General features: G+C 74.6%; 56 protein-coding genes and 1 tRNA gene (1 of these 57 cut by a window edge). 18 read left to right on the top strand and 39 right to left on the bottom strand.

From position 1 onward, the window contains the following. Window positions 1-392 carry the final stretch of a formate-dependent phosphoribosylglycinamide formyltransferase gene (gene purT / locus ASG41_RS15630; protein ID WP_056296941.1) on the top strand. Its footprint begins 799 nt before the window's first position, so the window shows 392 of its 1,191 coding nt (coding positions 800-1,191); the start codon falls outside the window, past its left edge; it ends in the stop codon at window positions 390-392. Here the strand turns inward: purT and ASG41_RS15625 are convergent, their stop codons facing one another. Next, window positions 393-1,472: a winged helix DNA-binding domain-containing protein gene (locus ASG41_RS15625; protein WP_056296939.1), complete on the bottom strand. Its 1,080-nt coding sequence runs from the start codon at window positions 1,470-1,472 to the stop codon at window positions 393-395. Between the two features lie 165 nt (window positions 1,473-1,637). On the opposite strand from ASG41_RS15625, the gene ASG41_RS15620 reads away from it, so the two are divergent. Both ASG41_RS15620 and ASG41_RS15615 read left to right on the top strand, forming a co-directional pair. Further along, the gene (locus tag ASG41_RS15620) at window positions 1,638-2,882 is read left to right on the top strand and encodes a DUF2786 domain-containing protein (RefSeq protein ID WP_082557008.1); all 1,245 of its coding nucleotides are present in this window, start codon (window positions 1,638-1,640) and stop codon (window positions 2,880-2,882) included. 36 nt (window positions 2,883-2,918) lie between these two features. After that, complete coding sequence (locus ASG41_RS15615; protein ID WP_157519456.1) at window positions 2,919-3,134, top strand: hypothetical protein; 216 nt, start codon at window positions 2,919-2,921, stop codon at window positions 3,132-3,134. A 3-nt stretch (window positions 3,135-3,137) separates the two neighbouring features. Here ASG41_RS15615 and ASG41_RS15610 read toward each other — a convergent pair whose 3' ends face one another. The 5 genes from ASG41_RS15610 to ASG41_RS15590 form a co-directional block, all read right to left on the bottom strand. Next, window positions 3,138-4,163, bottom strand: coding sequence for a LacI family DNA-binding transcriptional regulator (locus ASG41_RS15610; RefSeq protein ID WP_235564841.1), 1,026 nt, complete (start codon window positions 4,161-4,163; stop codon window positions 3,138-3,140). Window positions 4,164-4,284: 121 nt separating this feature from the next. Continuing rightward, window positions 4,285-5,346: a galactofuranose ABC transporter, permease protein YjfF gene (gene yjfF / locus ASG41_RS15605; protein ID WP_082557007.1), complete on the bottom strand. Its 1,062-nt coding sequence runs from the start codon at window positions 5,344-5,346 to the stop codon at window positions 4,285-4,287. Beyond that, window positions 5,343-6,533, bottom strand: coding sequence for an ABC transporter permease (locus tag ASG41_RS15600; RefSeq protein ID WP_200939004.1), 1,191 nt, complete (start codon window positions 6,531-6,533; stop codon window positions 5,343-5,345). Before ASG41_RS15600 ends, yjfF begins: the two co-directional genes overlap by 4 nt. Next, complete coding sequence (locus ASG41_RS15595; protein ID WP_056296925.1) at window positions 6,526-8,085, bottom strand: sugar ABC transporter ATP-binding protein; 1,560 nt, start codon at window positions 8,083-8,085, stop codon at window positions 6,526-6,528. Before ASG41_RS15595 ends, ASG41_RS15600 begins: the two co-directional genes overlap by 8 nt. Before the next feature lie 97 nt (window positions 8,086-8,182). Further along, on the bottom strand, window positions 8,183-9,166 hold the full coding sequence (locus ASG41_RS15590; RefSeq protein ID WP_056296922.1) for an ABC transporter substrate-binding protein: 984 nt from the start codon (window positions 9,164-9,166) through the stop codon (window positions 8,183-8,185). A gap of 353 nt (window positions 9,167-9,519) precedes the next feature. Here ASG41_RS15590 and ASG41_RS15585 point away from each other — a divergent pair, with 353 nt between their 5' ends. Next, window positions 9,520-10,440, top strand: a complete 921-nt coding sequence (locus ASG41_RS15585; protein WP_056296919.1) for an aldose 1-epimerase family protein — start codon at window positions 9,520-9,522, stop codon at window positions 10,438-10,440. 69 nt (window positions 10,441-10,509) lie between these two features. Here the strand turns inward: ASG41_RS15585 and ASG41_RS15580 are convergent, their stop codons facing one another. Beyond that, window positions 10,510-11,430 (bottom strand): pyridoxal-phosphate dependent enzyme, encoded by a 921-nt coding sequence (locus ASG41_RS15580; protein WP_056296914.1) that lies wholly within the window; start codon window positions 11,428-11,430, stop codon window positions 10,510-10,512. Between the two features lie 84 nt (window positions 11,431-11,514). Here ASG41_RS15580 and ASG41_RS15575 point away from each other — a divergent pair, with 84 nt between their 5' ends. Next, a complete protein-coding gene (locus ASG41_RS15575; protein WP_056296911.1) occupies window positions 11,515-12,315 on the top strand; it encodes a glycerophosphodiester phosphodiesterase family protein in 801 nt (266 codons plus the stop codon). A 199-nt stretch (window positions 12,316-12,514) separates the two neighbouring features. Here ASG41_RS15575 and ASG41_RS15570 read toward each other — a convergent pair whose 3' ends face one another. From ASG41_RS15570 to ASG41_RS24310, 3 genes are all read right to left on the bottom strand, one after another. Further along, entirely contained in the window at window positions 12,515-13,381 is an 867-nt protein-coding gene (locus ASG41_RS15570) for a hypothetical protein (protein ID WP_056296907.1), read from the bottom strand. A 102-nt stretch (window positions 13,382-13,483) separates the two neighbouring features. Beyond that, complete coding sequence (locus ASG41_RS15565) at window positions 13,484-14,581, bottom strand: SDR family oxidoreductase (RefSeq protein ID WP_056298110.1); 1,098 nt, start codon at window positions 14,579-14,581, stop codon at window positions 13,484-13,486. Between the two features lie 55 nt (window positions 14,582-14,636). Further along, window positions 14,637-14,780 carry a GPGG-motif small membrane protein gene (locus ASG41_RS24310; RefSeq protein ID WP_200939003.1) on the bottom strand — a complete coding sequence of 48 codons (144 nt, stop codon included), beginning with the start codon at window positions 14,778-14,780 and terminating at the stop codon, window positions 14,637-14,639. Between the two features lie 238 nt (window positions 14,781-15,018). Here ASG41_RS24310 and ASG41_RS15560 point away from each other — a divergent pair, with 238 nt between their 5' ends. Continuing rightward, window positions 15,019-15,216: a hypothetical protein gene (locus ASG41_RS15560; RefSeq protein WP_056296903.1), complete on the top strand. Its 198-nt coding sequence runs from the start codon at window positions 15,019-15,021 to the stop codon at window positions 15,214-15,216. 10 nt (window positions 15,217-15,226) lie between these two features. Here ASG41_RS15560 and ASG41_RS15555 read toward each other — a convergent pair whose 3' ends face one another. Then, the gene (locus ASG41_RS15555; RefSeq protein ID WP_056296900.1) at window positions 15,227-16,711 is read right to left on the bottom strand and encodes a CCA tRNA nucleotidyltransferase; all 1,485 of its coding nucleotides are present in this window, start codon (window positions 16,709-16,711) and stop codon (window positions 15,227-15,229) included. A gap of 62 nt (window positions 16,712-16,773) precedes the next feature. On the opposite strand from ASG41_RS15555, the gene ASG41_RS15550 reads away from it, so the two are divergent. Next, the gene (locus tag ASG41_RS15550) at window positions 16,774-17,673 is read left to right on the top strand and encodes a DNA polymerase beta superfamily protein (RefSeq protein WP_082557005.1); all 900 of its coding nucleotides are present in this window, start codon (window positions 16,774-16,776) and stop codon (window positions 17,671-17,673) included. A gap of 83 nt (window positions 17,674-17,756) precedes the next feature. Here ASG41_RS15550 and ASG41_RS15545 read toward each other — a convergent pair. The 7 genes from ASG41_RS15545 to ASG41_RS15520 all read right to left on the bottom strand — a co-directional run bounded on the left by ASG41_RS15545 (window position 17,757) and on the right by ASG41_RS15520 (window position 24,193). After that, window positions 17,757-17,829 (bottom strand) — tRNA-Ala (locus ASG41_RS15545). A gap of 146 nt (window positions 17,830-17,975) precedes the next feature. Further along, on the bottom strand, window positions 17,976-18,560 hold the full coding sequence (gene kdpC / locus ASG41_RS15540; protein WP_056298104.1) for a potassium-transporting ATPase subunit KdpC: 585 nt from the start codon (window positions 18,558-18,560) through the stop codon (window positions 17,976-17,978). Then, entirely contained in the window at window positions 18,560-20,587 is a 2,028-nt protein-coding gene (gene kdpB, locus ASG41_RS15535) for a potassium-transporting ATPase subunit KdpB (RefSeq protein ID WP_082557004.1), read from the bottom strand. The genes kdpC and kdpB overlap by 1 nt, the downstream gene beginning before the upstream one ends. After that, window positions 20,584-22,203 (bottom strand): potassium-transporting ATPase subunit KdpA, encoded by a 1,620-nt coding sequence (kdpA, locus tag ASG41_RS15530; protein ID WP_056296898.1) that lies wholly within the window; start codon window positions 22,201-22,203, stop codon window positions 20,584-20,586. The genes kdpB and kdpA overlap by 4 nt, the downstream gene beginning before the upstream one ends. Further along, window positions 22,203-22,256, bottom strand: a complete 54-nt coding sequence (locus ASG41_RS25490) for a potassium-transporting ATPase subunit F (RefSeq protein WP_369800056.1) — start codon at window positions 22,254-22,256, stop codon at window positions 22,203-22,205. Before ASG41_RS25490 ends, kdpA begins: the two co-directional genes overlap by 1 nt. A 279-nt stretch (window positions 22,257-22,535) precedes the next feature. After that, entirely contained in the window at window positions 22,536-23,144 is a 609-nt protein-coding gene (locus ASG41_RS15525) for a class F sortase (protein WP_056296894.1), read from the bottom strand. Continuing rightward, the gene (locus tag ASG41_RS15520) at window positions 23,141-24,193 is read right to left on the bottom strand and encodes an ice-binding family protein (RefSeq protein ID WP_056296889.1); all 1,053 of its coding nucleotides are present in this window, start codon (window positions 24,191-24,193) and stop codon (window positions 23,141-23,143) included. Before ASG41_RS15520 ends, ASG41_RS15525 begins: the two co-directional genes overlap by 4 nt. 288 nt (window positions 24,194-24,481) lie before the next feature. Here ASG41_RS15520 and ASG41_RS15515 point away from each other — a divergent pair, with 288 nt between their 5' ends. Further along, window positions 24,482-26,944: an ATP-binding protein gene (locus ASG41_RS15515; RefSeq protein ID WP_056298098.1), complete on the top strand. Its 2,463-nt coding sequence runs from the start codon at window positions 24,482-24,484 to the stop codon at window positions 26,942-26,944. Continuing rightward, window positions 26,941-27,615, top strand: coding sequence for a response regulator (locus ASG41_RS15510; RefSeq protein ID WP_056296886.1), 675 nt, complete (start codon window positions 26,941-26,943; stop codon window positions 27,613-27,615). The genes ASG41_RS15515 and ASG41_RS15510 overlap by 4 nt, the downstream gene beginning before the upstream one ends. Window positions 27,616-27,628: 13 nt before the next feature. Here ASG41_RS15510 and ASG41_RS15505 read toward each other — a convergent pair whose 3' ends face one another. From ASG41_RS15505 to ASG41_RS15470, 8 genes are all read right to left on the bottom strand, one after another. After that, window positions 27,629-28,339, bottom strand: a complete 711-nt coding sequence (locus tag ASG41_RS15505; RefSeq protein WP_056296883.1) for a M23 family metallopeptidase — start codon at window positions 28,337-28,339, stop codon at window positions 27,629-27,631. Between the two features lie 163 nt (window positions 28,340-28,502). Further along, window positions 28,503-29,495, bottom strand: coding sequence for a DMT family transporter (locus ASG41_RS15500; RefSeq protein ID WP_056296880.1), 993 nt, complete (start codon window positions 29,493-29,495; stop codon window positions 28,503-28,505). A gap of 54 nt (window positions 29,496-29,549) precedes the next feature. After that, window positions 29,550-30,017, bottom strand: a complete 468-nt coding sequence (locus tag ASG41_RS15495) for a hypothetical protein (protein ID WP_157519455.1) — start codon at window positions 30,015-30,017, stop codon at window positions 29,550-29,552. A gap of 58 nt (window positions 30,018-30,075) precedes the next feature. Continuing rightward, window positions 30,076-31,128 (bottom strand): hypothetical protein, encoded by a 1,053-nt coding sequence (locus ASG41_RS15490; protein WP_235564840.1) that lies wholly within the window; start codon window positions 31,126-31,128, stop codon window positions 30,076-30,078. Window positions 31,129-31,144: 16 nt separating this feature from the next. Then, a complete protein-coding gene (locus ASG41_RS15485) occupies window positions 31,145-31,822 on the bottom strand; it encodes an SCO family protein (RefSeq protein ID WP_235564839.1) in 678 nt (225 codons plus the stop codon). After that, entirely contained in the window at window positions 31,819-32,553 is a 735-nt protein-coding gene (locus tag ASG41_RS15480; protein ID WP_056296872.1) for a YcnI family protein, read from the bottom strand. Before ASG41_RS15480 ends, ASG41_RS15485 begins: the two co-directional genes overlap by 4 nt. A 29-nt stretch (window positions 32,554-32,582) precedes the next feature. Next, window positions 32,583-34,316, bottom strand: a complete 1,734-nt coding sequence (locus ASG41_RS15475; protein WP_056296869.1) for a copper resistance protein CopC — start codon at window positions 34,314-34,316, stop codon at window positions 32,583-32,585. Next, entirely contained in the window at window positions 34,313-34,951 is a 639-nt protein-coding gene (locus ASG41_RS15470; RefSeq protein ID WP_082557002.1) for a zf-HC2 domain-containing protein, read from the bottom strand. The genes ASG41_RS15475 and ASG41_RS15470 overlap by 4 nt, the downstream gene beginning before the upstream one ends. Before the next feature lie 77 nt (window positions 34,952-35,028). Between ASG41_RS15470 and ASG41_RS15465 the strand changes: the two genes are divergently transcribed. From ASG41_RS15465 to ASG41_RS15440, 7 genes are all read left to right on the top strand, one after another. Further along, window positions 35,029-35,607 carry a sigma-70 family RNA polymerase sigma factor gene (locus tag ASG41_RS15465; protein WP_235564838.1) on the top strand — a complete coding sequence of 193 codons (579 nt, stop codon included), beginning with the start codon at window positions 35,029-35,031 and terminating at the stop codon, window positions 35,605-35,607. Window positions 35,608-35,696: 89 nt separating this feature from the next. Further along, window positions 35,697-36,314, top strand: coding sequence for a DUF47 domain-containing protein (locus ASG41_RS15460; RefSeq protein WP_056296862.1), 618 nt, complete (start codon window positions 35,697-35,699; stop codon window positions 36,312-36,314). Window positions 36,315-36,321: 7 nt separating this feature from the next. Beyond that, on the top strand, window positions 36,322-37,323 hold the full coding sequence (locus ASG41_RS15455) for an inorganic phosphate transporter (protein ID WP_200938999.1): 1,002 nt from the start codon (window positions 36,322-36,324) through the stop codon (window positions 37,321-37,323). Window positions 37,324-37,337: 14 nt separating this feature from the next. Continuing rightward, window positions 37,338-38,765 carry an MFS transporter gene (locus ASG41_RS15450; RefSeq protein ID WP_056296860.1) on the top strand — a complete coding sequence of 476 codons (1,428 nt, stop codon included), beginning with the start codon at window positions 37,338-37,340 and terminating at the stop codon, window positions 38,763-38,765. 49 nt (window positions 38,766-38,814) lie between these two features. Beyond that, on the top strand, window positions 38,815-38,910 hold the full coding sequence (locus ASG41_RS25485; protein WP_369800043.1) for a putative leader peptide: 96 nt from the start codon (window positions 38,815-38,817) through the stop codon (window positions 38,908-38,910). Window positions 38,911-39,009: 99 nt separating this feature from the next. Next, the gene (locus ASG41_RS15445) at window positions 39,010-39,987 is read left to right on the top strand and encodes a sulfite exporter TauE/SafE family protein (protein WP_056296857.1); all 978 of its coding nucleotides are present in this window, start codon (window positions 39,010-39,012) and stop codon (window positions 39,985-39,987) included. A 96-nt stretch (window positions 39,988-40,083) separates the two neighbouring features. After that, window positions 40,084-40,755: an SDR family NAD(P)-dependent oxidoreductase gene (locus ASG41_RS15440; protein WP_056296854.1), complete on the top strand. Its 672-nt coding sequence runs from the start codon at window positions 40,084-40,086 to the stop codon at window positions 40,753-40,755. 42 nt (window positions 40,756-40,797) lie between these two features. Here ASG41_RS15440 and ASG41_RS15435 read toward each other — a convergent pair whose 3' ends face one another. The 7 genes from ASG41_RS15435 to ASG41_RS15405 all read right to left on the bottom strand — a co-directional run bounded on the left by ASG41_RS15435 (window position 40,798) and on the right by ASG41_RS15405 (window position 48,064). Beyond that, window positions 40,798-41,646, bottom strand: a complete 849-nt coding sequence (locus ASG41_RS15435; RefSeq protein ID WP_056298086.1) for a DUF1684 domain-containing protein — start codon at window positions 41,644-41,646, stop codon at window positions 40,798-40,800. Window positions 41,647-41,732: 86 nt separating this feature from the next. Then, window positions 41,733-42,233 (bottom strand): DUF5994 family protein, encoded by a 501-nt coding sequence (locus ASG41_RS15430; protein WP_056298083.1) that lies wholly within the window; start codon window positions 42,231-42,233, stop codon window positions 41,733-41,735. A 154-nt stretch (window positions 42,234-42,387) separates the two neighbouring features. Next, window positions 42,388-43,446: an aromatic ring-hydroxylating dioxygenase subunit alpha gene (locus ASG41_RS15425; protein ID WP_056298081.1), complete on the bottom strand. Its 1,059-nt coding sequence runs from the start codon at window positions 43,444-43,446 to the stop codon at window positions 42,388-42,390. 206 nt (window positions 43,447-43,652) lie between these two features. Next, window positions 43,653-45,545: a translational GTPase TypA gene (gene typA / locus ASG41_RS15420; RefSeq protein WP_056296852.1), complete on the bottom strand. Its 1,893-nt coding sequence runs from the start codon at window positions 45,543-45,545 to the stop codon at window positions 43,653-43,655. Window positions 45,546-45,652: 107 nt separating this feature from the next. Next, complete coding sequence (locus ASG41_RS15415) at window positions 45,653-46,003, bottom strand: hypothetical protein (RefSeq protein ID WP_056296850.1); 351 nt, start codon at window positions 46,001-46,003, stop codon at window positions 45,653-45,655. 18 nt (window positions 46,004-46,021) lie between these two features. Next, window positions 46,022-47,278, bottom strand: a complete 1,257-nt coding sequence (locus tag ASG41_RS23695) for a DUF4232 domain-containing protein (protein ID WP_157519454.1) — start codon at window positions 47,276-47,278, stop codon at window positions 46,022-46,024. 228 nt (window positions 47,279-47,506) lie between these two features. Further along, the gene (locus ASG41_RS15405; RefSeq protein ID WP_056296842.1) at window positions 47,507-48,064 is read right to left on the bottom strand and encodes a YceI family protein; all 558 of its coding nucleotides are present in this window, start codon (window positions 48,062-48,064) and stop codon (window positions 47,507-47,509) included. An 87-nt stretch (window positions 48,065-48,151) separates the two neighbouring features. Between ASG41_RS15405 and ASG41_RS15400 the strand changes: the two genes are divergently transcribed. After that, entirely contained in the window at window positions 48,152-48,646 is a 495-nt protein-coding gene (locus ASG41_RS15400; protein ID WP_056296838.1) for a MarR family winged helix-turn-helix transcriptional regulator, read from the top strand. Window positions 48,647-48,649: 3 nt separating this feature from the next. Here ASG41_RS15400 and ASG41_RS15395 read toward each other — a convergent pair whose 3' ends face one another. From ASG41_RS15395 to ASG41_RS15370, 6 genes are read right to left on the bottom strand one after another with little or no spacing between them, the layout of a single operon-like run. After that, a complete protein-coding gene (locus ASG41_RS15395) occupies window positions 48,650-50,764 on the bottom strand; it encodes a xanthine dehydrogenase family protein molybdopterin-binding subunit (protein WP_056296835.1) in 2,115 nt (704 codons plus the stop codon). Then, window positions 50,761-51,786, bottom strand: coding sequence for a xanthine dehydrogenase family protein subunit M (locus tag ASG41_RS15390; RefSeq protein ID WP_056296832.1), 1,026 nt, complete (start codon window positions 51,784-51,786; stop codon window positions 50,761-50,763). The genes ASG41_RS15395 and ASG41_RS15390 overlap by 4 nt, the downstream gene beginning before the upstream one ends. Then, a complete protein-coding gene (locus ASG41_RS15385; protein WP_056296828.1) occupies window positions 51,783-52,307 on the bottom strand; it encodes a 2Fe-2S iron-sulfur cluster-binding protein in 525 nt (174 codons plus the stop codon). The genes ASG41_RS15390 and ASG41_RS15385 overlap by 4 nt, the downstream gene beginning before the upstream one ends. 45 nt (window positions 52,308-52,352) lie before the next feature. Continuing rightward, window positions 52,353-53,213, bottom strand: a complete 861-nt coding sequence (locus ASG41_RS15380; protein WP_056296825.1) for an enoyl-CoA hydratase-related protein — start codon at window positions 53,211-53,213, stop codon at window positions 52,353-52,355. Beyond that, complete coding sequence (locus tag ASG41_RS15375) at window positions 53,210-54,187, bottom strand: acyl-CoA dehydrogenase family protein (protein ID WP_056296822.1); 978 nt, start codon at window positions 54,185-54,187, stop codon at window positions 53,210-53,212. The genes ASG41_RS15380 and ASG41_RS15375 overlap by 4 nt, the downstream gene beginning before the upstream one ends. Beyond that, a complete protein-coding gene (locus ASG41_RS15370; protein WP_056298079.1) occupies window positions 54,184-55,428 on the bottom strand; it encodes an acyl-CoA dehydrogenase family protein in 1,245 nt (414 codons plus the stop codon). Before ASG41_RS15370 ends, ASG41_RS15375 begins: the two co-directional genes overlap by 4 nt. 99 nt (window positions 55,429-55,527) lie before the next feature. Here ASG41_RS15370 and ASG41_RS15365 point away from each other — a divergent pair, with 99 nt between their 5' ends. Then, complete coding sequence (locus ASG41_RS15365) at window positions 55,528-56,136, top strand: TetR/AcrR family transcriptional regulator (RefSeq protein ID WP_235564837.1); 609 nt, start codon at window positions 55,528-55,530, stop codon at window positions 56,134-56,136. Window positions 56,137-56,302: the final 166 nt, after the last annotated feature.

Here is a 56,302-nt window from a genome sequence, read left to right as displayed (position 1 = left end):
TGTTCGGCGTCGAGCTGTTCGTCCGCGGCGACGACGTGTGGTTCTCCGAGGTCAGCCCGCGGCCCCACGACACCGGCATGGTCACCATGTCCACCCAGTGGCAGAACGAGTTCGAGCTGCACGCCCGCGCCCTGCTCGGCCTGCCGGTGGACACCTCGCTGCGCAATGCCGGCGCCTCGGCCGTCGTCTACGGCGGGGTGGAGGCCACCGGCATCGTCTTCGACGGCGTCGATGAGGCCCTCGCCGTCCCCGGGGTCGACATCCGCCTCTTCGGGAAGCCCGAGAGCTTCACCCGTCGCCGGATGGGCGTGGCCCTGGCCCGCGACGAAGACGTCGACACCGCCCGGGCCACCGCCCGCGACGCCGCCGGGAAGATCCGCCCGCGCGCCTGATCAGGCGTCGCCGCGGAAGACGAGCACCGCGGCCGCGGCCGCCTCGTACCGGGCCGCCACCTCGTCGGGCACGTCGACGAAGGGGGTGACGTCGACGGCCGCGCGCCCCCGGGTGACGACCCGGCGCCAGGTCCCCACCACCTGGCCGTCATCGACGACGAGGGGGGAGAACACGCCGTTCTGGCCGGGCACCACCCGGTCGGCGTGCTCAGGGGCCAACCCGTGCGAGCGGTCGGTGTAGCCCAGCAGCAGCTCGTCGTAGCCGGCCAGCGCCAGCACCCCGCAGGGCTCGGCCGGGGGCGGGTCACCGAGGGTCCAGTGCACCCCGTCCCCGCACCGCACCTCGGTCAGCTCGTCGCGCACCGCGGCCAGCCCGGCGCGGACCTCGGTGAGCGTCAGCTTGGTCCACCAGGCGAGGTCGCGGTCGCTGGCCGGCCCGTGTCCGGCCAGGTAGCGGCGGACCACCTCGGCCACGGCGCTCCCGCGGTCGGTCGGGGACTCCCCCGGAGCCCACTCGTCCAGCAGCACGAAGCCCTGCGCCGGACCGCCCGCCGCACCTCCGTGCCGGGGGCCCAGGCAGAGCAGCCCCTCGTGGGCCAGCCGGCCGTACAGGTGCGGCCCGCGCTGACCGGAGACGTCCAGCCCGGCCGCGGTGAAGGCCGCCAGCAACTCCGGCCGGGAGAGCACCCCACCCCCGGTCAGCTCGGCGCGGGCGACGGCGCCGGCCCGTGCGACGTCGGCCTCGGTCAGTCCCAGCTGCCGGTGCCGGCCGGCCGTCTGGGCGACCTGCCGCGCACCGGTCAGCGACAGCAGCAGCCGCAGGTCGGCCGGGGCGAGGGCGAACAGCGTGCCGCGCATCGGCCACGCCCGGACCACCTCGCCGGAGTCGAAGGCGGCCCAGACGTCCTCGACGCTGCTGCCGGCCAGCCGGGAGCCGATCGCCCACTCGACCTGCCGGAGGTCCTGGCCCTGCAGCGCGAACGCCCCGCGGACGACGTCGACGACCGACGTCCCCAGCGGGCGGGTCAGCCCCTGGGCGGCCAGCCGCATCCGCAGCAGGGTCCGCACGTCGACGTCCATCGGGCCTCCCGGGTCAGGTGGGCGGCACGGTAGCGCCGGGGTCCGACGGTCCGGGCCGGCACAGGAGGGGACGGCGGTGCCGGCCGTCGTCCACACCGGGGGGTGCCGTCCACCGGCCCCACCCGCGGGGGCCGTGCCGACGCCGGGGTGGGGCAGGCTCGGGGCATGCGCACCCCCTGGCGGACCGGCCGCGCCCGGCGGCCCGACGACGACCCGGTCCTGGCGCTGGTGCTGGCCGCGGCCGACGCGGTACGGGAGGCCGACCTCCCCGCGGAGGCACTCGACCCGGTGACCGCCGAGCTGGCCCGGCGGGTGCCCGGGGTCGACTCCCCCGACGTGCAGGACGCCCTGGTCCGGGCGGTGTCCGACCTGCACGACCGGGGCTGGCAGCCCGCCGACGTCGTGCACGTCACCGGTCGCCGGGTCAACCGGCGGGCCGGGCGGTTGGCCGCCGCGGTGCTGGTCACCGACGCTGCCACCACCCGGGCGGCCGACCGGGCACCGCTGGCCTGGGCCGACCAGCTCCCCGGCCTCGGGACGGCGTCCGGGCTCAGCGGCTGGCGGGCCACCACCGAGGTCGACGCGGCCACCGCGTGGCGGGACGTCGTCCGGGTGCTGGCGCTGCTGCCCACGCTCCCCCGGCTCGAGCAGCTGCTGCCCGGGCCGTCCGCCTGGCCCGAGCACCGGGCGGCCCGCGGCCCGGCCCGCGGCGGTCCCGTGGACCAGAAGGTGCTGGGCCGGGTGCGCGGGCTGCTGGCCAAGGCCGAGCGCACCGAGTTCCCGGAGGAGGCCGACGCGCTGACCGCGAAGGCCCAGCAGCTGATGAGCCGGCACGCCATCGATGCCGCGGTGCTCGCCGACCGCGGGACGGTCGACCTGGGCGCGGACGTGCTGGCCCGACGACTGCACCTGGACGACCCCTACGCCGAACCCAAGGCCCACCTGCTCCAGGCCGTCGCCACGGCGAACGGCTGCCGGGTGGTGCTGCTGACCGAGCTGGGCATCGCCACGGTCGTCGGGCTCCCGACCGACCTGGAGCTGGTGGAGCTGCTGTTCACCTCGCTGCTGCTGCAGGCCACCCGCGCCCTGGCCGCCGCCACCTCCGGCGGCGCGGGTGCCCGCACGGCGGTCTTCCGCCGCGGCTTCCTCTACTCCTACGCCACCCGGGTGGGCGAACGGCTCGTCCAGGCGCGGGAGCAGGCCACCGCCGAGGCGGCCGGTGCGCACGGCAGCGCCCTGGTCCCGGTGCTCGCCCGCCGCGACGAGGCGGTCGCCGCGACCGTGCAGGAGCTCTTCCCGCGGCTGCGCACCCGGCCGGGCCGGACGGTGGACGCCGCGGGCTGGCACGCCGGCCGTCGGGCCGCCGAGGACGCCGACCTGGGACCGGGGCGGACGCCGCTGCACCGGTGACCCCACCGCGCCCGCGGGTGCGCCATGATCAGCGGCGTGGACACGACCCTGGTGCGCTGGGCCCTCGCGGTGGCGTTGCTGGGTGCCGGCGCGGTGCTGCTCGCGGTCTTCCTCCGGGTCGTCCGCCCGGCGATGAAGGCCGGCGGCCCACCGGACGGCCGGGCCGCGCTGCGCCGGATGGCCCTGCTGCCGGCCGGACTGGCCTGCACGGCCGCCGGGCTGGCCGTCGCGGTCAGCGCACTCCTGAGCTGAGGTTCAGCGCCGCACGGGCCCGGTCGAGGCCCGCACCACCAGCCGGCTGGGCACCACGACCGGCTGACCCTGGAACCACCGCTCGGCTGCGTCGATCCGCTCGACCAGGACGTCGACGCACCGCCGTCCCACCTCGGCGAAGTCCTGGTGCACCGTGGTCAGCGGCGGCCGCAGGTACCCCGCCTCGGCGATGTCGTCGAAGCCCACGACGCTGACGTCGCCGGGCACGTCCACCCCGGCCTCGGACAGCGCCCGCACCAACCCCAGCGCCATGTGGTCGTTCCCCACGAAGACCGCGGTGACCTCGGGCCACCGCTCGTGCAGCAGCAGCCCGGCGTCGTACCCGGACCGCGCGCTCCAGTCCCCGGCCAGCGGCTCCCGCGCGGTCAGCCCGGCCGCGAGGACCGCCTGCCGCCAGCCGTCGGCCCGGGCGTTGGCCTCCAGCCAGTCCTCCCGGCCGCGGACGTGCGCGATCTCGGTGTGGCCCAGCTCGATGAGGTGACGGGTGGCCTGCAGTGCGCCGTCGAACTGGTCCACCACCACCGACGGCACGCCCGGTGCCGCCCCGCCCTCGACCGCCACGGCCGGCAGGTCCGCCGGGAGCCCCGCCATCACCTGGACCGCGGCCCGCTGCGGGGCCAGGACCACCACACCGCACACCGACTGGTCGACCAACCGGTCGACGGCGTCGGCGAAGGCCTGCGGGTCCGGGTCGGGCACGGTGACCACGTGCACCTCGTAGCCGGCCGCGCGGGCGGCCTGCTCCAGGCTGAACAGCGTGCTGGCCGGGCCGTGCAGCGTGGTGTCGAAGGCGATCACGCCGATGGTGTCGGACTGCCGGCGGGCCAGCGCCCGCGCCGTCAGGTTGCGCCGGTAGCCCAGCTTGGCCATCGCGGCCAGCACGCGCTCGCGGGTCTCGTCCTTGACGTAGGGGTGGTCGTTGAGCACCCGCGAGACGGTCTGGTGGGAGACCCCGGCGAGCTGGGCGACGTCGGCCATGACGGCCGGTCGGCTCGACCGTGGCTCCACCCTGACCTCCCGCCCGCCCGCCGGCGGTGTCCGGGGGTCCGGTCCGGATCGTCTCACCCGCGGGGCGGGGACGAGGCCCGCGGCCTCCTCGTCCCGCCCCGGACGAGCGAGGACGGTCACGTCAGGTCACCGACCGGTCCCGGCGGGTGGTGACCCGCTGCACGACGACGAACACCAGCAGCAGCACCCCGATCGTGATCTTGGTCCACCACGAGCTCAGTCCACCGTCGAAGCTGATCAAGGACTGGATCGTGCCCAGCACGAGCACACCCAGCAGCGACCCGACGACCAGGCCCCGACCACCGGTCAGCAGCGTGCCGCCGATGACCACCGCGGCGATCGCGTCCAGCTCCAGGCCGATGGCGTGCAGGCTCCAGCCCGACAGGATGTAGAGGCTGAAGAGCAGGCCGCCCAGCGCTGAGCAGAAGCCGCTGATCACGTAGACGCCGACCTTGGTGCGTCCCACGGCCAGGCCCATCAGCCCGGCGGACTGCTCGCTGCCGCCGATCGCGTAGACCGTGCGGCCGAAGCGGGTGCGGTGCAGCACGTAGACGGCGACGGCGACCACCACCAGGGCGATGACGACGCCGTAGGTCAGGTAGGTGTTGCCGGGCAGCTCGATCACGTTCTGGGCCAGACCGGTGAACAGCTCGTCCCGGATCGGGATGGAGGGCTCGCTGATCACGAAGCACAGGCCGCGGGCCAGGAACATCCCGGCCAGCGTGACGATGAAGGGCTGCAGCTGCAGGTGGTGCACCGCGGCCCCCATCGCCCAGCCCAGCGACGAGCCGATGGCCAGCACCAACACGATCACCACCGGCGCGGGCCAGCCGGCCTCCAGCAGCGAGGCGGTGACCACGGTGGACAGCGCGACGACCGCACCGGAGGACAGGTCGATGCCCCCGGTGAGGATCACGAACGTCATCCCGACGGCCAGCACGATCAGGTGCGCGTTGTCCACCAGCAGGTTCAGCGCGACCTGCGGGTAGCCGAAGTTCTCGTACCGCGCGGACCCGGCGCCGAACAGCACGACGAGGAGGACCGCGGTGACCAGCACGGAGAAGGTGCTGGATCCGGTGTCGGTGCGGCGCAGCCAGGCGTAGGCCGACTGGGCGGCGGTACGCCGCGGGGCGGTGTCCTCCGGCGCCGGGGCGGGCGCGGGACGGGTGTCGGAGACGGTCATCGGAGGGCTCCCTGGTCGGAGTCGACGGAGCTGTCGGAGGTGGAGCTGGGGCCGTCGGCGGCCCGCGCCGGGGCGGGCACGGCCGGGGTGAGCGGCCGGGCGTCGGCACCGTCGACCGGGGGCACCGGGACGGCGGGGCTGGTGACGGCCCGGGGTCCACCGCGCCGGCGGCTCAGGGCGGCGCGGATGCGCGGGGCCTGCAGCAGGAAGACGGCGATGATGACGACGGCCTTGAAGAGCCGGATGTACTCGTCGGGGACGCCCATGGTGAGCACCGTGGTGGTCAGCGTCTGCAGGATCAGCGCGCCGATCACCGTGCCGGTCAGCGAGTAGCGGCCACCGGCCAGCGACGTGCCGCCGATGACGACGGCGAGGATGGCGTCCAGCTCGATGAAGAGCCCGGCCCGGTTGGCGTCTGCGGCGCTGACGTTCGCGGTGGTCATCAACCCGGCGACCGCGGCGGTGAAGGCCACGAAGACGTAGACGGTCCAGGTGATCGACCGGGACCGGACACCGGCGAGCCGGGCGGCCTCGGGGTTGGTGCCGACGGCCTCGATCAGGGTGCCCAGCGCCGTCCGGCGGGTGAGGGCCGCGACCAGGAGGAGCACGGCGAGGGTCAGCACGACCTGGGCGGGCAGGCCGAGGACGAACCCTCCGCCCAGCCAGTTGAAGGCCGGGCTCTCGGCGGTGATGATCTGCCCGTCGGTGACCAGCATGGCCAGGCCACGCCCGGCGGTCATCAGCACCAGGGTCGCGATGATCGGCTGGATCCCGATCACCGAGACCAGGAAGCCGTTCCAGGCACCGAGCAGCAGGCCGACGGCCAGCGCGGTGAGGATCGCGACGACGGCGGTGCCGGTCGAGGTCGGGTCCGACGAGCCCTCGATGATCGTGAAGGCGACGGACCCGGAGATCGCGAGCACGGCGCCGACCGACAGGTCGATCCCGCGGGTGGCGATGACCAGGGTCATGCCGACGGCGATGAGCAGGGTCGGGGCCGAGTTCTTCAGCACGTCGACCGGGGAGCCGAACAGGTGGCCGTCCTGGATGCGGAGGCCGAAGAAGCCGGGGTTGACCACGGCGTTGAACAGCAGCAGCGCCAGCAGGGCGGCTGCGGCCCAGACGACCGGGGAGGACAGGTCGACCCGGCGGCGCCGGGTGGGGGTCGGGCTCGGGGTCTCAGGCACGGTCGCCTCCACGGGCGATCAGGTCGACGACGTCGTCGAGGGTGGTGTCCCGGCCGTCGAGGTCGGCCACGGTGCGACGGTCGCGCAGGACGGTGATCCGGTCGCTGATCCGCAGCACCTCCTCGAGCTCGGCGGAGACGAAGACGACGGACATGCCCTCGGCGGCCAGCTGGCTGACGAGGGCCTGGATCTGGGCCTTGGCGCCGATGTCGATGCCGCGGGTGGGCTCGTCGAGCAGCAGCAGCCGGGGCTCGGTGAGCAGCCAGCGGGCCAGCAGCACCTTCTGCTGGTTGCCGCCGGACAGGTTGCGCAGCAGCGCGTTGGGGTCGGCGGGCCGGACGTCGAGGGCGGCGATGTACTTGGCCACCAGCTCGTCGCCGGTCTTCTTCGGGATGCGGCGCACCCAGCCACGGCGGGCCTGCAGGGCCAGCAGCACGTTGTCCCGGACGGTGAGGTCGCCGACGACGCCCTCGCCCTTGCGGTCCTCGGAGCAGAAGGCGATGCCCTGGGCGATCGCGGCGCGCGGGGTGCGCAGCCGGACCGGCTTGCCGTCGACCTCGACGGTGCCGGTGCTGGCCCGGTCGGCCCCGAAGAGCAGCCGGGTGAGCTCGGTGCGCCCGGAGCCCAGGAGCCCGGCCAGGCCGGTGACGCGACCGGCGTGCACGTCCAGGTCGGTGGGTGAGATGGCCCCGGTGCGGCCCAGGCCGCGGGCGGACAGCCGGGGGACGGCGTCGGTGGGTGCGGGCTGGGCGGCCGCGCGGTCCAGGTGCTCCAGGGTGGAGAGCTCGCGGCCGATCATCTCCTGCACCAGCTGCAGGCGGGGCAGGTCGGCGGTGCGGTGCTCGGCGACCAGGCGGCCGTTGCGCAGCACCGTCATCCGGTCGCTGATCTCGTAGACCTGGTCCAGGAAGTGGGAGACGAAGAGGATCGCGACGCCGCGGTCGCGCAGCTCGCGGACGACGCGGAACAGCTCGGCGACCTCGCCGGCGTCCAGGCTGGAGGTGGGCTCGTCGAGCACCAGCACCTTGCAGTCGGTGTCCACGGCACGGGCGATCGCGACCAGTTGCTGGACGGCGATGGGGTGCCGGCCCAGGATGCTGCCGGGGTCGAGGTCCAGGTGCAGCTCGGCGAGCACCCGGCGGGCCCGGGCGCGTGAGGCGCGGGCGTCGATCGAGCCGCGCTTGCGGGGCTCGCGGCCCAGCACGATGTTCTCGGTGACGGTCAGGTTGGGGCAGAGGTTGACCTCTTGGTACACGGTGCTGATGCCGGCGGCCTGGGCGTCGGCGGGCACGCCGAAGAGCTGCTCCTGCCCGGCGACCGTCACCGTCCCGGCGTCGTACCGGTAGACCCCGGTCAGGGCCTTGATCAGGGTGGACTTGCCGGCACCGTTCTCGCCCATGAGGGCGTGCACCTCGCCGGGGAACAGCCGCAGGCCGACCCCGTCCAGCGCGCGGACGCCGGGGAACTCGATGGTGATGCCGGACATCTCGACGACGGGTGCCGTGGGTCCGGACCCTGGCGCTGGGGCGGTCAGCGGGACTGCGGTGGTCATGCCGTGCCTCTCCTGGCTGTGGGGACGCCCCGCCGTCGCGGGGGTGACGGCGGGGCGGGTGGCCGGGGTCCCGCGCGGCGGCGGGACCCCGGGCCGATCAGTACTCGCGGCTCGGCAGGGCCTCGATGGCCTGCTCCTGGGTGAATGTGGTCTCCTCGGTGACGACGCGACGCTCGACCTCGTCGCCGGCGACGACGGCCTCGGCCAGCTCCATCAGCTGCTCACCGAGCAGCGGGTTGCACTCGACGATGAAGTTGATCTTGCCGTCGGCGAGGGCCTGCATGCCGTCGCGGACCGCGTCCACGGAGATGATCTGGATGTCGGTGCCGGGGGTCTTGCCCGCGGCCTCGATCGCCTCGATGGCGCCCAGGGCCATGTCGTCGTTGTGCGCGTAGACGGCGTTGATCTCGGGGTTGGAGTTCAGCAGCGCCTCCATGACCTCGCGGCCACCGGCGCGGGTGAAGTCACCGGACTGCGAGGCGACGACCTCGATGTTGTCGGTGCCCTCGATGGCCTCGGCGAAGCCCTCCTGGCGGTCGATGGCCGGCGCAGCACCCGTGGTGCCCTCGAGCTCGGCCACGAACGTGGGCTGCGAGCCCCAGTTCTCCACCGCCCACTCGCCGGCCTTCTTGCCCTCCTCGACGAAGTCCGAGCCCAGGAAGGTCTCGTAGAGGGACTCGTCCTCGGAGTCGACCGCGCGGTCGGTGAGGATGACCGGGATGCCGGCGCGCTGGGCCTCCAGCAGCACCGAGTCCCAGCCGGTCTCGACGACGGGGGAGAACGCGATGACGTCGACGCGCTGCTGGATGAAGGAGCGGATCGCCGAGATCTGGTTCTCCTGCTCACCCTGGGCGTCGGAGAACTGCAGCTCGATGCCCGCGGCCTCGGCGGACTCCTGGATGGAGGCGGTGTTCGCCGTCCGCCAACCGCTCTCGGCGCCGACCTGGGAGAAGCCCATCGTGATCGTGCCGTCGCCGCCACCGGAGGCGGAACCGCCGCCGTCGCCGTCACTGCCGCCACAGGCGGTCGCACCGAACGCCACCGCCACCGCGATCGCGGTCACCACCGTCTTCTTGAACACCGAGCTGCCTCCACGTGGTCTGCCGGCCGGGGACTCCGGACCGGTCTCGCCTGTTGCACCGACGTGCCGTCCTGCACTGCGGGGCACCGACCACCGATCGGTGGGGTAGCCCCGGCGTTGCGGCCCGGTCACGTTCTGGGGGCGAACTGTTAGCGCTCACACATGTGGTGTCAAGCACATCCTGTGTCACGGTTGTGCATCGGATCACAGCGGGCAGAAGCGAAGCGAAACGGGCATGTGGCTCGTGGGGGTGGAGCTTGACGCCAGCCTGTTAGCGCTCACACAATGCGCAGCCCCACCGGAGGACGTGGCATCGTCCCCCTGGCCCGTCGTCGTGCCCGAGGAGTCCACGCATGTCCACACCACTGCCCAGCGGCACCCAGCACGAGCTCGTCCTCGGCGACGTCCGGGCGGTGGTCACCGAGGTCGGCGGCGCACTGCGCGAGCTGACCGTGGCCGGCCGGCACCTCGTCCAGGGCTTCCCCGCCGACGCACCGCGCCCGCTCTACCGCGGGTCTGTGCTCGCCCCGTGGCCCAACCGGGTCGCCGACGGCCGCTGGAGCCGCGACGGAGTCGAGCACCAGCTCGCCCTCACCGAGCCCGACCGCGGCAACGCCCTGCACGGGCTGGCCTGCTGGACGCCCTGGCAGCTGCTGGACCGGACCGACTCGGGCATCCGGCTCGGCGTCCGGGTCTGGCCCCAGCAGGGCTGGCCACACCTGCTGGACCTGGTGGTGGGCTACGAGCTGACCCCGACCGGCCTGCGCTGGAGCCTCCAGGGCACCAACGCCGGGAGCACCGCCGCCCCCTGGGGCTGCTCGGTGCACCCCTACCTGCGCGCCGGCTCCGGGCTGGTCGACGACTGGGAGCTGGAGCTGGACGCGGCCCAGGTGCTCACCGTCGACGACGAGCGGCTGCTGCCCACCGGCGTCGTCCCGGTGGGGAGCACCGACCTGGACTTCCGCACCCCGCGCCCGCTGCGCGGGCTGGCCGTGGACCACGCCTACACCGGGCTGGGCGCCACCGGACGGGCGACGGCGACCGTCTGGGCGCCCGAGGGCACCGGGGTGGCGGTGCACTGGTCGGCGGCGGAGATGCCGTGGGTCCAGGTGCACACCGCCGACCGCCCGGACCCCGCCGACGACCGGGTGGGCCTGGCCATCGAGCCGATGACCTGCCCGCCGGACGCGTTCAACTCCGGCACCGACCTCGTCGTGCTGGCCCCCGGCGACGCGCACGTCACCAGCTGGGAGATCGAGGCACTCACCCGCTGACCCCCGGGGTGGCGCTGGACACCGAGGCCGATGCGATGCACCCGCCCCGGGGCTGGGGTCCGCCGCTGCTCACACCCCGTCCAGCACCGCACGCGCAGCGGCCTCCGCGAACGGGTGACCGAAGAGCCCGGGCAGCCCGCCGGTGTGCAGCCACACGGTGCGCTCGCCGGGCCGGATCGAGCCGTCGGCGACGGCGGCGACCAGTCCGGCGAGCGCCTTGGCCGTGTAGGTCGGCTCCAGCACCAGGCCCTCGGTCCGGGCTGCGGTGCGGAGGGCGTGCTCGCCGGCGTCGGTGAGCGCGCCGTACCCGGCGCCGACCTGGTCCGTGCGCAGCCGCAGCCCGGCCGCCGACGCTCCCAGGGCCTCGACCAGGGCGGTCACCCACTCGGCCGGGTCGGGCACCGCACCGGTGTCCACACCCAGCACCCGGTCGGCGCCCAGCCCGGCGACCAGGCCGGCCATGGTGCCGCCGGAACCGACCGCGGTCACCACGTGGCGGGCGTCCGGCGCCTGGTCGGTGAGCTCCGCCGCACAGGTCAGGTACCCGCGCGCCCCGGTCGGGGAAGACCCGCCCAGCGGGATGAGGAACGGCGTCTCCCCGGCCGCGCGGAGCTCGTCGGACACCGCGGCCGGGTCGCCGCCGGCCACCACGCGGGCACCGAAGAGGCCCTCCAGGGCGAGGTTCCCCGGGTGCCGCGGGTCGGCGTCCCCGGACAGGACGAGCACGCAGCCCAGGCCGCGGCGGGCCGCGGCGGCAGCGGTCATCCGGGCGTGGTTGCTCTGCACCCCTCCGCTGGTGACCAGCACGGTCGCGCCCGCCTGCTCCGCCTCGGCGACCAGGTGCTCGAGCTTGCGGATCTTGTTGCCACCGCCGAGGTCGGTGAGGTCGTCGCGCTTGACCCACAGGTCCCCGGGCCGGAGGCCGACGGCGACGGCGAGCCGGGGGGCGGCGTCCAGCGGGGTGGGCCAGTGCGAGAGCGCGACGGTCACCCCCGCATCGTGCGGGCTGCTGGGGCCACGCGCGATCCGCGGGTCGGACGTGGACCGTCCGCGGGCCTGGCTACCGTCCCGGGCATGAGGTCCACGCGTGCCCTGGCCGCCGTCCTGCTGCTGGGGACGTGCCTGGCCGCGTGCAGCACCGGCCTGGGGGAGCGCCCGGTCGCCGGGGCGCTGCCGACGGCCGTGGAGCGCTGGCTCGGGGCGTCGCCGTCCCTCATCGCGCACCGGGGTGGCAGCGGCGACTGGCCCGAGGGCACCGCGTACGCCTACGACCAGGCCGCCGCGTGGTCGCCGGACCTCGCGCTGGAGGCGCCCGTCTGGCTGACCGCGGACGGGGTGTGGGTCGTGTGCCACGACCAGCGGACCGGCGGGGTCTTCGACGCCGACCTCGACGTCCCGACCAGCACGTGGGAGCAGCTGTCCGCGCTGCGCACCACCGACGGCGGGCTCCCGATGGCGCGGCTGGTCGACGTCCTGGCGGCGCACCCGGACCGGGTGTGGGTGCTCGACGACAAGCCGAACGCCGACGTGGCCGGGTTCCTGGACCTGCTGGACGCGTCCGGCGGACCGGCCCGCTTCGTGGTGAAGAACTTCCACACCGCCGACGGCCTGGCCGGGCTGGCCCGGGAGCGCGGCTACACGACGTGGGGCTACTGGTACCCGGCCGACATGGCCGACTTCGCCGCGACCGAGGGCGCCTGGGACCTGATCGCGCTGGCCTGGGACGCCCCCGCCGCGGACTTCGCGACCGCGCTGGCCACCGGCAAGCCGGTCTTCGGGCACATCGTCTCGACGCCGGAGCAGGCCCGGACCGCCCTGGACGAGGGCGCCACGGGACTGATGGTCTCCGGCGTCACGGCCGTCGTCCCGGGCTGAGGCCGCCCCCGCCCGCGCCTCCGGCAACCCAGCACGGCGGGTCAGGACGAGAGAACCAACAACTGAGACGTCGCGGCCGAACCTGGTGCCGCTCCTGAGACTCCCAAGGCGCGCTCCTGCGACGTGAGCGCCTCAGGCGGGATGCCCGTTCTGGGAAGACCAGGAGCTGCCCATCTCCACGTCCAGTACTCGTTGGTGGTCAATGCAGACTGGCATCTCCATCGTCCACGACCGTGCCGACCACGAACCTTGGGTCGGAGCGGTCGATCGCCGCTGTCGCCGTGATCGGGTCGGTCTTCCTGGCGGCGAAATCGGGGTTCAACTCCATCTCGGTGTCGAACTCGCCCCTGAGGTGCATGACCAGAGCATCAGCGAGGCGGCCACCCATCGGGCGGAAGGTGGCGTACGTCAGCGCGCCGGAGACCACGCCCCCGATGACTGGGACCGCCTTCGTGATCGTCTTCTCGACGGTCTTCTTGGTGACCTTCTGACCCACCAAGGCACCCACCTTCTTCACCATCGGATACCAGGCGGTCTTCGTGAGGGCCTGCGAAGCGACCTTTTTGCCCATGCTCGCGCCGGCCAGCTTCGAGGTCTGGCTCACCAGCGCGGCCGCCCCAGCCGCTCCGAACATGGCGCCCAGGTAGGCGATGACCCTCACCTGGGCAGCCTCGGACAGCTGATCGCCACCGTCGAACAGGTCGTCCTCGCCGAACAGGTAGGCAATCTGCTGAGCGAGGTTGATGGCGAACCCGAAGTACTGCGCCACGTCGACCCCGCCTGCGGCGAGCATGACGACAGGATTGCCCGGAAGACCCATCGCGAAGGACGCCGCGGAACTCTTGGCCGCGCTCGCCTTGATGAGCGAGTCGGCCTTCTTCCGCAGGGAGTCGACCGCGAAGACCGCTGGCGGGCCCTCTGTGAGGATGGCTTCGAGGTGAGCACTCGCCGCGAACTGCTTGCGAAGGAACGCCTCACGGTCTACTCGGACGACGGGCAGTTTGGAGACTGCCCCGATCGTCTGGAGGGTCGTCGCGTAGAGCTTGTCCTGGTCCCCATCTGCCATGCCCGCGGAGCCTAGCCACGGGGGACGCCGCCGTTCCGCGCCACGACGTCCGCGTTCGGGCGACAGACCCCTGGTCATTCCCACCGCGCCCATCGCATCAAGTCACGGGATGACGCCGTCCGCGCGGTAGCGGTCGAAGAGCCGGTAGAAGGAGTCCTCGGTGCGCACGTAACCGGTGAAGCCGAGCAACCGGGAGCGGCTCATGTCGGCGAGGACCTCGATGTCGCGACCGAGGTCGGAGTCGGTGTGCCACCAGGAGGCGACCCGGCTCAGGTCGGGCTCGACGAGCCCGTGCTCGGCGACGACCCGCTCCCAGACGGGGGCGGCGTCGGCCATCTGCTGCTCCAGCGGGCGTGGGGCGTCGGCGAACCCGACCGGCTCGACACCCAGCGCAGCCGCGAGCCGTGGCCACATCCAGCACCACCGGAAGACGTCGCCGTTGACCACGTTGAAGGCCAGGTCGGCGGCGGCCTCGGTGGTGGAGGCCCAGATCATGTGGTCGGCGAGCAGGCCGGCGTCGGTCATGTCGACGAGGGAGTCCCACTGGGTCTGCGAGCCCGGGAAGACGAACGGCCGCCCGTCGGCGCGGCAGATCGCGGCGTAGGCGGCCAGCGTCGAGCCCATGTTCATCGCGTTGCCGACGGCGTGGCCGATGACGGTGTGCGAGCGGTGCACGCTCCAGGTGAAGCCCTGCTCGGCAGCGGCGGCGAAGAGCGCGTCCTCCTGGTCGTAGTAGAAGTTCTCGACCGGGAGACGCTCGGCGTCCTCGTGGAACGGGGTGTCGGGCATCTCGCCCTGCGCGTAGGCCTCGAAGGGGCCGAGGTAGTGCTTGAGCCCGGTGACCAGCGCGACGTGCCGGACGCTGCGGCCCGGGGCGAGGGCGGCGAGCAGGTCGGCGACCATCGCGCGGTTGACGACGATGTTCTGGGCCTCGGTGTCCTGCTTGGACCAGGCGCAGAAGAAGACGTGGGTGGGGCGCAGCTCGCCGAGGGTCTCGGTGAGGGACTCCGGCGAGCGGAGGTCGGCGCGGACGTGCCGGGCGCTGGAGCCCTCGACCGGGTTGCGGGAGAGTCCGGAGACCTCCCAGCCACCGGCGGTCAGCTTCTCGACCAGCGCGCTGCCGGTGATGCCGCTGGCGCCGACCACGAGGGCGTGCGCGCCGAGGAAGGGCGGGGTGGGGGTGCTCTGCTCGATGCTCATCGCCAGGGGCAGCACGGTCGGGGCGCCAGCTGTTCCCCGACCGCGCCGCCCACGGTCAGGCGAAGATGCTGACGCCGCCCGGGCCCACGAGGAGCCCCACGACGATGAGCACGATCCCCCACAGCAGCTGCTTGCGGATGATCGCGAAGACGCCGGCGACCACGAGGACGACGGCGAGGATCCAGAGCAGTGTGGCCACGACTGGCCTCCTGACGAACGAGGGCCCCCTGATGGCGGCCCGAGGCAGTGAAAGTAGCGAGACGGCATCGGCCCCGCACGTCGAGATGTGACTGGTGGCTCGTCGGGGCGACCGGACCGGGACCGTCTCGATTGGCATTTGTTGCCAACGGCCGTGACCTCGGGGTCGTCTTGCGACCCACCGCCGATGACGGCCCGGAATCGTGGCCCGGCCGCCCCCGAGCAGGGAGGATGGGGGCATGGAACAACTGCGTCGCCTGCAGGCTGAGAAGCCGGTGCTCTTCTGGATCGTGCTGCTGGTGGGCTTCTGGGTGGCCTTCCAGCTGTTGCTCTTCGTGGCCGAGCTCCTGCTCGGGCCCTTCGGCCTGCCCGGCTGGGCACCGCTGGCGCTCGTGCTGGTGGGGCTGGTCGTGGTCGCCCGACGACAGCAGCGCTGAGGCCGCCCGGTCAGCCTGCTCCCGGCGGCGGACCAGCGTCCGCGTGCCGCCCGGGGGCCTCGGCCAGGTAGCCCGCCAACCGACCGTCGGCGGCGACCTGCGCCAGCCAGTCGACCGCGCCGGGGTGGTCGGCGAAGAGACCCTCGTCCTGCGCCGCCACGGATGCAGCCATGACTGCCCGGTACTGCGGACCGGGCGCATGGCCGAGCGCCATCAGGTCGTCCCCCCTGAGCAGCGGACGCGTCGGCTCACGGCCCACCCCGGTCGCCTCGGCCAGCTCCGCCCAGGACGCCGCCGGGCTGGGCCCGGATCCCGGCCCGCGTCCGGCGTGGTCGGCTGCGCAGACCAGCGCCCACTCGGCCACGGACGCCGGGGCCAGGCGGCGCGCCAGGCGGCGGACCGCCGCCTGACTGGGCCGGCCCGGCGCCGTCGTCGCCGTCATGTGCTCGCGGACGACGGGGGTGATCCGGCCGGCGAGCGAGGCCGGAGCACCCAGTGCGGCGAGCAGTGCCCGGGCGGGCCCGACGCCTCCCTCGGCGTGCCCGTAGGAGGTGATCCGCCCGTCCGCGCGGACCTGGGTGTGCTCGGCCTTGCCGACGTCGTGCAGCAGGGCCCCCAGGACCACGACCGTGCGGTCGTCACCGGTCAGGCCCGCTGCGTCGGCCATCGCCGCCGCCGCGTCGGCGGCCAGACCCACATGCGTCAGGACGTCGCCCTCCGGGTGCCAGTGCGGGTCCTGGGGCACCCCGGCCAGCACCGCGAGCTGTGGCAGGTGCGCCAGCCAACCGGTCTGCGACAGAACCGTGAGTGCGGCGCTGACGGACCGCCCCCGCTCCCCGATCTTGCGCCACTCGGCCCAGACCCGCTCCACCGGCAGGGCGGCGTGGGACGGGGCGAGACGCCGGCACAGCTCGACGGTCTCGGGAGCCAGCCGGAAGCCGAAGCGGGCGGCGAGCTGGGCCGCGCGCAGCACCCGGAGGGGGTCGTCCCCGAAGGACGGCCCGCTGTGGCGCAGGACCCCGGCCCGCAGGTCCCCGATCCCGCCCACGGCATCAAGGACCACCTCGGTCGAGGGATCGAACATCAGCGCGTTCACCGTGAAGTCCCGACGCCGTGCCGCCACCTCCGGCGGGACCGCTCCCCCACCGGGGACAGCGGGCCGCGGCACCGAGACGTCGAGGTCCTCGCCGTCCCGGCGCACCTTGACGACGGCGAACGCACGGCCGACCTCGCTCACGACGCCGACCCGCCGCAGCACGTCGACGACACGGTCACCGGGGAGACCGAACACCTCGACGTCGACGTCGACGGGGCGACGTCCTGGGGTCAGGAGTGCGTCCCGGACGCAGCCCCCGACCAGGAAGGGCCGACCACCGGCCTGGACGAGGGCGTCGACGACGGCCCGCGTCGCGTCCGTGAGCTCCAGCAGACCGGGGGCACGTTGACGCTGGGGACGCCGCCGGGACTCGTCGTCGGTCTCCCCCCGAACGGTCACCGCTCCCCCTCCACCGATCAACTCGCTGTCCGTCCGGACGACCCGGTGGGAGCCTGACGTCCATGGCGGACACGCGCGACCACGTCTCCTGCTCCGTGCTCCTGGGTGACCGGACGCTACCGGCCGGCTTCGACCACCCCCACGCCTCGGAGGAGGCGCGGCGGATCGCCGAGCAGGGGACGGTCCTGCGGGTGCAGGTGGGCTCGGGCGTGCACGGCACGTCCGTCGACGGTCAAGACGACCGGGACGAGATGGGCATCTGCCTGGAGCCGCCCGAGCACGTCACCGGTGTCGCCCGCGTCCCCGCCGGTGTCGGCGAGCGGAAGGCGTCCATCCCGTTCGAGCAGTACCAGCGGCACACCGTCTGGGACCGCCCGGGCGGGCTGGCCAACCGGTCGGGAGCCGGCGACCTGGACGTCGTCGTGTACTCCGCGCGCAAGTGGGCCCGGCTGGCGCTGGGCGGGAACCCCACCGTCCTGCTGCTGCTCTTTGTCCCCGACTCCGACGTCGTCCACCGGGACGAGGTCGGGGTGGAGCTGGTCGACAACGCCCACCGGTTCGTCTCGCGCCTGGCCGCCGACCGCTTCCTCGGCTACCTGTCGGCCCAGCGCAGCGCCATGACCGGGGAGTCGGGGGCACACACCAACCGCCCGGAGCTCGTCGCCGAGCACGGCTACGACACCAAGTTCGCCATGCACGCCCTGCGGCTGGGGGTGCAGGGCACCGAGCTGCTGACCACCGGCCGCATCTCGCTGCCCGTGCCCGAGCCGGACCTGGCGTACCTGCGCGCCGTCCGTCGCGGCGAGGTCCCCCTCGGCGACGTGCTGGCCTCCATCGACGACGCCGAGCGACGGCTGATCGGCCTGCGCGAGAGCACCGCCGTCCCGGACGAGCCGGACCGGGCATGGGTCGATGCCTGGCTGCACCGCTCCCACCTGGCGTTCTGGTCCCAGCACCGGTGAGACCGTGGGCCCGTCGGCCCACACACCACCCCCGTCGACGACGAAGGCCGCTCTCCGTGAGGAGAGCGGCCTTCGATCGTGGGTGGAGCTGAGGGGACTCGAACCCCTGACCCCCACACTGCCAGTGTGGTGCGCTACCAGCTGCGCCACAGCCCCTTGCGACCCGGTCTGGTGTGTCCGAGCCGTGGACAACCATACAGTCCCCGCGCGGCCTCCCCGGAGGGGGGTCCTGTCCACCTGCGTGTCGCCGAGTGACGGCCGAGGGGGCGCCGGGGCGTGCCGCACGCCCCCTCGGCCGTCGGTCAGTCGAAGGCCCGGTCCAGGGCGACGTTGAGCTCCAGCACGTCCACGTGCGGCGCGCCGATGAAGCCCAGGTCACGGCCGTGGGTGGCCTCGGCGAGCAGGTCGGCCACCTCGGAGACGGGCACCCCGCGGGCCTCGGCGACCCGGGCCACCTGCAGCTGCGCGTAGGCCGGGGAGATGTGCGGGTCCAGCCCGGACGCCGACGTCGTCACCGCGTCGTCGGGCACGGCCGACTCGGGGACGCCGTTGAACGCGGCGACCTCGGCCCGGCGGGTGGCGACCGCCTCGGCCAGCTCCGGGGACGACGGCCCCAGGTTCGACCCGCCCGACGCCCGGCCGTCCCAGTCGCCTGCCGAGGGCCGGGACTGGAAGTACCGGGGCAGCGGGTCGCCGTCCGCGGACACGAAGCCCTGCCCGATGAGCGCGGACCCCACGACGGTCCCGTCGACGGTCACCAGCGAGCCGTCGGCCCGGGCCGGGGCGACCACCTGGGCCAGGCCGGTCATCAGCAGCGGGTACGCCAGGCCGAGGACCACGGTGGCCACCAGCACGGCACGGACGGCGGCGAGGAGCTGTCGGAGCATCACGCGATCCCGGGGATGGAGGAGACGAGCAGGTCGATGGCCTTGATCCCGACGAAGGGCAGCACCACGCCGCCGACGCCGTAGACCAGCAGGTTGCGGGACAGCAGGGCCGAGGCCGTCCCGGGCCGGTAGCGCACGCCCCGCAGAGCCAGCGGCACCAGCGCCACGATGATCAGCGCGTTGAACACGACGGCCGACAGGATCGCCGACTCCGGCGAGGACAGCCGCATCACGTTGAGGGTGTCCAGGCCCGGGAAGGCCGGGGCGAACATCGCCGGCAGGATCGCGAAGTACTTGGCCAGGTCGTTGGCGATGGAGAACGTGGCCAGCGAGCCGCGGGTGATGAGCAGCTGCTTGCCGATCGCGACGATCTCGATCAGCTTGGTCGGGTCGGAGTCCAGGTCGACCATGTTGCCGGCCTCCTTGGCCGCCGACGTCCCGGTGTTCATCGCCACCCCGACGTCGGCCTGCGCCAGCGCGGGGGCGTCGTTGGTCCCGTCGCCGGTCATCGCGACCAGCCGGCCACCCTCCTGCTCGCGGGCGATGAGGGCCAGCTTGTCCTCCGGCGTCGCCTCCGCCAGGACGTCGTCCACCCCGGCCTCGGCGGCGATGGCCCGCGCCGTCGCCTCGCTGTCCCCGGTGATCATCACGGTGCGGATGCCCATCCGGCGCAGCTCGTCGAAGCGCTCGCGCATGCCGGGCTTGACGACGTCCTTGAGCTCGATGACGCCGAGCACCCGCGCGCCGTCCGGGCCGGCGGAGGCCAGCAGCAGCGGCGTCCCGCCGGCGGTCGAGACCTCGGCGACGACGCCGGGCACCTCGGTGGGCACCGCACCGCCCAGCGAGCGCACCCAGGCCTGCACCGCACCTGCCGCGCCCTTGCGCAGCTGCCGGCCGTCGGGCAGGTCGACCCCGCTCATCCGGGTCTGCGCGGTGAACTCCACGAAGGACGCACCCTCGGGTCGCGGCACCGCTCCCCCACCGAGGACGACGACCGACCGGCCCTCCGGCGTCTCGTCGGCCAGCGACGCCAGCACCGCCGCCGCAGCGACGTCCTCGGGGGACGCGTCGCCGACGGGGCGGAACGACGCCGCCTGCCGGTTGCCCAGCGTGATGGTGCCGGTCTTGTCCAGCAGCAGCGTGCCGACGTCGCCGGCGGCCTCGACGGCCCGCCCGCTCATCGCCAGCACGTTGCGCTGCACCAGCCGGTCCATCCCGGCGATGCCGATGGCCGACAGCAGCGCCCCGATCGTCGTGGGGATGAGGCAGACCACCAGCGCGATGAGCACGGTCAGCGACTGCCCGGCGCCCGACCAGGCGGCGATCGGCTGCAGCGTCACCACGGCCAGGACGAAGACGATGGTCAGCGAGGACAGCAGGATGTCCAGCGCCGTCTCGTTCGGGGTCTTCTGCCGCGAGGCGCCCTCGACCAGGGCGATCATCCGGTCGACGAAGGTCTCCCCCGGCTTGCTGGTGATCTGCACGACCACCCGGTCCGAGAGCACCGTCGTCCCGCCGGTCACCGCGCAGCGGTCGCCGCCGGACTCCCGGATCACCGGCGCGGACTCCCCGGTGATCGCCGACTCGTCGACGCTGGCGATGCCCTCGACGACGTCGCCGTCCCCGGGGACCACCTGGCCGGCGACCACCACCACCCGGTCCCCCGGGGTCAGCGAGGCCGCCGGCACCTCACGGCCGTCCTCCAGCACCGCGACCGCGGTGGTCTTGGCCTTCCGCAGGGACGCCGCCTGCGCCTTCCCGCGCCCCTCGGCGACGGCCTCGGCGACGTTGGCGAACAGCACGGTCAGCCACAGCCACACCGCGATCGCCCAGCCGAACACCGAGGGGTCGGCCACGGCGAGCACGGTGGAGAACACCGAGCCGACCCAGACGGTGAACACCACGGGCTGGCGGACCAGGCCCCGGGGGTCCAGCTTGCGGACGGCGCCGGCCAGCGCCGGCCCCCACTCGATGGTGGGCCGGGGCGCCTGCTCGGGAGCAGGTCGGTCCAGCACGACGGCGGTCATGAGAGTCCTTCGGCGAGAGGCCCGAGCGCGAGCACGGGGAAGTAGGTGAGACCGACGACCACGAGGACGACGGCGGTGAGCAGGCCGGCGAACAGCGGCCGGTGCGTGGGGAGGGTGCCGGCGGTGACCGGCGTGCGGCCCTGCTCGCCCAGGCGGCCGGCCAGGGCGAGGACCAGCACGATCGGCACGAAGCGGCCCAGCAGCATGGCCAGCCCGAGCGCGGTGTTGTAGAACGTCGTGTTCGCGCTGAGCCCGGCGAACGCGGAGCCGTTGTTGTTGCCGGCGGAGGTGAAGGCGTAGAGCACCTCGGAGAGACCGTGCGGCCCGTCGTTGAGCATCCCGGCCTGCCCGGCCGGCAGGCTGACCGCGACCGCCGTCCCGACCAGCACGATCGCCGGGGTGGTGAGGATGTAGAGGGAGGCCAGGGTCATCTCCCGGCGGCCGAGCTTCTTGCCCAGGTACTCCGGCGTCCGGCCGACCATGAGGCCCGCGACGAAGACGGCGACGACGGCGAGCACCAGCATCCCGTAGAGCCCGGAGCCCACCCCGCCGGGCGCGACCTCGCCCAGCATCATGTCGAACAACGTGACCATGCCGCCGAGCGGGCTCAGCGAGTCGTGCTGGGCGTTGACCGCCCCGGTCGAGGTCAGCGTGGTGGACGCCGCGAAGAGCGCGGACAGCGGTCCGCCGAAGCGGACCTCCTGGCCCTCCGGGAGCGCCCCGGCCTGGAACCCGCTCAACAGCGACACCGAGATCGTGGCCAGCGTGGCCATCACGCCGAGGATCGCGTACCCCTGCTTCCGGTCGCCGACCATCGCGCCGAACGTGCGGGGCAGCGAGAACGGGATCAGCAGCATGAGGAAGACCTGGAAGAGCGACACCCAGGCGGTCGGCCCCTCGAAGGGGTGCGCGGAGTTGGCGTTGAAGAACCCGCCGCCGTTGGTGCCCAGCTCCTTGATCGCCTCCTGCGAGGCCACCGGCCCGCCGGGCACCCACTGGGTGCCCCCGGCCAGCGTCGACACGTCGGTGCCGGCCCGCAGGCTCTGCACGACACCGCCGAGGACCAGCACCACCGTGGCGAGCACGGCCAGCGGCAGCAGCAGCCGGACCACCGAGCGGGTGACGTCGACCCACGCATTGCCCAGCCGGTCGGTGCCGGCCCGGGCGAACCCGCGGACCAGGGCCGCGAGCACCGCCAGCCCGACCGCGGCGGACACGAAGTTCTGCACCGCGAGGCCGGCCATCTGGACCAGGTGGCCCATCGTCGACTCACCCGCGTAGCCCTGCCAGTTCGTGTTGGTCACGAAGCTGACCGCGGTGTTCCAGGCACTGGAGGGCTCGACCCCGGCCATCCCGTTGTCCAGGGGCAGCAGCCCCTGCACCCGCTGCAGCGCGTACAGCGCCAGCACCCCGACCAGGGAGAACGCCAGCACGCTGCGCAGGAAGGTGGGCCAGCGCTGCTCGGAGTCGGCGTCCACGCCGACCGCCCGGTAGACCAGCTCCTCCACCCGCCAGTGCGCCGGGCTGGTGTACACCCGCGCCATCCAGTCACCCAGCGGCCTGTGGACGACGGCCAGCGCCACCACGAGCAGCCCGACCTGCAGCCAGCCGGTCATCAGAACCGGTCCGGGAACAGCAGCGTCGCCAGCAGGTAGGCGACCAGCCCCACGGCGACCGCCAACCCGACCCAGGTCTCGGTCACAGCCGCTCCACCCCGCGCACGGCCAGCGCCAGCAGCCCGAAGACCGCCAGCGTCAGGAGCACGTAGACCACGTCGGTCACCTGAGTCGCACCTCTTCCTCCCGCGGGGCCGACCCGTCGTCGGGCCCTCGCGGTCGGCGACGTTAGGAGCGCCGGAGGCCCCCGAACGGCCTCTTGACGGGTCCTTGACGCCGCGGTGCCCGGCCCTTGACGCCGTCCTGACGGCGGGCGCGGGCGGGGAGCCGGGTCAGGCCACCAGGTCGGCGTAGACGACGACGTCGTCCAGGTAGTCCCCGGTGGAGCCGTCGAACTCCCCGCCGCAGGTGATCAGCCGCAGCCCGGCGTGCCCGAGGTCGCCGTACACCTCCTCGGTCGGGAAGTCGGCCTTGGCGACCTGGTCGACCAGGGTCACCACGAAGGTGGCGGTGCTGCCGTCGGTCCGGTCGACGAGCACGGCGTCCCCGGGTGCCAGCTGCGCGAGCTCGGCGAAGACGCCGGGCGACCCGGCCCAGTCGACGTGCCCGGCCAGCACGGCCGGGCCGCGCTCGCCCGGGGTCGGGGAGCCGGTGAACCAGCCCGCGGGGAAGCCCTCCGCGGGCACCTCCAGGGAGCCGTCGGCCTGCAGGCCCAGGTCCACCAGCCCGGAGTCGACGCCGATGGCCGGCACCCGGACCCGCAGCGGCTCCGACGCGGTGAGCACCACGGGCGCGGCGACCGTCGGGGCGGCTGCGGCCGCGGACACGGCCGCGGGCGCCGGTGCCGGGTCCGGGGCTGCCGCAGCCGACCCGCAGCCGGCCAGCAGCAGGGCGGCCAGCGCGGACAGGGAGGTCCGCCGAGCCCGGCCGTACCGGGTCACGGACGGACGGCGGAACCGTCGCCGGTGTCCACCGAGCCACGCGGGACCACGTCGACCTGCGAGTACCCACCGGAGCCGGTCGTGCCGCCGTCACCACGGCCGCCCGTGCCGCCACTCCCGCCGTTCCCGCCGTTCCCGCCGTTCCCGCCCGGACGCGTCGCCGGGCCGGGTGCGGGAGTCGCGGTGGCGGTGGCCGCCGGGGTCGGCGCCGGGGCGGTCGCGGTCGGCGGGGTGACCACCGGCGGCGTCGTCGTCGGGCCGGCGCTGGTGGTCGGGGTGGTCGTCGGCGTGGTGGTCGGGGTCGTCACGCACGCCGGCCGGGTGATCGTGTTCGAGTCCAGGGTGACCGCGCCGTTGCGGGCCAGCAGCCGCCCCTCGACGACCGCCGAGGTCTGTGCGGTGATCGAGGTCAGCGCCAGCACCGTGCCGCGCAGCAGGCTGCCGGTGCCCAGCGTCGTGGAGGCCCCGACCTGCCAGAACACGTTGCAGGCCTGCGCGCCGTTCACCAGGTCGATGCGGCTGTTGCTGGCGGTCAGCAGGTCGCGACCGGCCTGGAAGACGAACACCGCCGACGGCGTCCCCCCGGCGTCCAGGGTGAGGACGCCGGACAGGTCGATGTCGACCGCCTGGGTGTAGACGCCGGGCACGAGGGTCAGCCCGGTGGGGTCGGCGGGCAGCGCCGTCGGCGGCTGCTGGGCGGCCGCGCTGTCGTAGGCGGTCACCAGGTCGGTCTTGGCCTGCTGGGTGACGGCGTCCCCGCCGTGCGCCGTCCCGGTCTGGGTGATCGAGGCGCCGCCGGTGACCGACGTCGTCGGGAAGGTGCCGGTGTCCCCGGTCAGCGTGGTCGGGCCGGTGTTGGTGATGCCGGCGCCGGCGAGCACGGCGAAGGAGTCCGCCGCACCCAGCCCGACGGCGGTCGCCGCCCGCGCCGGGGTGGCGGTGCCCAGCGAGCCCACGGTGACCAGCAGCAGCGCGGCGGCGAGGCTGCCGGCCACGGTGAGCCGCCGGCCGCGGGTGGACAGGGTGGGGTGGTCGAGGACCGACGTCACGTCGGCGCTCCCGTCTCCGGTCCGCGGGGGACCGGGTGCGTCGTTCACAGAAGACGACGCCGGCACGGTTGCCGAGGCTCGAGGGACCTTCGTCCCCCGAGAGTGCTCCGAAACCGGACCGTCCAGTCCTCGCGCGCCGTGGGTCGCACCGTCGGGGCGCGCCTGCCACCCGTCCGAGGACGCCGGTCGCCACGACGTGACCCGGAGTCACCCCCGCGGGGCCGATCCTGACGCGACCTTGACGCCGGGAGCACCGGCGCGGCCCGCGGCGGGGTGATCATGGAGCACATGGGCCGGGGCACGTTGCGCGTCTACCTGGGCGCCGCACCGGGCGTCGGGAAGACCTTCGCCGCCCTGGGCGAGGCGCACCGGCGCGCGGCCCGGGGCACCGACGTCGTCGTCGGTGTCGTGGAGACCCACGGCCGGGACCGCACCCGGGCCCAGCTCGAGGGTCTCGAGGTCCTCCCCCGCGCGACCGTCACCCACCGCGGCGTCACGCTGTCCGAGCTCGACGTCGACGGCGTGCTCGCCCGGCACCCCGAGGTCGTCGTCGTCGACGAGCTCGCGCACACCAACGCCCCCGGCTCCCGCAACCGGTTCCGCTGGCAGGACGTCGAGGAGTTCGTCGCGGCCGGCATCTGCGTGCTGACCACGGTGAACGTGCAGCACCTGGCCAGCCTCACCGACGTCGTCGCCCAGATCACCGGCGTCACCCAGGGCGAGACGGTGCCCGACGAGGTGGTCCGGCGGGCCGACCAGGTCGAGCTGGTCGACATGTCGCCGGAGTCGCTGCGCCGGCGGCTGGCGCACGGCAACGTCTACCCGGCCGAGCGCGTCGACGCCGCCATGGGCGCCTGGTTCCGGGTCGGCAACCTGACCGCGTTGCGCGAGCTGGCCCTGCTGTGGCTGGCCGACCGGGTCGACGAGGGACTGCGCCGCTACCGCGCCGAGCACGACATCGACCACGTCTGGGAGACCCGCGAGCGGGTCGTCGTCGCCCTCACCGGCGGCCCGGAGGGCGAGACGCTGGTGCGCCGCGCCGCCCGGGTCGCCCGCCGCGGTGGGGACGGCGTGCTGCTGGCCGTGCACGTGCTGCGCTCCGACGGCCTCACCGGGGCCTCCCCCGCGGCGCTGCGCGTCCAGCGCGCGCTCGTCGAGTCCCTCGGCGGCACGTACCACCAGGTCGTCGGGGACGACGTCGCCGGCGCCCTGCTGGAGTTCGCGCGTGGGGTGGACGCCACCCAGCTCGTCGTCGGCACCTCACGGCGCAGCCGCTGGGCGCGCGCCCTCCGGGGCGGCGTGGGCGGGGCGGTGGTCGCCCGGTCCGGCGAGATCGACGTGCACACCGTCACCCACGCCGCCGCCGGGTCCCGAGGGCTGCGACTGCCCCCGCTGACCGGCGCGCTCACCGCCCGCCGCCGCTGGGCCGGCCTCGCCGTCGCGCTGCTGGGCGTGCCGGCGGTCACCGCGCTGTGCCTGGCCGCCGGCCCCGCCCTGTCACTCGCCAGCGTGCTGCTGGTCTTCCTGCTGCTCGTCGTCGCCGTCGCCCTGGTCGGCGGGCTGTACCCCGCCCTGGTGGCGGCCGTCGTCGGTGGGCTGGCCGAGAACTGGTACTTCACCCAGCCCACCGGCCGGCTCACCGTCGACCAGCTCGACGACGTCGTCGCCCTCGGCGGGTACCTGGTCGTCGCGGTCGCCGTGGCCACCGTCGTGGACCGCTCCGCCCGCCGGGCCACCGCGGCAGCCCGGTCGCGCGCCGAGACCGCGCTGCTGGCCTCGCTGTCACGCTCCGTGCTGGCCGGGGCCCAGGCGCTGCCCAGCCTGCTCGAGCAGGTCCGCGAGGCGTTCGGGCTGCACTCGGTCGCCCTCGTCGAGGACGGTGCGGTGGTCGGCTCCTGCGGCACCCCGGTCGGGGACGTTGACTCCCTGACCGTCACCGACACCCTGGACCTGCAGCTCACCGGCCGGGTGCTGACCCCCGGGGACCGCCGGGTGCTGGTCGCCTTCGCCGAGCAGGCCGCGGTCGCGCTGCAGCAGGGCCGGCTCGCCGTCGCCGCCGCCGAGGCCGACCGGCTGGCCGCCGGCAACAGCATGCGCACGGCCCTGCTGGCCGCCGTCAGCCACGACCTGCGCACCCCGCTGGCCGGCATCAAGGCCGCGTCCTCCGCGCTGCGCTCCACCCAGCTGGCGCTCACCGACGCCGACCGCGAGGAGCTCGTCGAGACCGTGGACGTCTCGGCCGACCGGCTCACCGGGCTGGTGGACAACCTGCTGGACATGAGCCGGCTGCAGGCCGGCGCCGTCACCCCGGTCACCGCACCCGCCGACCTGGTGGGCGTCGTGCACCGTGCCCTGACCTGGCTGGAGGACCCCGCCAGGGTCGCCGTCACCGCCCCCGACGACCTGCCGCCGGTGCTCGCCGACCCCGGCCTGCTGGAGCGCGTGGTCGCCAACCTGGTGGACAACGCCGCCCGGCACGCCCCCGCCGGGGCACTCGCCGTCACCGCCGGCACCGTCGGCGACCGGGTCGAGCTGCGGGTCGTCGACCGCGGTCCGGGCGTGCCCGCCGCCGACCGGGAGCGGGTCTTCGCCCCGTTCCAGCGGCTCGGCGACGCCCCGTCCGGGCACGGCGTCGGGCTGGGGCTGGCCGTGGCCCGCGGGCTCACCGAGGCCATGGGCGGCACGCTGGACGCCGAGGACACCCCCGGCGGCGGGCTGACCATGGTGCTGTCGCTGCAGGTCGCGGCATGAGCCGGGTGCTGGTCGTCGACGACGACCCCCAGCTGCTGCGCGCCCTGCGGATCACCCTGCGCGCCGCCGGGCACGAGGTCGTCGTGGCCCCCGACGGCGCCACCGCGCTCCGCGAGGCCGCCGCGTCGCACCCCGACGTCGTCGTCCTGGACCTGGGCCTGCCCGACCTGGACGGCACGGAGGTGCTCGCCGGGCTCCGGCCCTGGTTCACCGGCCCCGTGCTGGTGCTCACCGCCCGCACCGCCAGCGCGGACGCCGTCGCCGCGCTGGACGCCGGTGCCGACGACTACGTGACCAAGCCCTTCGACATGGACGAGCTGCTGGCCCGGCTGCGCGCGGTGCTGCGCCGGCGGTCCACCGAGACCACCGCCCCCGTCGTCGTCACCGACCACTTCACCGTGGACCTGGCCGCCCGGCAGGTCACCGTCGACGGCGTCCCGGTGCGGCTGACCCCGACCGAGTGGGCGCTGCTGTCGGAGCTTGTGCGCGCGCCGGGCCGGCTGGTCGGCCAGCGGCAGCTGCTGCAGTCGGTGTGGGGCCCGGCGTACGAGACCGAGACCAACTACCTGCGGGTCTACCTGGCCCAGCTGCGCCGCAAGCTGGAACCCGACCCCGCCCACCCGCGGTACCTGCACACCGAACCCGGGATGGGCTACCGCTTCCGCCCCTAGGCGGGGGCGTCGGTCAGAGCTCGACGCCGCGCTCGCGGAGCCACTCGACCGGGTCGGTGGGCGGGCCGTTCATGCCGCCCACGTGCACCTCGAAGTGCAGGTGCGGCCCGGTGGACTGCCCGCGGCTGCCCAGCAGCGCGATCGTGTCGCCGGCCTGCACCGTGTCGCCGGCGGAGACCTCGATCTCCTCCATGTGGCCGTAGACGGTCACGTCGCCGCTGACGCCCAGGACGTAGACGGCCTGGCCGTAGCCGCTGGCCGCACCGGCCCGGACGACGACGCCGTCCTCCGCCGCGTACTCGGGGGTGAGCATCGGGGCGGCGAGGTCGATGCCCCAGTGCATGGTGCCCCAGCGCTGACAGAAGCAGGTCGTCATCCGGGCGCCGTCGACGGGCGCCACCGCGTCGGGCCGGGCGGCCTCGGCGGCAGCGACCGCGTCGGCCTCGCGCTGCGCCCGGGACGCCGCGACCTCGACCAGCCGCTCCTGCGCCTCGGCCTCGGTGATCGCCATCTGCGGCATGACCTCGTCGGCGAACGCCGCGTCCTCCGAGGCCAGCAGGACCTCGGCGACGCTGCTGTCGGCGGTCGCGGCGGGGACGGCGGGCAGTCCGACGACCCCGGCGAGGACACCGCCCAGGGCGAGTGCGACGAGCAGGGCGGCCGGTCGGCGGCGGAGCGCGCGTGCGCCGGTGGTGGCCCGTCCCGCGCTGCGACCTGCCGCCATGCTGCGTCCCCCGGTGTGTGCGTCCCCCGACCGCGCACCGCGACCGATGCCGCACAACGTAACGAGCCGTGACCTGCCTGTGACCCCCTGGACGGCGCGTCTCCCGAGACACGCCGTGTGCCGAATGACATCGCTGTCATTCGGGCCGATCCGGTCGGGAGGGTCAGCCCCGCCGGCGGGGGTGCGGGTGCGGGGCCGGTGCCGGTGCCGGGACGGCCAGCGGCACGCCCGTGGTCTCCCGGGCCGCGGTCCGCCGGGCCAGCACCGCCACCCCGACCACCAGCCCGACCACCCCGACGACCTGCCCGGTGGTCGCCAGGAACCCGGGTGCGAGCTGCTCGCCGTACACCGGCGCCGCCAGCCCGACCGCGACCAGCGGCTCCAGCACGGCCATCACCGGCAGGCACTCGATGAGCGCCCCGGACTGGTAGGCCCACTGGGCGAAGACGATGGAGGCCGCACCGGAGACCAGCAGCAGGTAGGTGGTCCAGCTGGTGAGCAGCTCGGCCGGCGGGTGCGCGACGACGTCCTTGAGCACCAGTCCGGTGATGCCGAAACCGCCACCGGCCGCCACCCCCAGGGCCAGCGCCTTGTGCGGGGCGTCCGGACGCAGCGCCCACAGGGCCGCGCCCACCATCAACAGGGCCGCTCCCCCGGCGCACGCCAGCAACGCGGTCGGGTCGGCGTAGGACGAGCCGTGCCGCGGCATGGCGGAGACGACGAAGAGACCGAGGGTCACCGCGACCACGCCGGCGGCGATCCACTGACCCCGCTCGGGCAGCACCCGGTCGGCGTGCCGGCGGTCCACCACTGCACCCAGGGCCAGGGAGATGACCAGCCCACCGCTGAGCAGCGGCTGCACGACGACGACCGGCCCGAACTTCAGCGCCGCGGCGTGCAGCAGGAACCCCGCCAGCGCGGCGCCCTGCCCGGCGATCCAGGCCCGGTTGCGGACCAGCTTGCCGACCAGCCGGAGGACCGCGCCCTGCGGCAGGTCCTCACCGGCCGCGGTGGCGGCCCGGTGCTGGACGACGGTGGAGACGGCGAAGGCGCACGCCGACAGCAGCGCCAGCAGGACGGCCAGGCCCAGGTTGGGCGCGGCGCCCGGCGGGGGACCCTGGGCTGCCAGCAGCTGCACCTGCGCGACCCCGCCCACGTCCCCGAGCCTGCCACGACCGGCGCTGATCCGCGGGGCGGGACCCCCGGCGGGTCAGCCCTCGTAGGGCACGGTCAGCGTCACGTCGCCGGAACGCTCGAAGACGAACGTGACCTGCAGGGCGTCCCCGACCGGCAGACCCGCGAGGAGCCCGGGGAGGGTGAGCGTGTCCGACCCCGCACCACCGGCGGTCAGCTCGCCCCCGGCCGGCACCGTCCACGGGCCACCCAGGACCGCGCCGAAGCCGGTCCCCGTGACCGACACCAGCTCGTCGTCGGACCCGCCGGTGTTGCTCACCGTCAGCCCGAGGACGACGTCGTCACCGGCGGCCAGGTCGCCGTCGGCCGGGCGCTGCAGTCGCGCGGCGGTGACCGTGACGTCCTTGCTCACCTCGACCTGGGCCGCAGACTCGTGCCCGGGCCGCTCCTGGGCGGCGGTCTGCCCCAGGTCGTTCTCCGCAGCGCAGCCACCGAGCAGGGCCGTCGACGCGAGGACGGCGGACAGCACGCGGAGAGGTGTCACAGGTGGTGGGTGTGCCCACGCCCGGGGTGGTTGAACCCGTGACCATCCTCTCGGCGGGTCAGGCCGGGACGGTCTCGACCGCCCGCCACCGGCGGGCCGCCAGCGCACCGCCGACGACCAGGCCGAGTCCACCGGCCAGCAGCACCGCCACCGCGGCCCGGGCCAGCAGCGCGGGCCCGGTGCCCAGCACGTTCGCCGTCCAGAGCACGTCGACGTCGGGCAGTCCCTGAACCAGCAGCAGCCACCCGGCGACGACGGCGAGCACCCCGGTCAGCGAGCCGCGCCCGCGCGACGCGGCCCGGACACCCAGCAGCGCCACGGCCCCGACCAGCAGCGCAGGCAGCAGGGCGGAGGCCACGGCTCCCAGGTGCGAGCTCACGCTCACCGCCGGGGCCGGCGTGCTGAGCGCGTGCCACAGCGAGGCGGCGGCGCCGACGGCCAGGGCGGCGGCGAGGGCGCGGGGTGCGCGCAGGCCGGCGGCCACCACCAGCCCGAGGAGCAGCAGGTACACCGGCCACACCAGCCAGGCCGGTGGCGGCGGGGACCAGGTGAGCACCCCCTCGACGTCGACCGGGGCGCCGCCGAGGGACATCGGCACGGTCCAGGCGAAGACGGTGTGCTCGCTGGTCGGGTCCGCGGCCACCTCCGGGGGCAGCAGGCCCTCGCTCATCCAGTGCGTGCGGTGGTCGTGCCACACGTACTGCGGCTGGGTGGAGACCTGCTCCCAGACCGGGGTCGCCTGCGCGTCGGCGTCCTCGGGCAGCTCGGTGCGGGCGAAGCGGTCCAGGTTGATCGTGGTGGCCGGGCTGCGGCTGTTGCGCCAGACGCCGTCCGGGCCGATCCGCAGGTAGGGCTCACCGGAGTAGCCCGGCACGGAGAGCTCGGTGTCGGTGGTGTTGACCACCTCGATCTCGTCGCCGAACTGGAGCACCCGCACGGTGAGCCCCGGCACCGCGGGAGACACCGAGGTGACCCGGCCGTCGAAGTCGCTGCCCGCAGCGCCGCTGCCCACGTGCGCGACCGCCGGACCGGCCAGCGCGAGCACGGCGACGAGGCCGAGCAGCACGGTCAGTGCCCGCGCACCGGCCCGCCGCACCGCCCCGTCGCCCACGGCGCTCAGTCTGCCGTCACTCGGCGGCCACGAGGGACAGGTCGTGCGCGATGTCCCGGGAGGTGTTGCCGGCGTCGAAGGCGACGTCGGCCTCGCCGTCCGTGCCGTACAGCAGCAGCAGCGAGCTGTGCTGCTGGCCCATCTCCTCGGCCAGCGGCACGCCCGCGGACAGCTGGGCCGCGTCGACCTGCGACTGGTCACCGGTCAGCCCGACGATCTCCGGGGCGATCCCGGTGGAGAACCGGCCCAGGTACTCCCCCAGCACCTCGGGGCTGTCCCGCGTCGGGTCGGTGGTCACGAACACCACGCGGGTCGCCTCGGCCACCGCCGGGTCGACGCTCTGCAGCGCGATGGCGACGTCGGCCATCGTCGTGGGGCAGATGTCGGGGCAGTTGGTGTAGCCGAAGAAGAGCAGCGTCGGCCCGTCCGCCGTCTGGGCGGCGAAGTCGTAGGGCGCACCCGTCTGGTCGGTGAGCGTGAAGTCCGGCTTCTGGTAGGCGTCGCGCAGGAACAGGCCGTCGTAGGGGTTCGACGGCCCGGACACGGTCGCCGGGGCCTCGCCCGCGGCGTGGTCGTGCCCGGAGCCCGCGGCACCACTGCCGCCGTCACCGCCGCTGCAGCCGGTCAGCAGGAGCAGTGCCCCCACCGCCGTCGCGGCCAGTCCGGTCCGGTGTCCGTGCACTGGTGCCCTCACGACCCCACGGTACGACGGCGCGCGGTGAGCCCCAGGGCGAGTCCGGCCAGGCCGGCGACCAGGCCGAGCCCACCGAGCACCAGCGCGGTGACCGCTAGGCCGTTGCCGTCCTCGTCGCCCGACGCCGCCTCGGTGGTGGTGCCGGCGTCGGCGTCCGCGGACCCCGAGCCGTGCGCGTCCCCGGCCGCCTCGGTCCCGGCGGCGAGCTCCAGCACCGGCGCGGGGTACTGCGGCTCGTCCTGGCCCTCCACGGTCGGCTCGATCCAGGCCGCCTCGCTGCCGTCGCTGTAGGTCTGCACCGCGGCGAAGGAGACGCTGTCGGCGTCCGGGAAGGGGCCGCCCAGCAGCGAGAACTCCTGGAACTGGCCGGGGGCGATCCCCCCGCCGGTCTCGGCGGTGAACTGCACGACGGTGACGGCCTGGGTGATCTCCTCGCCGTCGGACTCCACCGGCGGGTCCAGCTGGGTGGTGGTGGGGGTGATGGTCCAGCCGGCGACCGGCTCGGCCTGCACGAAGGTCAGCGGGGTGTCGGTGGGCAGCTGGATGCGCAGCGAGGTGGTGCTGGCCGTGTCGCTCTCGTTGGGCACCCGGAAGGTGAAGACGCCGTAACCGCCGGGGGTGGCGTCCGAGGAGGACACCCGGACGTGGGCGGAGGCGACGCCGCTCCCGGCGACCACGGCGATGCCGGTGGCCAGGGTCAGGACGGCGAGACGGCGGGGTGCGGTGGACATGGTTCTCCTGTCGATCGGGTGTGCGCCGGTCAGCGCACGGGGAAGGTGGTGGCCGCCGTGAGGGCGGTGAACTCGTCGAGCCGCACGGTGACGGTGAGCGTCCAGGTGCCGGCGGTGGGCACCTGCGCGTCGCCGATGGTGTGGCCGGGCCCGGCCGGCTCGAGGTCGACGTCGAGCGGGCCGATCTGCTGCTGGGCCTCCGTCAGCGTGACCCGCAGCGCCTGCGGCTGGGTCAGCTGGCCGGTGTCGTCGAAGAGGTAGACGTGCAGCGTGTTCGGGCCCGGCGAGGCCGGGTCCAGCGACAGCTGCACGCTGCCGTCGGTCCCGGTGGCGCTCTCCAGCGGCAGGGTGACGTCGACCGGGTCGGCGACGGCGGCCTTGGCCGGCGGGGTGCCCACGAGCACCGCCGACAGCGCCAGCACGACGGCGGCGACGGCGAGCTCGATCAGCACCGACCGGCGGAACGGACCGACCTCGGCGACGGCGGCCTCGGCGCGACCGCGGGCGGCGGGGTCCTCGTCGTCGGCGTCCTCGCTGTAGGCGTGCGCAACCACCCGGCGCGAGCTGGTGCGCGGGGCGCCCAGGCGCTGCTGCACCCACACCCGGCTGACCCCGGCGACGGCGAGCAGGCCCAGGACGAGCACCAGCTTGGCGACCAGCACCCAGCCGTAGGTGGTCGAGAGCAGGGCGCCGAGGGTGCCGACCTCGCGGACGGACTGCACGACCCCGGTCACCACCAGCGCGGCCACCGACCCGGCGGCCAGCCGGCTGTACCGGGGCAGCGCGGTCGCCAGCCCCCCGGCGGCCACGCCGGGCCGCAGCACCACCGCCAGCAACACCGCCAGGCCGCCCAGCCAGGCGGTCATCGCGGCCACGTGCACGGTGGTGACGACGACGGCCAGCCCGGGCAGCGCCCCGGCGACCGGGTGCCCGACGGCCGCGGTGCTCAGCACGAGCCCGGACCCCAGCACCCCGCCCCCGGCCAGCAGCGGGACGGTGGGGCGGCCACGGAACGCCAGCACGGCCACCGCGGCCAGACCGGCGGCGAGCACGACCCGGACCAGCAGGGTCGCGCCGTACGCCGACCCGGCGGTGGTCGACAACAGCTGCGGGTCGACCACCCCGGTGAGCCCGACGGCGGCCGCGTACGGGCCCTGCAGCAGGAAGGACAGCAGCCCGCCGACGCCGACGGCGGCCAGCCCGGCCAGCGTCATCCTCCGGGCCCGGGGCGCGGCCCACCCGGCCGGCCAGCAGGCGACCAGGAACACCGGGACACCCACGCCCAGCGCGAGCCCGGCGAATCCGACCCAGCGGGCGACCGGCAGCAGTGCACCGACCACCGGGTCGACGTCGCTGCCGGCGTCGACGTCGGTGGCCGCGACCAGTTCGCCGTCCCCGACGACGAAGGCGTAGGCACCGGAGACGGGGTGCGAGTCCGCCGACACGACCCGGTAGGTGACGACGTAGCTGGCGTCGGGGAGGTCGGCGCGCAGCGGCACGGTGATCGTGGTGTCGGAGACCGTGGCCGCGCCGGTGTCGACCCGGTCGCCGCCGGCGCCCAGCACCCGGGCGTAGCCGGCACCGAGCGAGATGCCCTCGTCGAAGGTCAGGGTCACCTCGTCGGGGGCGGCCTCCAGCCGGGCCCCCTCACCGGGCGAGGTGGTGACGACGGTGGCGTGCGCGCTGGCCGGACGGGCGGTGCCGACGTCGACGAGCAGCCCGCACGCGACCAGGCCGAGCAGCAGGAGGGCGACCCGCCTCACGCGAGCACCCGGAACCCGGCACCGACCGCGCGGCGCCGCCGCCCGCGCCAGGCCAGCACGGCGGTGACGACGAGCCCGGCCAGCAGCAGCAGGTGCCCGGTGGCCCGGTCGGCGGTGACGTGGCCGGCACCCAGGTCGGTGACGGTCATGACGGTGAGCACGCCGGTGAAGGTGGCCAGGAAGGGCAGTGCACCGGCGGCCAGCCGCGGCGCGGCGGCACAGGCCAGGAAGGCCACGGCCAGACCCAGGTTCCAGGCGCCGGTCTCGTGCGCCATGTGCACCGGGGCGCTCATCGCACCCTCGCCGAACACCAGCGACGGCGTGGCCAGCCCCACCTGGGCGACGCCGACGGCCAGCAGCAGCAGCCGCAGCGCCGTCGTCACCAGCCGGGAGCGGGCTGCGGCGGCGGCACCCGGCAGCCGGGCCGGCAGGGCGCCGAGGACGGCCGCGGTCAGGTCCGGGACGGCGGGGGCCGGGGCCAGCCGGGCGCGGCGGGTCACCAGTCCGGCGGCGGCCAGCCACCCGGTGCAGGCCGGGCAGCCGGCGAGGTGGGCGTCCAGGGCGGACGCGGGGACGGGTGAGCCCTCCCCGTCCATCCGGGCGGAGGCGGCCTCGCGGTAGACGTCGCAGTGCACGTCCTCCTAGTCGCCGCCGGGGCGTCCCGGGTTCCCGCAGCGACCACATGGGCTGGGTCACAGGTCAGACTGGGTGTGTGGACACCCCCTACGACGAGCTGGCGCGGGTCGCCGCGGCCGCCGTCGCAGGGGACCCGGTGGCCGCGGCGACGCTGGTCCGGGAGACCCAGACCGACGTCTGGCGGCTGTGCGCTCACCTCGGGGACCGGCAGTCCGCCGACGACCTGACCCAGGAGACCTACCTGCGGGCGTTCGGCTCGCTGCACCGCTTCGCCGGCCGCTCCACCGTGCGCACCTGGCTGCTGTCGATCGCCCGGCGGGTCTGCGCCGACGCCATCCGCAGCCGGAAGCGGCGACGGCTCACCCTGGTCGGGGACGACGAGCTGCTCGACCGCGCCGACGGCACCACCGACCGGGTCGGGGAGGGCGCGGTCGTGGAGGACCTGCTGGCCCGGTTGCACCCCGACCGGCGCGAGGCCTTCGTGCTCACCCAGCTGATGGGCCTGCCCTACGCCGAGGCCGCCGAGGTCGCGGGCGTGCCGGTGGGCACCATCCGGTCGCGGGTCGCCCGGGCGCGGGGCGACCTGGTGCAGGCCGTGGCCGACGAGCAGCGGGACGACCGCCACGACGGGCAGGGCGACGCCGGCGTCAGGTGACGCAGAGGTGAACGGTTGGTGGACGCAAGGGGTCGTAGGCTCTCCGCGGTCGTCCGACCGACACCCCACCTCCCCCGGAGTCGTCTCCCGTGGCCTTCAGCCTCAAGCCCAAGGACTCGCGCTTCTACGACATGTTCACCGCCTCGGCGACGAACCTCGTCGAGGCCACCGCCGTACTGGGCGACTTCGTGCACGACATCACCCGCCGCGAGGAGCTCGGCCGCGTCCTGCGCGACCTGGAGCACGCCGGTGACAACGCCACGCACGCGGTCTTCCGGCAGCTGAACTCCAGCTTCGTGACCCCGTTCGACCGCGAGGACATCTACAACCTGGCCAGCGACCTGGACGACGTCATGGACGCCATCGAGGCCGCCGCCGACCTCGTCGTCCTCACCGGGCTGGGCACGCTGCCCGCCGAGATGGGCCAGCAGGTCGCGCTGCTGCAGCGCTGCGCACAGGTCACCGCCGACGCGATGCCCCGGCTGCGCTCGATGAAGGACCTCTCCGACTACTGGATCGAGGTCAACAGCCTGGAGAACGAGGCGGACAAGCTGTACCGCCGGCTGCTGTCCCGGCTGTACTCCGGGGAGTTCGACGCCCTGGAGATCCTCAAGCTCAAGGAGGTCGCCGACCAGCTCGAGGAGGCCGCCGACGCCTTCGAGCACGTGGCGAACGTGGTCGAGACCATCGCCGTCAAGGAGTCCTGAGCCCGCCGTGGACGGGTTGTTCCTCGCCCTCGTCGTCATCGTCGTCGTCGCCCTGGCCTTCGACTACACCAACGGCTTCCACGACGCGGCCAACTCCATCGCCGTCGCCGTCTCCACCAAGGCGCTCACCCCCAAGGTCGCGCTGGCCCTCGCCGCGGTGATGAACCTGGTCGGGGCGCTGATCTCCACCGAGGTCGCGCAGACCGTGGGTGCCGGCATCATCGACACCCCCTCGGGCGCCGGTGGCCTGCAGATCGTCTTCGCCGCCCTCGTCGGCGCGATCACCTGGAACCTGATCACCTGGTACTTCGGGCTGCCCAGCTCCTCCTCGCACGCCCTCATCGGCGGACTGGTCGGCGCCGCGCTGGCCGCCGTCCACTCGGTGCAGTGGCTGGGCATCGTGGAGAAGGTCGTCATCCCGATGGTGCTCTCGCCGCTGGTCGGCTTCGGCCTGGGCTACCTGGTGATGCTCGCGGTGCTGTGGTCCTTCCGCGGCGCCAACGTCACCCGGGCCAACCGTGGCTTCCGGTACGCCCAGATCGTCAGCTCCGCGACCATGGCGCTGGGCCACGGCCTGCAGGACGCCCAGAAGACGATGGGCATCATCACCCTCGCGCTGGTCACCTCCGGCCAGATCGACACCTTCGAGGTCCCGCTCTGGGTGGTGATCGCGGCCGCCCTGGCGATCAGCGCGGGCACCTACGCCGGCGGCTTCCGGATCATGCGCACGCTGGGGCGGCGGATCATCCAGCTCACCCCGGCCGGCGGCTTCTCCGCCCAGACGGTGGCGTCGGGCGTCATGATCACCACGGCCACCGTGTTCGCGGTGCCGGTGTCCACCACGCACATCACCACCACCTCGATCATGGGCGTGGGCTCCACCCGGCGGCTGTCGGCGGTGCGCTGGGGCGTGGCCGGGAACATCGTCGTGGCCTGGGTGTTGACGCTGCCGGCAGCGGGCGCCGTCGCCGCCGGGGTCTACTGGCTCACGCACGCGATCGTCGGATGAGGAACGGGGGCCCGGTGGCCAGGGACGACGCCCCGCCCGCTCCCCCGCCGACCCCCCTCGCCCTGGGCACGCCGCCGGCCCGCTGGGTGCTGCTGGCCACCGTGCTCGCCTCGGCGATGGCGTTCCTGGACTCCACCGCGGTCAACGTCGCCCTGCCCAGCATCGGGGCCGAGCTGGGCTCCTCGCTGTCGGGGCTGCAGTGGACCGTCACCGGCTACACCCTGGCGCTGGCCTCGCTGATCCTGCTCGGCGGCGCGCTCGGGGACCGGTACGGCCGGCGGAAGGTCTTCCTGGTCGGCGTCGTCTGGTTCGCCACCACCTCGCTGCTGTGCGGGCTGGCCCCCTCCACCGAGCTGCTGGTCGCCGCCCGGGTGCTGCAGGGCGTCGGCGGCGCCCTGCTGACGCCGGGCTCGCTGTCGCTGATCCAGTCCTCCTTCCGGCACGCCGACCGGGCCCGGGCGATCGGGCTGTGGTCCGGGCTCGGCGGCATCGCCGGGCTGGGGGGCCCGTTCCTGGGCGGGTTCCTGGTGGACGCCGTCAGCTGGCGGTGGGTCTTCCTGGTCAACGTGCCGCTGGCGATCGCCGTCGTCGTGGTGTCGGTCCGGCACGTGCCCGAGAGCCGGGACCCCGCCCACCACGGCCGCTTCGACGTCCCCGGGGCGGTGCTGACCGCGCTGGCGCTGGGCGGGGTCACCTACGCCCTCATCGACGCCGGCTCGGGGCCGGGCACCTGGGTCGCACTGGCCGTGGGCCTGGCCGCCGGCGTCGGGTTCGTCGTCCAGGAGCGGCGGACGGCGGACCCGATGCTGCCGCTGGGGGTCTTCGCCGACCGCCAGTTCACCGGCGCCAACCTCACGACGCTGGCCGTGTACGGCGCCCTGGGCGGGTTCTCCTTCTTCCTGGTGCTGCAGCTGCAGACCGTGCTGGGCTACGACGCACTGGAGTCCGGGGCGGCGATGGTGCCCTCGATCCTGGTGATCTCGCTGCTGTCCTCCCGGGCCGGCGCGCTGGCCACCCGGTTCGGGCCCCGGCTGCCGATGACCGTGGGCCCGCTGGTCGCCGCGTCCGGGGTCCTCTGGCTGTCCTTCGTCGGTGCCGGGACGTCGTGGCCCACCGGGGTGCTGCCGGGCTCGCTGCTGTTCGGGCTGGGGATGGCGCTCACCGTCGCGCCGCTGACCGCCACCGTGCTCGGTGCCGCACCCGACCACCTGGCCGGGGTGGCCAGCGGGGTGAACAACGCCGTCGCCCGCGCCGCCCAGCTGCTCTCGGTGGCCGCGCTGCCGCTGCTGGTGGGGTTGTCCGGCGACGACTACGCCGACGCCGACGCCTTCACCGACGGCTACGCGCTGGCGATGCGGCTGTGCGCCGGCCTCGTCGCGCTGGGCGGTCTGGTGGCCCTGGTGACCATCCGGGCCGACGTCCTGGAACCCGATCCCACCTGACGGGACGGGGGTTTCCCCCCTTCTGCATCGGACTGGTAGACATTGCCCCGTGTCGGCGACCGGTGTGCTCCCAGGTGACCTCCTGGTGACCCGCATCCACGTCGACCTGGTGCGCGTCACCACCGCAGCCTGTCTGGCTCGCTGAACTCCCCCGGGGCCGTCTCCCTCTGCTGAGACGCCCTGCCCGACGCGGGTGCGCGGTCGGGCCCCTCCCCCAGCCAGACCCTCTTCCTGGAGCACCCCTGTGCGCACCCTGATCCTCTTCGCCCTCGTGGGCCTCGGCGCCCAGCTCGTCGACGGCAGCCTGGGCATGGCCTACGGCGTCACCTCCACGACGCTGCTGCTGGCCGTCGGCGCCAGCCCGGCCGCGGCGTCGGCCACCGTCCACCTCGCCGAGATCGGCACCACGCTGGTGTCGGGCGCCTCGCACTGGCGCTTCGGCAACGTCGACTGGAAGGTCGTCGCCAAGATCGGCATCCCCGGTGGCATCGGCGCCTTCGCCGGCGCGACCTTCCTGGCCTCGCTGGACACCTCGGTCGCCGCCCCGCTGATGAGCGCGATCCTGCTGGTCCTGGGCCTCTACGTGCTGATCCGCTTCACCTTCCGCGGGCTGAACAAGCAGAACCTCGGCAAGCCCATGCGCAAGCGCTTCCTGGGCCCGCTGGGCCTGGTCGCCGGCTTCGTCGACGCCACCGGCGGCGGCGGCTGGGGCCCGGTCGGCACCCCCGCCATCCTGGCCAGCGGCCGGATGGAGCCCCGCAAGGTGATCGGCTCCATCGACACCTCGGAGTTCATCGTCGCGCTCGCCGCCTCGCTGGGCTTCCTGCTCTCCCTGGGCTCCCAGGGCATCGACGCCACCTGGGTCGCCGGTCTGCTCATCGGTGGCGTCATCGCCGCCCCGATCGCCGCCTGGCTGGTCCGGCACGTGCCGCCTCGCCTGCTGGGCTCCGCGGTCGGCGGGATCATCGTGTTCACCAACACCCGGTCGCTGTTCAACGCCTTCGAGGTCGCCGACGCCGTCCGCTGGCCGGTCTACGCGGTCATCGTGCTCGGCTGGGTCGCCGCCGTCGTCCACTCGTGGCGGGTCTACCGGGCCGACACCGAGGCCGAGTCGGTCGAGGCCGCCGCCCGCCTGGAGCAGGAGCGCCGCGACGCCCTGGTCGCCGAGCTGTCGCGCGAGGACTCCGTCACCGCCGGCCGCCCGCAGGACCCGCGCGACTAGGAGGAGGACCACGGGGTCGCGGCGCCGGGCGCGGGTAGGACCACCGGGACGGCGTCGCTCCCCGCGGCGCGCTCTACCTCGAGGTGGTCCCCCCGCATGTCCGTTCTCGCCATCGTCGGTGCCGGTCGCGGCCTCGGCGCGGCCGTCGCCCGCCGCTTCGGCGCCCAGGGCTTCGACGTCGCCCTGATCGCCCGCAACCAGACGCGCGTCTCCGGGCTCGCCGCCGACCTCGCCGCGGAGGGCATCACCACCGGCGGCTTCGTGGCCGACGTCCGTGACCCGGAGTCGATCACCCACACCCTCGCCCGGATCGGCGAGACGATGGGGCCCATCGAGGTGCTGCAGTACAGCCCGCTGCCGGACAAGACCTTCCTGCGCCCGGTGCTGGAGACCACCGCAGCCGACCTCGTCGGTCCGGTCGAGTTCTCCGTCTACGGGCCGGTCGCTGCGGTCCGGCAGGTGCTGCCGGGCATGCGCTACCTGCCCGAGGGCAGCAACCCCTCGATCCTCTTCGTCAACGGCGGCTCGGCCGTCGTCCCGAACTCGGCGGTGGCGGGGACCAGCATCGCCTTCGCCGGGCTCAGCGCCTACGCGCAGCTCCTGCACGAGGTGCTGGGAGCCGAGGGCATCCAGGTGTCCCAGCTCGTCATCCCGGGGGCCATCGTCGACGGGGACCCGGTCAAGGGACCCGAGGCGATGGCCGGGCACCTGTGGGACCTGCACAGCCGCCGGGACCGCTTCCGCCACCAGGTGCAGGGCAGCGACTGACCCGCCCCGTCCCGGGCGGCCACGTGCCGCCCGGGACCCGGGTCAGACCGCCAGGACCGCGCCGTCCTCCGTGGGGAGGGCGGTGCCGCGGGTGAGCGGGGTCTTCTCCCCCGCCTCCACCGCCACCGGCAGCCGGTTCTCCGCCGGCGGCAGCGGGCAGGTGGCCAGGTCGGTGTAGGCGCACGGCAGGTTGGCGGCGCGGTTGAGGTCCACGACCACCTCGCCGTCGGCACCCGGCGCCTCCAGGGTCAGCGACCGGAAGGCGTAGGTGCTCCGGCCCGACGTGGCGTCGGAGAACAGCACCATCAGCCGGCCCTCGCCGTGGCCGGGGAAGGCGCGCAGGGAGTACGTCTGCCCGTCGAGGGTGAACTCGACCGTGCCCGGGGCGTCGTAGACGTGCTCGACGCCCTCGAACGCGCCGCCGACGGTCGTCGGCACGGGTGCGTCGAAGGCGGTGAAGCGGCCGGTGACCGCCCAGCGCGGGTCGGCCGGGAAGACCGGCGTGCCGGGGTGGCCCAGGCGCAGCGGCGACCGGGGGTCACGCAGCCGGACGACGTACCGGCCACCGCGCTCGGCCAGCTCCACGGCGGTGTCCCCGGCGGTGGCCAGCACGCTCTCCCGCAGGGACAGGTGGCCGAACACGTGCTCACCGGCGATGGCGGCCCCGTCGACCTCCAAGTGCTCACCCTGGGTGAGGGTGACCACGACGCCGCGGTCGCCCACCACCCAGGTGCCCGGCACCCCGGGGACGACGACCGGCCGGTCGGACAGCCAGGCCAGCGAGGTGACCGAGAGGAAGCCGTGCGGTGAGGTCAGCGTCGCCTCCTTGGCCTGGTGCCAGGTGGCGTGCTCGCGGGCGAAGGCGCCCACGTCGGGCAGGGTGCTGGTCATCGGGTCCTCCGGCGGGTCGGTGGTGCGGGCCTCCCCCGGCCCAGCGACGGGCACCGCCGCGGCATTCCCCACCGGGACGGTGGGGTTCAGCCGGCGGTCGGGAGCGGCAGCGACGCCACCCGGAGCGCCGGGTGCCGACCGGCGGCGGTGAGCACGGCCCGGGGACTGCGGGCCGTGCCCGGGCAGGAGGCCAGCCGCATGGCCCGGGCGCTGAAGAGCGCCTCGGTGTCCGGCGGGACGACCAGCAGCTCCAGCTGCAGAGCGCCGGGGCCGCAGGTCACGGTGACCAGCTGCGGGTCGCCGGTGCTGAACCCGCCGACCCGGACCACCCGGTCACCGACGGCGAGCTTGCGCGGGACGGCGTGCCAGGTGGCGAAGGGGTAGGTGAAGCGCTGCACCGCGACGCCACGCCGGTCCAGCGCGGCGACCAGCTCGGGCAGCTCGACGGCGAGGTCGGTCGAGCGCGGCCACCAGGCCCCGTGCAGCCCCTCCCCGGCGTCCGTGCGCAGGCTGACCCGCACGTCGATGCCACCGCGGAAGCCGGGGAGCTCCTGCTCCCCGACCCATGCTGCACGGTTCGTCGTCACCCGCACCGCCTCTCGTCCACCGGGGCCGGCGACCTGCTGCCGGACGACCCCGGGGACGACGCTAGGCAGCCCGTGCGCGTCGTCCCACCGGACACGCCGTGCCCCAGCGGACCCGTCCGTCACACGGCTCGTCCTCACCCAGCGTGACGGGTCCTCACACCGACGGCGGGGGCACGAACCGGCCGGTGACGAGGTCGGTCCACAGCCGCCGGATGGCCAGGGAGTTCCGGTCGGCCCGGGCGTGCGCGTTGAGGTGTGGGGCCAGCGGGAAGTCCGCGGGCAGGGACTCCAGGAGGTCGCGGTCCTCCCCCTCCACCTCGTCGTCGAAGGCGAGGATCTCCGCCGCCGGCCGGTCGGCCTCGGAGTCGGTGCGCAGCACCGTCTGGGTCAGCAGGCAGCGCCGGTCGTCCACCGGGGTGATCGCCTTGACCATGACGTGGCCCAGCCCGTCGGGGTAGGTGATGTGGATGTGGCCGAAGAAGGGGGACCACAGCTGGGAGACCGTCCGGCGCACCGTCGTCCCGACCTCCCCGGGGCGCCCCTCGACCGGGATCTCGCCGTAGGTCGACAGACCCCACGGGGTGCGGGTGACCTCGGTGTCGGTCACCTCCGGCTTGTCGATGTTGCCGAACGTGTTGCGGTGCACGAAGGCGACGTGGCCGGGGTCGAAGTTGTTCTCCAGCAGGTGCATGGCGGTGCAGTCGAAGGCCCACTCGTACTCCGGCACCACCCGCCAGGCCGGGTCGTCGAACTGCGGGACCTCCGGCAGGCCGGTGATCGGGCCGCCCTCGGCCTCACTCGCGAGGCACACCCAGACCATCCCGTAGCGCTCCTGGCTGGCCACCATGGTGAGCCCGGACTTCGTGGGGTGCGGGGAGTCCGGGAACTGCGGGATGCGCTGGGTCCGGCCCTGGGCGTCCCACTCCCAGCCGTGGTAGGGGCAGACCAGGTGGCAGTCGGTGACCCAACCGCGGGACAGCGGGGCGTCCCGGTGCGCGCAGCGGTCCAGGGCCACGCTCACCGGACGGCCCGGCGCCGGCCGCCACAGCACCAGGTCCACGCCCAGCACCGTGCGCTTGACCGGACTGCCGTCGACGGCGGCGGCGAAGCCGGTGGCGTACCAGAACCGGCGGAGGACCGGGTGCTCGGACAGCACCAGGTGGTCGGGGCCCGCGTGGCGGGTGGATCGGGTGGTCTGCTCCAGGGTGGTCACGGTGGCTCCACAGCCCGGCCCGTCGCGGAGGCGGGTCGGACCCCACCGGCTGCCCGCGACGCCGTCGCCGACCACACCACCACGCGACGACGACGCCCCCGTCACCTGCAGGTGACGGGGGCGTGACACCGCAGCCCGGTGGAACGGCCTCGTCCCAGGGGCCCGCGACGCGCGGAGCGTGTCGTGGGGTGGGACGAGGTCCTCCCTCAGACGGGCTTGGGCTTGCGGTTCTTGCTCTTGCCGCGCTCGGTCTGGTCCAGCACGACCTTGCGCACCCGCACGGTCGCGGGGGTGACCTCGACGCACTCGTCCTCGGCGCAGAACTCCAGCGCCTGCTCCAGGTTGAGGATGCGCGGCGGGATGAGCCGCTCCAGCTCCTCGGAGGTGGACTTGCGCATGTTGGTGAGCTTCTTCTCCTTGGTGATGTTCACGTCCATGTCGTCGGGACGCGAGTTCTCACCCACGAGCATGCCCTCGTAGACCTCGGTGCCGGGCTCGACCATCATCTGGCCGCGCTCCTGCAGGGAGAACATCGAGTAGGTGGTCGCGACGCCGGAGCGGTCGGCGACCAGCGAGCCGGTGGGCCGGGCGCGCATGTCGCCCAGCCACGGCTCGTAGCCCTCGAGGACGTGGTTGAACACGCCGGTGCCGCGGGTCTCGGTCAGGAACTCGGTGCGGAACCCGATCAGGCCGCGGGAGGGGGCGACGTACTCCATCCGCGCCCAGCCGGTGTCGTGGTGCACCAGGTTCTCCAGCCGGCCACGACGCACGGCCAGGGCCTGGGTCAGCGTGCCGACGTACTCACCGGGGGTGTCGATGGTGACCCGCTCGACGGGCTCGTGCAGCGTGCCGTCGATCATCTTGGTGACGACCTGCGGGCGGCCGACGGTGAGCTCGAAGTCCTCGCGGCGCAGCTGCTCGACCAGGATGGCCAGGGCGAGCTCGCCACGGCCCTGCATCTCCCAGGTGTCGGGGCGCTCGGTGGGCAGCATGCGCACCGAGACGTTGCCGACCAGCTCCTGATCCAGGCGGTTCTTGATCAGGCGGGCGGTGACCTTCTTGCCCGACTTGCCCGACAGCGGCGAGGTGTTGATGCCGATGGTGATCGAGATCGAGGGCTCGTCGACGGTCAGCGCCGGCAGCGGGCGCGGGTCGTCGGGGTCGGCCAGCGTGTCGCCGATGCCGATGTCCTCGATGCCGGCGATGGCGACGAGGTCGCCGGGGCCGGCGCTCTCGGCCGGCACGCGGGTCAGGCCCTCGGTCGACAGCAGCTCGGTGATCTTGACCTTGGTGATGGTGCCGTCGACCTTGCACCAGGCGACCTGCTGGCCGCGCTTCATCTCACCGGAGTGGATGCGCAGCAGCGCGAGGCGGCCCAGGAACGGGGAGGCGTCGAGGTTGGTGACCTGCGCGCGCAGCGGCTCCTCGGCGTCGTACTCCGGCGCCGGGATGGTGTCCAGCAGCGTCTGCACGAGGGGGCCCAGGTCCGGGCTGTCCGGGACGGTGCCGTTCTCGGGCTTGTTCAGCGAGGCCTGACCGGTGCGGCCGTTGCAGTAGACGATCGGGAACTCGAGGGTCTCCGCGGGCAGGCCGGCGTCCTCGAGGAGCTCCATGAAGAGCTCGTAGCACTCGTCGACGACCTCCTCGATGCGCGCGTCGCCACGGTCGGTCTTGTTCACCGCGAGGATGACCGGCATCCCCTTGGCCAGCGCCTTGCGCAGCACGAAGCGGGTCTGCGGCAGCGGCCCCTCGGAGGCGTCCACGAGGAGCACGACGCCGTCGACCATGGACAGGCCGCGCTCGACCTCGCCACCGAAGTCGGCGTGGCCGGGGGTGTCGACGATGTTGACGACGACGGGGTTGCCCTCGGCGTCGGCCAGCCGGATGGCGGTGTTCTTGGCCAGGATGGTGATGCCGCGCTCGCGCTCCAGGTCCATCGAGTCCATGACCCGGTCCTGGGTGGAGTCGTTGTCGGTCCCCTCGCCCTTGGAGCGACCGAGGGCACCGGCCTGGCGGAGCAGGGCGTCGACCAGCGTGGTCTTGCCGTGGTCGACGTGGGCGACGATCGCCACGTTGCGCAGGTCATTGCGGGTGGGCATGCGGAGAGGCACCTCAGGAGATCGGGGTTCGCGGCGCTGGTGGGATCCCCCGAGCACCGCCCGTCGCCGACCGGCGACCCTCCCATGGTAGGCGCTCCCGGGGCAGCTCAGTGCCGCTGTGACCGGTCAGCCACCCCGGAGGAGATGCCGGCGGCCACGCTTGTGACGACGCCCACAGCCAGCCACGCCGGCCAGCCCACCCCGATGGCCAGCACGTGGGCCAGCACGAAGGCCACCAGGTAGACCGCGGCGAGCCCGGCGGTGACCGCCCAGCCGCGCCGGCGCTGCCACAGCCAGCCGGCGGCCACCCCACCGGCGAGGAAGACCGCGCCACCCAGCGCACGGACGCCGGTGCCCTGGGCGATGCCGAAGCCGGCGGCCAGGCCGACCGCGACGGGCAGCGCGCTCGGGAGCCCGGCGAGCCGGGTGGTGCCACGGGAGAGGGTGCTGGTCGACATGGCCCCCAGTGTCCCCGCTCAGCCCGTCGACAGGGCCCAGGGGGCGACCTCCCAGGTGCCGCCGTCGGCGATGTCGAAGGGCGCCGGCCCGTACGCAGAGACGACGGGGACGTCGACCGACCCGTCCCCCAGGTCGACCGTCACCGACTGCGGGGTCTCGGCGTCGGCCCACCCCGCGTAGGTGCGCCAGCCGAGCAGGACGAAGGCGGAGTCACCGGGTGCCAGGCCGATCGGGGCCACCACGCCGGGCAGGCCGGAGGGGTCGCGCCCGGGCTCCACCACCAGGGTCAGCGGCGTGCCGCCCTGCAGGAGCGTGACCGTGGGCGTCCCGGTCAGCAGGCAGGCCGCTGCGCCGGTGTTCGTGGCCGTCACCGCGGCGGCGCGGGCACCCATCGCGGCGTCGAAGCCGCCGACGGTGAGTGCCAGGTCGGCCGTGGCGCAGGGCACCTCCGCCGCCACCCCGGTCGGCGCGGCCGTGGGAGCGGGCTCCGGGACCACCGTCGGCGGAGGCGACGGGGTGCTGGGGGTCGGCGGTGGGGCGCTGGTCGGCGCGGCCTGGGTGACGGCGCTGGGCACCGTGGCGTCCTCGGCGGGCAGCACGGCCGACAGGCCCGCCGCCAGCAGCGCGACGACCGCGGTCACCCCGAAGCCGGCGGTGGCCCACCGCGAGGCGCGGTGCCGGTCCCGGACCGCCCAGCCGACGGCCACACCGGTGAGCGTGACCAGCCCGGTGACAGCACTGCCCCGGGCGACCGCGTCGACGCCGTCCGCAGCGCCCAGCAGCACGACCGCAGCACCTGCGGCCAGGCCGAGCGCGGCCACCACCAGGGCGTCCACGGCGCGCCCGCGGGGCGAGGTCACCGCCGGCCCGCCCAGCGACGACGTCCCGGCCAGGAACCACGCGGTCAGCACCCAGAGGAGGAGCGCAGCGGGCACGACGGCGTGCTGGGAGAAGAAGCTGGCGACCAGGACCACCGGCGCCGCGACGGCCCCCAGCACCCCCGCGCCGGCGCCGGCGACGAGGAGGTCCAGCCACGGCCGTCGGCCACGCGCCACGGCAGCGGCCGTCCCCTCCCCGTCGGTCGCCGTCGACAGGCCGGACACGACGGTGCCCACCCCGACGAGCACGACCAGGGACGTCAGGCCCACCCACCACCAGAGGCCGGCCGAGGCCGCGGCGAGGTCGGCGGGGCAGGTGCCCGAGGACGCGCAGGGCAGCGGGTCGTCGGGGTCGAACCAGCTGGGACGCCACGGTCCGCTCCGCAGGGAGGTCACGACCGTGGCCACCCACCCCGCCAGGGCGAGGACCACCCCGACGGTCGCGCGCGACGTGCCTCGCGGTCCCTCGACCTCCTCCACGACCCCAGCCTGCCGGTGGTCGACCCCGCGGTGGACCACCGACACCCGCGGGTGTCGCTGCGCGACGCGGACGAGGGGCCCCGGGGTGTGGTCACCCGGGGCCCCTCCTCGCGTGCGGTCCCCGCCGTGCGGCGGGGCGGTGGATCAGGCGGTGCGGAGCACGGCCTCGATCTCGAGCTCGACGGAGATCTTGTCGCCGACGACGACGCCGCCACCGTCCATGGGCATGTCGATGTCCACGCCGAACTCCTTGCGGGAGATGTCGGTCTTGCCGGAGAAGCCGGCGCGCGTGCCGCCGTAGGCGTCCGGACCGAAGCCGTTGAGCTCCAGGTGCAGCGTGGTGGGCTTGGTGATGCCCTTGATGGTGAGCTCGCCCTCGACGGTCCAGTCGTCGCCCTTGGGCTTGATCGTGGTGGACCGGAAGGTCATGACGGTGTGGTTGCCGGTGTCGAAGAAGTCGGCGGACTTGATGTGCGCGTCGCGCTGCTCCTGGCGGGTGTCGATCGAGTCCATGTCGACGGTGGCCTCGACGGTGGAGGCGGCCGGGTCCTGCGCGGTGATGACGACGCCCTCGAACTTCGTGAAGTAGCCGCGGACCTTGCTGACCATCATGTGGCGGACGGAGAAGCCGACCGTGGAGTGGGTGGCGTCGATGTCCCAGGTGCCGACGACGTAGCCGGGGATCTGCGTGGTGCTGCTCATGGTCTCTCCAAGTGGTTGAGCGCTTGACTGCTTCGCTGGACCGTAGCGTAGTTGAAGCCTTGAGCATTCCGCCAGTACCCTGAGCACATGACATCAGAGGTGTCGTCCCCACCACCCGCCGACGGCGGGACCCGGTGGTTGGACGAGGGTGAGCAGCAGGCCTGGCGGGCCTGGCTGTACAGCACGCAGCTGCTGGCCGACCGGCTCGACCGGGAGCTGACCCGGGAGACCGGCATCTCCCACGCCTACTACGAGATCCTGGTCCAGCTGTCGGAGACGCCGGGCCGGTCGCTGCGCATGAGCGAGCTGGCCGAGCGGTGCCTGTCCTCGCGCAGCCGGCTCTCCCACGCCGTCTCCCGGCTGGAGGAGCGCGGCTGGGTGCGCCGGCAGGTCTGCGAGTCCGACGGCCGCGGGCAGCTCGCCGTCCTCACCGACGACGGGTTCGCCGCCCTGGAGAAGGCCGCCCCCGTGCACGTGGAGAGCGTCCGCACGCACCTGTTCGACCAGCTCACGCCCGAGCAGGTCGCCGCGATGCAGGACCTGGGACAGACGCTGCTGGCCCACCTGGGCCAGCAGCGCTGATGCTCACTCCCCCCGGAAGAACGCCTCCGGGGTGATCGGCAGGTCGCGCACCCGCCGTCCGGTGGCGTGCCAGTAGGCGTTGCCGATCGCGGCGGCGGCACCGACGATGCCGATCTCCCCGATGCCCTTGGCACCGAGGGGGTTGACGTGTTCGTCGACCTCGTCGAGCCAGCTGATGTCCATCTCGCCGACGTCGGCGTTGGTGGCCACGTGGTACTCGGCGAGGTCGTGGTTGGCGAAGTGCCCGTGGACGGCGTCGAGCACCGACTCCTCGTGCAGCGCCATCGACAGCCCCATCGTCATCCCGCCCAGGAACTGCGAGCGGGCGGTGGTGGCGTTGACGATCCGGCCGGCGGCGAACACGCTGGTCATCCGGGGCACCCGCACCTCACCGGTGTCCCGGTCGACCCGGACCTCGGCGAAGTGCGCCCCGAAGGCGTGCATGGAGAACCGCTCGACCTCCTCCCCCGGCCCGGACGAGCCGGTGACCACCACGCCGCCGGCGGGCAGCTGCCCGCCGTGCTCGGCGTGCACCCGCTCACGCAGCGCCTGCGCGGCGGCCTGGATCGCCGGGCCCCAGGACGTGGTGCCGGTCGAGCCCCCCGCACCGGAGGCCTTCGGCAGCCGGCTGTCCCCGATCCGCAGGTCGACCTCGGCCATCGCGACGCCGAGCGCGTCGGCCGCGATCTGGGTCAGCGCCGTCCACGCGCCGGTGCCGATGTCGGAGGCGTCGATGGAGACCACCGTCGCCTTCCCGGGCACGGCCTCGATCCGGCACTGCGAGGGGCGCCGCCGGGTCGGGTACGTCGACGCGGCGACCCCGGTGCCGACCAGCCGGCGGCCGACCTCGCGGACCCGCGGGCGGGGGTCCCGGCCGGCCCAGCCGAACCGCTCCGCCCCCTGGCGCAGGCAGGCCACCAGGTTGCGGCTGCTCCAGGGCACGTCCCGCTCGGGGTCGCGGGCGGGCTCGTTGTGCACCCGCAGCTCGACCGGGTCCATGCCCAGGGCCACGGCCAGCTCGTCCATCGCCGACTCCAGCGCGTAGACCCCCGGGGTCTCCCCCGGGGCCCGCATGATCGTCGGCGCCGGGACGTCGAGGCGCGCCAGCCGGTGCGTCGTCCGGCGGGCGGGCGCGGCGTAGAGCAGCCGGGTCGCGGTCGCCGTCTGCTCGGCGAACTCCGCGTTGCGCGAGGTGTGCTCGACGACCTCGTGGCTGATCGCGGTCAGCGTCCCGTCGGCCTCGGCGCCCAGGCGCAGCCGCTGGATCGTCGGGGTGCGGTGCCCGACCAGGCTGGACATCTGCTGCCGGGTCAGCTCCAGCTTCACCGTCCGCCCGGTCACCCGGGCGGCCATGCCGGCCAGCAGCTGGTGCACGTGGGTGAAGGCCTTGGAGCCGAACGCGCCCCCCACGTAGGGGGACACGACGTGCAGCTGGTCCTCGGTGATGCCGAACGCCGAGGTGAGCACCGGGACCAGGTTGTGCGGGCCCTGGTTGGCGTCCCACATCCGCAGCACGTCGCCGTCCCAGCGGGCGACGGTCGCGTGCATCTCGATGGGCTGGTTGTGCTGCACGGGCGTGGCGTAGGTGACGTCGACGGCCACCGGGGCCGCGGCCAGGGCGGCGTCGACGTCGCCGATGACGGAATCGGTCTCGAAGCCGGCCATCAGCTGCTCGGGGGCGTACAGGTCGTCCCGGTCGACGGACAGCACGACGTCGGGGGCCTCGCTGTCGTAGCGGACCACCACCCGGCCGATCGCGTCCCGGGCGACCTCGGAGGTCTCGGCGACGACGGCGGCCACCGGTTCCCCGGCGTACTGCACGGTCGCCGACTGCAGGACCCGGATCTCCTCCACGACCTCGCCGAGCCGGGGCGCGTTCTCGTGGGTGAGCACGGCCAGCACGCCGGGCAGCGCCTCCGCGGCCGAGGCGTCGATCGACACCACCCGGCCCCGGGCGACCGGGGACTGCACGATCGCCACGAACGCCGGGGAGCTGTCCAGCTCGTGCTCGTAGGCGTAGGGCGCGCGGCCACGGACCTTGGCCGGGCCGTCGATGCGCCGCACGTCGCTGCCCACCGCGGGCGCGTGCGTCGTGGGCCGGTCGCTGAGCGCAGTCACGCGCGGGCCTCCCCGGAGATCTGCAGCAGGGTGCGGGTGACCAGGTTGGTCGCCATCGGCAGCTTGAAGGCGTTCTCCGGCAGCGGGTCCGCCGCCGCCAGCTCCGCGGCCACCGCGGCCGCGAAGGCCTCCTCGGTGGCCGGTCCGCCGCGCAGCGCGTCCTCCGCGACCGTGGCCCGCCACGGCACGTGCGCGACCCCGCCCAGCGCGATCCGCACGTCGGCGACGACGGCGTCCGGGCCGGTGCCCCGCAGGTCCATCGCCGCCGCGACGCTGACCAGGGCGAAGGCGTAGGAGGCCCGGTCGCGGACCTTGCGGTAGCGCGAGCGGGTCGCCCACGGCAGCGCCGGGACGTCGATCGCGGTGATCAGCTCGCCGTGGGCCAACGTCGTGTCCCGGGAGGGGTCCTCGCCGGGCAGCCGGTGCAGCTCACCGATCGGGACGGCCCGCTCGCCCTCGGCACCGAGCACCCGGACGGTGGCGTCCAGGGCGCGCAGCGCCACGGCCATGTCCGAGGGGTGCGTGGCGATGCAGGTGTGCCCGTCGTCCCCACCCCGGTTCGTGGCGCCCAGCACCGCGAGGTTGCGGTGGTACCCGGCGACCGCGCCGCAGCCCGAGCCCGGCGCCCGCTTGTTGCACGGCATGGTCACGTCGGTGAAGTACGTGCAACGGGTGCGCTGGAGCAGGTTGCCGCCGGTGGTGGCCCGGTTGCGCAGCTGCCCGGACGCCCCGGCCAGCAGCGCCTGGGCCAGCAGCGGGAAGCGCTCGCGCACCCGGGGCTCGGCCGCCAGGTCGGCGTTGGGGACGGCAGCCCCGATCCGCAGGCCGCCGTCGGGGAGGTCCTCGACCTCGGTGGAGGTCAGCTGCCGGACGTCGACCAGCACGTCGGGGGTGGCCACCCCCAGCCGCATCAGGTCGACCAGGTTGGTGCCACCGCCCAGGTAGGCACCCTCGGGGGCCGCGGTCAGCGTGGCCACGGCCCCGGCGGGGTCGGTGGCCTTCTCGTAGCGGAACTCCCTCACGCGCGCACTCCCTGCTCGGTGGCGTACTCGGCGACTGCCGGGACGATGTTCGCGTACGCGGCGCAGCGGCACAGGTTCCCGCTCATCCGCTCCCGGATCTCGTCGTCGGTCAGGTCCACCTGGTCGCCGACCAGGTCCTCGGTGACGGCGCTGGGCCAGCCCGCCCGCGCCTCGGCGACGACGCCCGCGGCGGAGGTGATCTGCCCCGGCGTGCAGTAGCCGCACTGGTAGGCGTCGTGGTCGACGAAGGCCTCGTGCAGGGCGTGGGGCTGCCCGTCCACCGCGAGCCCGTCCGACGTCGTCACCTCCTGCCCCTGTGCGGTGACGGCGAGGACCAGACAGCTGTTGACCCGGCGGCCGTCCAGCAGCACCGTGCAGGCCCCGCACTGGCCGTGGTCGCAGCCCTTCTTGGCACTCGTCGCGCCGAGGCGCTCGCGCATCGCGTCCAGCAGGGAGGTGCGGGTGTCGACGGTCAGCGGCCGGTCGGCCCCGTCGACCCGCAGGGTGATCTGGGTGTCCACCGTCCGGTGGTCCCCGTCCTCCCCCCGGCCGAAACCGTCCCCCGCTCAGGCCAGGTCCTCCGGTGGTGCCGGCCAGCCCTGGCCGACGCCGTCCAGCGGGGCGGTGAAGACCGCCGGGCGCTTCTCCAGGAAGGAGGCCACCCCCTCGGCGGCGTCCGGACCGCTGCCCAGCTCCACCAGCGCCCGGGACTCCGCGCGGTGGGCGTCCCACGGGCTGGCCGCCGAGAGCATCGACCACAGCAGCTGCCGGGACGCGGCCACCGAGACCCCGGAGGTGTTGTCGGCGATCTCGTGGGCGAGGGCGTAGGCGGTGTCCAGCAGCTCGGCGTCGGGGACGACGCGGGACACCAGCCGCCCGCGCAGCGCCTCCGCGGCGTCGAACACGCGGCCGGTGGCCACCCACTCCATCGCCTGGCTGATGCCCACGACCCTGGGCAGGAACCAGCTCGACGCCGCCTCCGGCACGATGCCGCGGCGGGCGAACACGTAGCCGAAGCGCGCGGACTCCGCGGCGATGCGGATGTCCATCGGCAGGATCATCGTGGCCCCGATGCCGACCGCCACGCCGTTGACCGCGGCGATCACCGGCTTGCGCAGCGCCGCGAACGGCAGCGCCCCGATGCCGCCCCAGTCCCGGGCGACGCCGTCGATGGTCCCGGCGTCGGCAGCGGAGGCGCTGCGGTCGAAGGTCCCCGCGCGCTGCAGGTCGGCGCCGACGCAGAAGTCCCGCCCCTGCCCAGTCACCACGACCACCCGGACGGCGGCGTCGGAGTCGGCGACCGCGGCCACCTCGCCGAGCTCGCGGGCCATCTGCGGGGTGTAGGCGTTGCGCCGGTCGGGCCGGTCCAGGGTCAGCGTGCCGACCCCGCCGTCGACGACCCAGGAGACCTGCTCCCACTGCCTCACGACAGCGCCCCGGCCAGCACGAGCCCGGCGACGACGTCGTGGTGCCCGGCCGCGTCGCCCAGCACCAACCGGTCGACCTTGGCCCGCCGCCAGTACAGGTGGGCGTCGTGCTCCCAGGTGAACCCGATGCCGCCGTGCACCTGGATGCAGGTCTCGGCGGCCCGCTCCAGGGTCTCCGCGGCGAACGCGGCCACCGAGGCGGCGGCCAGCGGCAGCTCCTCGGGCGCCCGGTCGGCGGCCCAGGCCGCCCACCAGACCAGCGACCGCAGCTGCTCGACGCCGACCCAGGCGTCCACCAGGGAGTGCTTGACCGCCTGGTAGGAGCCGATCGGCCGGCCGAAGGCGTGCCGCTCTTTGGCGTAGGCGACGCCGACCTCGACCGCGCGGCCGGCGGTGCCCAGGTCCTCGGCGGCCAGCGCGACCAGCGCGACGTCCCGGGCCCGGGCCCAGAGCGCACCGGCGTCGGGCGTGAGCACCCGGGTGTCGGTCGGCGTGACGACGCCGAGGCCGCGGGTGGCGTCCATCGGCTGCCCGGTGACCACCGCTCCCCCGCCGACGACCAGGTCGCCGTCGACCAGGGCCAGGAAGGTGTCTGCACCGACCGCGTCCAGGGCCGGCCGGTCGCCGTCGACGACCGCGAAGGCCCGCGACCCGTCGGCCAGCGCCTGCGCCAGCTCGGGGTGGTCGGCCAGCAGCACCGCGGCCCGCGCAGCGGTGACCAGCGACGGCCCGGCCAGCACCCGGCCGGCCTGCTCGGCGACGACGGCGAGGTCCAGCAGCGACCCGCCCGCCCCGCCCGCGGACTCGGCGACCGTGATGCCGGTGAACCCGATGTCGGCGAGCGCCCGCCGCCCGGGCGCCACCGGCCCCTCCTCCAGCGCGGCCCGCGCCTGTGCCGGGGACGCCTGGCCGGAGAAGAACTGCTCCGCCCCGGCCGCGGCGTCGAGCTGGTCGGTGTCGAGGTCGAAGTTCACCGGGTGCTCCCCGCGGCGTTGAAGGGACGGTGCTTGTCCTCGCGCGGCTCCGGCGGCAGCCCCAGCACCCGCTCGCCGATGATGTTGCGCAGCACCTCGTCGGTGCCTCCGGCGATGGCGATGCCCGGCAGCCAGGCCTGGTTGCGCTGCCAGCGGCCGGCTCCGCCCTCCCTGCCGTCGTCCCCGGGGCCGACGGCGAACACCGCGTCGTCGCCGAGCAGCCGGACCCCGGCGTCGGAGACCAGCTTGGCCGCGGCCGTGCCGGCGAGCTTGCCGGCGCTGGCCTCGGGGCCGGGCAGCCCGCCCTGGCTGATCGCGGTGAGCCGCCGGTAGCCGGTGTACCGGTTGGCCAGCGCGGCGACCGCGGCCCGGCCGACCGCCTGGCGGGCCAGCACCTGCCGCTCGGCCGGCAGTGCCGGCACCGCCTCCCGGGCCAGCCGGGCCAGCGACTCGACCGACAGGCCCAGGTCGTTGCCCCCACCGCCGACCGCGACCCGCTCGTTGAGCAGCGTGGTCAGCGCGACCCGCCAGCCCTCACCGGGCTCGCCCAGCCGCTCGGAGTCCGGGATGCGGACGTCGTCGAAGAACACCTCGTTGAAGTCCGACTGCCCGCCCATCTGGCGCAGCGGTCGGACCGTCACCCCCGGGGCGTGCATGTCGACGACGAACATGGTCAGCCCGCCGTGCTTGGGCCGGTCCGGGTCGGTGCGGGTCAGCAGGACGCCGAAGTCGGCGACGTGGGCCAGCGTCGTCCAGACCTTCTGCCCGTTGACCACCCAGTCCTCGCCGTCCCGGACGGCGGTGGTGCGCAGCGCGGCCAGGTCCGACCCGCTGGCCGGCTCGCTGAACAGCTGGCACCACACGTCGTCGGCCCGCAGCAGCCGGGCCAGGTACCGCTCGTGCTGCTCGGGGGTGCCGTGCGCGACGACGGTCGGCCCGCACATGCCCAGGCCGATGTGGTTGATCAGGCTGGGCACCCGGGCGCGGGCCAGCTCCTGGCCGACGATCGCCTGCTGGGCCAGCGTGCCGGCCTGCCCGCCGTGCTCGGCGGCCCAGGCGACGCCGACCAGGCCGGCGTCGGCGAGCACCCGCTGGGTCCGGCGCAGCGCCTGCTCCTGCTGGCGGGCGTCGGCGGCCTCCTCGCCGGCGTCCAGGTGCACCAGGTCGGCCGCGTGCTCGGCCAGCAGGTCCCGGACGCGCGCCCGGTAGGCGGCCTCGTCCGGTGTGTCGTCGAAGTCCACGCGGGACACCTCTCCTCGTCGAGTGGTGGTGCTGGTGCGCATCCTCCGGTCGGGTCAGGGAACGGTCAACCCTGACTGTCGCTGCGTAGGCTGGTCCCCGTGGAGACCCGCAGCCGGAGTGAACGCAGCGCCGACAGCCGTGCGCTGATCCTCGACGCCGCCGTGGCCTGCCTGGTGTCCGACGGCTACGCCGGGGCCTCGACGCTGGCCGTCCAGGCCCGCGCCGGGGTGTCCCGCGGCCGGCTGCTGCACCACTTCCCCTCACGTGAGGAGCTGCTGGTCGCGGCCACCTCGCACCTGGCCGAGACGATGCTGACCGAGGCCGCCGACCACGCCGTCGCGGTCGGGGCGGGCATCGCCGACGAGGCCGAGCGGGTCGACCGGTGCGTCGAGCTGATCTGGGCGACGTTCTTCGAGCCGCCGTTCTGGGCGGCGATGGAGCTGTGGAACGCCGCCCGCACCGACGAGGCGCTGCGGGCGGCGCTGCGGCCCCAGGAACGCCGGCTGCGGATCGCGATCCGCGGCGTGGCCGACCGCATCTGGGGGCCGACCGTCACCGCGCACCCGCGCTACCCGGTGGTCTCCGAGCTGCTGTTCACCTCGATGCGCGGCGTGGCGATGGCCTACGCCTTCGAGGACCGCCCGCCGGCCACCGACCCCCACGTCGCGCTGTGGCAGTCGCTGGCCCGCGAGCTGGTCCCCGGCTGAGATGCTCCTATGCCTCGTCAAGTGGTCAGGACGTGGTGGATCTCGCGGGCGATGTAGCGCTTGAGGCAGCGGATGATCTCGAGGTTGCTGAGGCCTTGGGCTGGTGCTGGCCTCGGGCTGGACCGACGGCAGCAGCGTCGGGTACCCGGTGCTCTTCGGCGGGGTC

It is taken from the genome of Modestobacter sp. Leaf380 (assembly GCF_001424485.1).
Lineage (GTDB): Bacteria > Actinomycetota > Actinomycetes > Mycobacteriales > Geodermatophilaceae > Klenkia.
The sequence above is the reverse complement of the archived record's forward strand: the minus strand, read 5'-3'. Positions and strand labels throughout refer to the sequence as shown.

Excerpts from the sequence above, each read along its gene's own strand:
- ASG41_RS15415 (WP_056296850.1), bottom strand. The coding sequence starts at position 46,003 with ATGTCGACCAGCACCCTCTCCCGTGGCACCACCCGGCTCGCCGGGCTC.
- yjfF (WP_082557007.1), bottom strand. The coding sequence starts at position 5,346 with ATGACCGTCTCCGACACCCGTCCCGCGCCCGCCCCGGCGCCGGAGGAC.
- kdpC (WP_056298104.1), bottom strand. The coding sequence starts at position 18,560 with ATGCTCCGACAGCTCCTCGCCGCCGTCCGTGCCGTGCTGGTGGCCACC.
- kdpB (WP_082557004.1), bottom strand. The coding sequence starts at position 20,587 with ATGACCGCCGTCGTGCTGGACCGACCTGCTCCCGAGCAGGCGCCCCGG.
- ASG41_RS15440 (WP_056296854.1), top strand. The coding sequence starts at position 40,084 with ATGTCCGTTCTCGCCATCGTCGGTGCCGGTCGCGGCCTCGGCGCGGCC.
- ASG41_RS15570 (WP_056296907.1), bottom strand. The coding sequence starts at position 13,381 with ATGGCAGATGGGGACCAGGACAAGCTCTACGCGACGACCCTCCAGACG.
- ASG41_RS15575 (WP_056296911.1), top strand. The coding sequence starts at position 11,515 with ATGAGGTCCACGCGTGCCCTGGCCGCCGTCCTGCTGCTGGGGACGTGC.
- ASG41_RS15510 (WP_056296886.1), top strand. The coding sequence starts at position 26,941 with ATGAGCCGGGTGCTGGTCGTCGACGACGACCCCCAGCTGCTGCGCGCC.
- ASG41_RS15560 (WP_056296903.1), top strand. The coding sequence starts at position 15,019 with ATGGAACAACTGCGTCGCCTGCAGGCTGAGAAGCCGGTGCTCTTCTGG.
- ASG41_RS15505 (WP_056296883.1), bottom strand. The coding sequence starts at position 28,339 with ATGGCGGCAGGTCGCAGCGCGGGACGGGCCACCACCGGCGCACGCGCG.
- ASG41_RS15550 (WP_082557005.1), top strand. The coding sequence starts at position 16,774 with ATGGCGGACACGCGCGACCACGTCTCCTGCTCCGTGCTCCTGGGTGAC.
- kdpA (WP_056296898.1), bottom strand. The coding sequence starts at position 22,203 with ATGACCGGCTGGCTGCAGGTCGGGCTGCTCGTGGTGGCGCTGGCCGTC.
- ASG41_RS15435 (WP_056298086.1), bottom strand. The coding sequence starts at position 41,646 with ATGACCAGCACCCTGCCCGACGTGGGCGCCTTCGCCCGCGAGCACGCC.
- ASG41_RS15405 (WP_056296842.1), bottom strand. The coding sequence starts at position 48,064 with ATGAGCAGCACCACGCAGATCCCCGGCTACGTCGTCGGCACCTGGGAC.
- ASG41_RS15480 (WP_056296872.1), bottom strand. The coding sequence starts at position 32,553 with ATGTCCACCGCACCCCGCCGTCTCGCCGTCCTGACCCTGGCCACCGGC.
- ASG41_RS15625 (WP_056296939.1), bottom strand. The coding sequence starts at position 1,472 with ATGGACGTCGACGTGCGGACCCTGCTGCGGATGCGGCTGGCCGCCCAG.
- ASG41_RS15595 (WP_056296925.1), bottom strand. The coding sequence starts at position 8,085 with ATGACCACCGCAGTCCCGCTGACCGCCCCAGCGCCAGGGTCCGGACCC.
- typA (WP_056296852.1), bottom strand. The coding sequence starts at position 45,545 with ATGCCCACCCGCAATGACCTGCGCAACGTGGCGATCGTCGCCCACGTC.
- ASG41_RS15585 (WP_056296919.1), top strand. The coding sequence starts at position 9,520 with ATGTCCACACCACTGCCCAGCGGCACCCAGCACGAGCTCGTCCTCGGC.
- ASG41_RS15565 (WP_056298110.1), bottom strand. The coding sequence starts at position 14,581 with ATGAGCATCGAGCAGAGCACCCCCACCCCGCCCTTCCTCGGCGCGCAC.
- ASG41_RS15515 (WP_056298098.1), top strand. The coding sequence starts at position 24,482 with ATGGGCCGGGGCACGTTGCGCGTCTACCTGGGCGCCGCACCGGGCGTC.
- ASG41_RS15620 (WP_082557008.1), top strand. The coding sequence starts at position 1,638 with ATGCGCACCCCCTGGCGGACCGGCCGCGCCCGGCGGCCCGACGACGAC.
- ASG41_RS15400 (WP_056296838.1), top strand. The coding sequence starts at position 48,152 with ATGACATCAGAGGTGTCGTCCCCACCACCCGCCGACGGCGGGACCCGG.